Raw genomic sequence first — 56,744 nt, 5'->3', positions numbered from 1 at the left:
TTGGTCGCCAGCGCCACCACGGCCTTCTGCGGCAGCCGGCTAAGCAGTCGAACCGCCCACGCCGAGAACATGAATGGCACGCTGCCGATCGCCGACTGCATCGCACTGCCGCCTTCGCTCTGGCCGCTGTCCTTGGCATGCTGCAGGCGCTTGTGCACCAACTCCAGCTGGGTCACCGGGTCTTCCTCGTCGACCGGCAGCAGCGGCAGCATCCCCGACACCTCGTTGTCGGTCGTATTGAAGTGGTTCGTGCCGCGCACCGACACCGGCACCAGCGTGCGCAGCGAGTTGCGTCCCGGCTTCTCCCCGCGGTCCAGCAGCAGCTGCCGGTAGCTGGCGGTGATCGCCGCCAGCGCCACGTCGTTGACCGTCACGTCGAACGCGTCACCCACCTCGTGCAGATCGGCCAACCGGACCCGGGCCGCCCGGTAGCGCCGCCTGCTGGTGACCGACCCGCTCAACGACGTGTCGGGCGCCGGGGTGAGCATGCTCGCCGTCAGCTCCGCCGCACCCAATGCGGCGTGTTCGACGGCGGACGCCGCGCCAAAGGCCGTGCGCGCGATAGTCCTCGCCAAGGTCAGCGGGTTGAGGCTCACCTTCGAGTCCCACCACCGCCGCTCCGGCTCCTTGGATCCGTGGATCTCCGTGGCGAAGGACTCACCGCCGCGCTCGTCGCTGAACTTCGCCATCATCTGTGTGGTTGCGATGCCATCGGCGATGCAGTGGTGCAACTTGGTCAGCACCGCCCACCGGTCGTCGGCCAGGCCCTCGATGACGTAGCAGTCCCACAGTGGGCGCTCGCGGTCGAGGCGGCGCTCCATCACGTCGGCCACGATCTCGAACAGTTCGGCGTCGCCGCCGGGGTGCGGTACCGCAAGCCGGTGCAGATGCCGCGAAATGTCGAAGTGCGGATCGTCCACCCACTCCGGCGGACCGATGTCGAGCGGATGAGTCTTGAGCACCTGCGTGCAGCGCGGAATGGATTGCACGCGTTCGGCGAACGCCTCCAGGAACTCCTCGTGAGTGGGCGGCGGCCCTTCGATGATCGACACACCGCCGATCGCCAGGCTCACGTGGGGATCGGAGTCTTCCACTTCGAGGAATGCGGCGTCGAGGGCAGTCAGGTGCTCCATGGTGGTTACTATCCGCCCCGAAAGGGTGCGCTGGTGAGAGTCAGAAGTCCTCACCTGCCAGGGCCGAACGAAGGATAGATTGATGCCGATGAGCGACATGACAGCACAGTTCGCCGAGATCGTCGGCGCCGATCACCTCCTATCCGGTGACGCGGTCCCCGAGGACTACTCCCACGACGAGGAGCTGACGCAGTCGCCGGTGCAGCCGGCCTACGTCGCCAAGCCGGCCACCGCCGAGGAAGTCGCGCAACTGCTCAAGGCCGCCTCGGAACACCAGGTGCCGGTGACGGCACGCGGCTCGGGGTCCGGCTTATCGGGGGCCGCGCGTCCGCAGCCCGGTGGGCTGCTGATCTCGTTCGAGCGGATGAACAAAGTGCTCGAGGTCGACACCACCAACCAGGTGGCCGTCGTGCAGCCGGGGATCACGCTGAACGAACTGGACGCCGCCACCGACGCATACGGGTTGCGCTACATGGTGTACCCCGGCGAACTGTCGGCCAGCGTCGGCGGCAACGTCGGCACCAACGCCGGCGGCATGCGTGCGGTGAAGTACGGGGTGTCCCGGCACAACGTGCTCGGGCTGCAGGCGGTGTTGCCGACGGGCCAGATCATCCGCACCGGCGGCAAGATCGCCAAGGTGTCGACGGGCTATGACCTGACCCAGCTGATCGTCGGCTCCGAAGGCACCCTGGCGCTGGCTACCGAGGTGATCGTCAAGCTGTACCCGCGCCTGGACCACAGCGCCACGGTGGTGGCACCGTTCGCCGACTTCGATCAGGTGATGACGGCGGTGCCCGCCGTGTTGGCCGCCGGGCTGGCGCCCTACATCCTCGAATACATCGACAACCTGACGATGGCCGCGATCATCCACACCCAGAATCTGGAATTGGGTATTCCGGACCGGATCCGGGACAGCTGTGCGGCGTATCTTGTTGTGGGGCTTGAGAATCGGACGTCCGATCGGTTGGACGAGGACGTCGAGCGCACCGGTGAATTGCTCGCCGAGCTGGGTGCCGTGGACGCTTATGTGCTCGAAGGCGGGTCGGCGCGGCGGTTGATCGAGGCGCGGGAGAAGGCGTTCTGGACGGCCAAGGCGATCGGCGCCGACGACATCATCGACACCGTGGTGCCGCGTTCGGCGATGCCGAAATTCCTTTCTACGGTGCGGGGTTTGGCTTCAGCGGCCGGCGGCGGGGTGGCGGGTTGCGGGCATGCGGGCGACGGCAATGTGCACCTGGCGATCCTGTTGAAGGATCCGGTGGCCCGCAAGCAGTTGATGACCGACATCTTTGCGCTGGCAATGGAATTGGGTGGCGCGATCTCCGGCGAGCATGGACTGGGGCGCGCCAAGACGCCGTACTACTTGAAGCTGGAAGACCCGGCCAAGGTGGCGTTGATGCGGCGCATCAAGGAAAGCTTCGACCCAGCCGGCATTCTCAATCCTGGGGTGGTGTTCGGGGAGTAGGGCGTCAATCGGCGAGCGTTTCGATCTCACAACGGACGCCCGCGGCTCGCGACAGGCGGTCGTCAGCGGTCACAAGTGCAACGGCCAATGTCTCGGCCAGGGAGATGTACGCCGCATCGTAGGGCGTCACAGTATGCCGAAGCGCCCAGATGCGTCGCAGCAGTGGCCGATGCGAACAACGACGCAGCGGTAGATCCGATAGATCATCGACCGCGGCCTTCGCCCTTGCCGCGGTCATCAGTTTCGCGGCGACATGGCGGCGCCACACCGAGACCACCTCGAGGTCGATGAGTTCCGGCGCAGCCAACGTCTCCCCGCTCAGACGTTCCCGGAAACGCTCACCGCCGTTTCCGTCGTCACCTAGGGCTACGGCCAGAACGCTCGCATCAACGACGATCACGCTCGGCCCGGATGTGTTCGACCGCGGCCTTGGCCGACACTCGACCGCCGCGACGCGACGCCACTCGGTCGAAGACCTCTTCCAACGTGGGTTGGTTCGCCTCGTCGATCAGGCGGCTGCGAAGGTACTCCTGCAGCGATTGATGAGCGCGTGCCGCACGTTCTCGCAACACTCGGTGAGTGTCTTCTGGAACGTCCTTGATCTGCACGCTTGGCATGGCGCCATTTTGGCGCTACTAGCGCCATATCGCAAGTCGCTTCCAGCACGCGCCTCCTGCGTCCCTACCCGGAGCGGCAACATGTTTGCCCACCTCACAGCGACAACCGCGTTGTCGCTCAAAGGCGGGCAAACAGACACCCGACTTTTCCAGAGACGCAAGTGACGGATGTGACCCCACACCCTCAACCGCCCGACGCAAAACCCAACGCCGGCTCAGCCGAATCGACATGGCTCCCGCTGTAGATGGTCAACATCTGCGGACGGATTTCGTAACGCACGCCATTGGCCGGGTTCACCACGTCGAAACCGCCGGAAGCCCTTACCGCACCACTCAATTCGATGTGGGCGCCGTCGCTGATCCGCTCGCCCCGGTAGTAGAAATTGCCCGACCCGGCCTGACACACCACCACCAGAGACTTCGCCGTCCGCATCATCGCCGCGGGCGGGCTGCCGGGGTCACATCGCGCCGTATGCCCGACGAATCCCAACTCGTCGGCGCCATCGACGCGACCCGACAACGTCGGAGTACTCGAAGAAGTGGTAGGCATCGCTGACGGCGTCGACGGACCCGACCGGCCACCAAACACCAGGACAGCCGCCAGCACGGCCGCAATCACCAGCATGATCGCCGCGAACCCGCCCACCAGAGCCGGGACGCGACTGCGGGCCGCCGGCGGCGCCGGAACAGGAGGCGGCAAAGGATAGGGGCTGTACCCGGTGTCTCCAGGATTCGGGTACGACGTCGTGAACGGCCGGGTACCCGACGGCTGGCTGAGCACCGCGGCAGCCGACCGCGCCAGTTCACCGGCCGAAACAAATCGTGTCGCAGGCTTTTTGGCCATCCCTTTCGCGATCACCCCGTCGAAGGCCCGAGAAATCCCGCGGCGCATGATGCTCGGCCGCGGCGGCGCGGAGAACACGTGCGCGCTCATCACCGCTGCGGGCTCCGGAAAGTCGAAAGGCGCACTACCCGTCAGGCATTCGTAGAGCAGACAGGTCAGCGAATAGACATCGGTCGCCGGGCCGACCCAGTCGCCGCTGAAGCGTTCCGGCGCCATGTACAGATAGGACCCCATTGGCAGGCCCGCACCGGTCAAACTGGGGTCGCCGCCGCCGCGGGCAATACCGAAGTCGACGAGGTACGCGAAGGCTTCAGCGTTGAGCAGCACGTTCTCGGGCTTGATATCGCGATGCACCAGGCCGTCGGCATGCGCTGCATCCAAGGCAGAGGCCACCTGGGCAAGCACAGCGACCGCATCCGAAGGCTCCATCGGGCCGCGCGACTGCAGCAGGTCGCGAAGGCTAACACCCTCCACCAGACGCATGTCGATGAACAACACGCCGCCGATCGCGCCGAAATCGTGCACCGGAATGACGTGCGGTTCCTGCAACCGCGCCGCAATCTGCGACTCCCGCCGGAAACGCTCTTGGTATTGCGGGTCAGCGGCCAGATCCGGGCGCAGCAGCTTCAAAGCCACCTCTCGCCCGCGAACCGTGTCGTAGGCCCGGTACACCTCGCCCATACCGCCCGTACCCAGCAACGATCGCAGTTCGTACGGTCCAAATCGGGTCCCCACGCGCGACCCGCCACGCGGCGAAGTCATACCTCGATACTTCCACACGTAGGCTGCCGTCTATGGGGACCAGCAGCCGTCTCGGGGTGGACGATTGGCTTCAGGCCGGCTATGCGACAGTGGCCGACGAGGGCCTCAGCGCCCTCAAACTGGACCGTCTCTGCTCCCGCCTGAACGTCACCAAAGGCAGCTTCTACTGGCATTTCGTCGACATGGCGGCCTACCGCCAGGCGCTGATCGAATCCTGGACAAAGCAAAAAGACGACGAACTTCGTGAGATCGAGCAGCTCGGCGACACCGAACCCCGCGAACGGCTGTCTCAAATGATTGCGCTGCTCATCAAGCCGCGGCACTGGACTTTGGAACGCGCCATGCGCGAATGGGCGCGATCCGACAAGAACATCGCCGCTGCCGTCCAAGCCGCGGACCGGCGACTGTTCGAGCAGGTGCGAAAAGCATTCCGCGACTACGGTTTTGGCACTGAAGAGGCCGACCTACGCGCCGGCACCACCTTCGCCGCCGGCATCGGCCTACTACATCTGTCCGTCGGCACGCCCCAAGAGCAGCAGCTCGGGAAGTTTACGGACTTCCTGCTGCGCCCTTGAACATACTAAAAGGTATGGTGAAGCCATGACGGCCATCACCGACGATTTCGTCGACCGCCTACACCAGCGAGCCAGGGAAGCCGAACAGCTGCGCCGGCTACCGGAAGCCACCGTCAAGGAGCTCGAACAAACCGGCTTCACCGAGCTCCTCAAGCCAAAGGGCTATGGCGGCCAACAAGCTCCATTCGCAACCATTTTCGACCCGGTACGCCGAATGGCACACGGCTGCGCCTCCACCGCCTGGACTGCCGCGTTCTACACCCTGCATACCTGGATGCTGTCGCTGTTCGACGAACAGGCCCAGGCAGAAGGATTCGCCAGCCAACCGTTTCTCGCCTCGGCCCCGCTGGCGCCCACCGGCCGCGGCACACCAGCCGAAGGCGGGGTCACCCTCAGCGGACGATGGTCCTGGGCCACCGGCGTCATGGACGGCAATTGGGCCATCGTCGGCGCGCTGTGCGGCCCCGACGACGCCATCTACCCCGCGCTCGCACTCGTTCCAGCCGACGACGTCAGCGTCGTCGACGTGTGGCACACCGACGGCATGTGCGCCACCGGATCCAACGACATCGTCGCCGAGCAGATCTTCGTCCCCGCCCACCGGTTGATCAAGGTCACCGACATCTACGCCGGCACCACCCCGGGCGCCAGGCTGCACGACGCCGACGTCTACCGCTGGCCCCTGGTGCCCGCACTCGCGCTCACCGCCGCGATGCCGGCCCTCGGCGCCGCCGAACGCGTCGCGGAGATCTACACGCAGCGCCTCAGCGAACGCGTCCTCGCCTACGAGGGCACCAGCCAGAAAGACAAACCCGCCGCCCAGGCGCGCCTGGGTCAGGCCCGCATCAGGCTCCGCGCTCTGCACGGGCTGCTGCACGACACCTCCGGGCGCATCGACGACATCCTCGGCACCGGCAACAGGGTGCCAAAAGCGGTGCGTGCCGACGCGCGTCTGGCCGCCGCGCACATCGTCAAGGAGTCCCGCGGCGTCATTGCCGATCTCCTCGAAGCCTCCGGAGCCAGCGCGCACTTCCTCGACAACCCGCTACAACGGGCCAAGCGCGATGTCGACGTGATCAGCGGGCACGTGATCTTCGACTACGACACCAGCCGAGAGTTGGCCGGTGCCTTGGCAATTGGACTGAAGATCCCGCCGACCGCGATGGTGTGACGGGCTTCCCGCCGCGCTCGCGATCGCCACGATTCTGAAAGCGACCCGCTATGCGGCCAATTGCCTCAACAGCGACACGATGCTGAACAGGCCTGCGACCCGGTTGCCGGTGTTCAGCAAGCCGGTGACCAGGTTGGCGGTGTTGGGGCTGGCGGCGCTGGTTACCGCTGTGTTGAAGAAGCCGGATAGCTGCCCGTTCCCGATACTGCCCCCACTGGCCGAATTGAAGAACCCCGAGCTGCGTCCGTCGAATAGCGTTCCTCCGGAAGCCGTATTGAAGAAGCCCGACGAGCCGGTACCGGTATTGCCGAAGCCCGAGTTCGGGCCGGGTTGGTCGGTTACGCTGCCCACGCCGGTGTTCAGGCTGCCAAAGTTCCACAAGCCGGTATTGGTGCTCCCCGAATTGCCCCAGCCGGTATTGGTGTTGCCCGAATTCCAGAATCCGGTGTTGCCACCGAGCGAGGTGCCGCCGCCATTCCCCCAGCCGGTGTTCACCTGACCTGCGTTGAAGAAGCCAGTGTCTAATGCCCCCGAATTACCCACCCCGAAGTTGCCGTTGCCGCTGTTACCGAGGCCGATGTTGCCGAAGCCGGATTGTCCGATGCCGATGCCTTGAATCTTGCCAAGGTCAGCGGGGATTTGATTGAAACCGGAGTTGAAGATGCCGACGTTGCCATCACCTGAGTTGAAGAAGCCGATATTGCCCGTGCCCGAGTTACCGAAACCGATATTGCCGGTGCCGGAGTTCAAGCCGTTGAACACGAACTGTCTGGTCACCGAGTCGAAGTAAGCACCGCCGACACCGACCAACTTGTTCCCGGTGAGACCGAAGCCGACGTTGCCGTTGCCGGTGTTGCCCGCACCGACGTTCAGGTCGCCGTGGTTTCCGATGCCGAAGTTTCCATTACCGAAGTTGCCGGCGCCGAAGTTGGCGCCCGGGTTAGCACTGGTCAAGGGGTTGCCGAGGTTACCGAAACCGATGTTGTCATTGCCCCGGTTCCCGCTGCCGAAGTTGTTATTGCCCTGGTTGCCGCTGCCGATGTTCCCATTGGATGAGAGCCCGACCCTGCCGTTTCCGCCGCCGAGGTTTCCGCTGCCGGTGTTACCGCTACCGATATTGGCGTTGCCGTTGTTGCCGTTACCGATGTTGCCGTTGCTGCCCGGTTTGTTGCCGATGCCGATGTTGAAAGGCAAAGCTTGCAGCAGCGCTTCGAACGGGTTCAACCCGGCGGCAGCCGCCGCCGCGCTGGCGTGATAGCCCGTCATGGCGGCGACATCGGCGGCCCACATCGCCTCGTAGTCGGACTCGAAAGCGGCGATCGCCGGTCCGAAGATGCCGAGGAAATTCGAGCGGACCAGCTGCACGAACGCACTGCGGTTGGCTTCGACCAGCAACGGATGCACCGTCGCCGCCTGCGCGGCCTCGAAGGCACCCACTACCGCCTGAGCCTGCGCCGCCGCGCCGGCAGCAGTCGCCGACGCCGCGCTCAGCCACCCCGAATACGGCGCGGCCGCGGCCGTCATGGCCGCCGCGGCCGGCCCCTGCCACGCCTGGGCGGTCAGTCCTGAGGTCACCGACGAGAACGAATCCGCCGCCGCCCCCAACTCATCGGCCAACCCGTTCCATGCCGCCGCGGCGTCCAGCATCGGCGCCGAACCCGCGCCGCTGAACATCCGCAGAGAATTGATCTCCGGCGGCAGCATCGGAAAACTCACCATGATTGACCTCCCACCGATTCCCGGCCGCCCCGAAAACGACCAATGCCCGAAGGAATCGGGTTGCCCGAGCGTCGATGCTACGACCAGCCGGGAACAAGGATTAGGGACCAATGGCCCTAATGCGAAGGCCGTTCGGAGGGCTGCCTAGCGGCTACGCCCCGCCAACCGGTCGACGTCCACCACTTCACCCCGATTGATGCTCACCCAGTCCCGCCCGTCCAGGTACGGGCGCAGGCTGCGGCCGATCAGTTCGGCGTCGGCCGCCGACTTGGGCCGCTGCAACTCGTACACATGCGGCAACGAGGCCATTCCGGTGACCACATCCCACAGCCTCAACGCCTCCGCACCGCTCGGCGGGTCCACCAGCACCGGCCCGAACAGGCATTGCCCGTCCATAAACAGCGTCGGCACCCCGTACCCGCCGGCGTCGACGACGCGCTGATGCTCGCTGCGGACGTCGTCGTGGGTGGAAGCGTCGGCCAGCGCATCATCCAAAATGCCTGCGTCGCAGCCGATCTCACCAAGCAGACGGCGCGCCACCGCAGGGTCGTGCGGCTTTCCGCCCAGGTCGTGCAGCTCGTGACCGATCGCCGCGTACCAGCGGTCCAGCAACGCCATGTCCGTCCGGCGCAGCAAGGCCCCGATCCGCATCAGCGACCAGCCGTAAGACCAGTCCCGCTCCCAGGGGTGCTTCTTGCCCTCGACGCGGTTGATCTCTTCGAGGCTGAAGAACCGCCAGTCGATGGAGATGCCCAGCTGTTCGCGAACATTCCGGATCCACACCGAGGTCTGATACGCGAACGGACACATCGGGTCGAAGTGGAAGTCCACTTTTGCGTTCGACACGGTCATCGCCGGCTCCTCTCTATACGCGGGGGCGCACCCCGGCCGCGCGGTACACGAACATCGGCTCCAGGCGGTACTTCACCGTCGTGGCCGGCAGCTGCTGCAGCACCGCGTCGGGAATATCGCGTCGATACACCAGTTTCATCGTTCCACTGAAGGCATGGTCCACTTCGCGCAGCTCGATTTCAATGGAGAGCTCGTGCGCAGAGATCGTCGCAATGGCCGGCCCGGGCTCGGTGTCCCACGAGCAATCGATGGACCGCAACTGCGGGCACGCCCCCGTCGGAAACGTGGCGACGATCCGCCGCTCGCTGAACGCGAACATGCCGCGATAGCGGGCCACGCCCGCGGCCGAGTAGACGCCCGGGACGTGCCCACTGAAGCTGCGCCGAACCTCGACCCGCGAGGCGAGAAAGATGACGCCCTCGGACTTGAGCTCGTCGAGCAGCTCCTTGGGCGCATGGGAGAGCCTGGGCCAGCGCAGCACTACTGGACCGTGACGTTCGCGGTGAAGGTGCAGGTCGGCGCGGAGTCGCCGACGACGCTGCCGTACTTGGCGACGATCGTCGTCTTCCCGGACTTCAACGCCGTGAACGTCCACACCTCGGTGCCCGGGGCGCCGATGCGGTCGGTGGAGCCGCGCAGGTACTCGTGACTGGCCTGCCTCAGCAGCGCGGGGTCACCAATTTTCGGATCGGCCGTCCAGCGGTACGGGGTGCTTTTATTGGAGCCCAGCGAAACGTTCAGGGTGTCTCCGACCGCGAGTGTGACGTCGCGGGTGATCGCGCTCTGATTGAGCACATCGTCCATCGGGACATCGATGGTTTTGGTCGCCGCCTTGCTCGGGCTGGAACAGCCCACGAGCATCAGAAAGAGGGCGAGGACGGCCAGCTGCTTGACCTTCATCCATGAACCATAGTCCCCCGCGGATCGAGTGTGCGCTGACCGCCTCGAGTGTGCGTCAGCGGTGGAATCCAGGGCCGAAACCCGCCGTACACGCACACTCGAATCACCCGGCAATACCCGCCGACCAGCAAACGGTCCGGTACTTTCAATGCGTGTTTGGCATCATTCGGCCCTGCCATCATCGGCTCGGCGGCGAACTCACCGCGGCGTGGCGCGCCCAGCTCTGCGGCCTGTGTCTGGCATTGCGCGACGACTACGGCCAGGCCGCGCGGATCGCGACCAACTACGACGGCCTGATCGTCTCGCTGTTGGTCGAGGCGCAGTCGGAGGCCAAGCCCACCCGCCGCACGGCCGGGCCGTGCCCGTTGCGTGGCATGAAGCGCGCGGATGTGGCGACCGGCGAATGCGTACGGCTGGCCGCCGTGGTGTCGTTGGCGCTGGCCGCCGCCAAAGTCCGCGACCACGTCGACGACCGCGACGGCCTGGTCGGGGTGGCCGCGGTGCGTCCCACCGCGCGACGCATCGCGCAGCGCTGGGTGCGGCGCGGCACCGACACCGGACACGAGTTGGGCTTCGACGCCGGTGTGCTGGTGGCGGCGATGGACCGGCAGACTGACCTGGAAGCGGTAGCCGGCCCGGGCACCTCGCTGTTGGCGGTCACCGAACCCACCGAGACCGCCGTCGCCGCCGCCTTCGCGCACACCGCGCTGTTGGCCGGCCGCCCGGCCAACGAGGCGCCGCTGCGCGAGATCGGTCAGCTGTTCGGGCGGGTCGCGCACCTGCTCGACGCCGTCGAGGACTACCGCGACGACGTGGCCCGCGGCAAATGGAATCCGTTGGCCGCCACCAAAACAACGCTGCAAGAGGCACGCACCCTCTGCGACGACGCGGTGCTCGGCATCCAACTCGCGCTTGCCGACGTCGACTTCACCGACGGCCGGCTGCCGAAGCGATTGCTGACCAAAGAACTCAGGCGCTCGGTCTCGCGCACCTTCGACCCCAAAGGCAACTACCCCGGCTGTACCCCGCACGGCGAGCAGCAGGGCATCAACTTCGGCAATCAGCCCTTCACCAACATTCCCGGCGAGATTCCGCCGGGCCAGGTTCCACCGCAGCCGCAGCCCAAACGCAGCTGCTGGGACAGCTGCACCGACGCCTGCTGCTGCGAGTGCGAATGCGACTGCTGCTGCGACACCTGCTGCGAGGGCGACGGCTGCTGCTGTGACTGCGGAGACTGCTGCGACTGCAATTGAAGCAGCACCAGTCGCGCCGACTGTTTAATCCTGCGCAAGGATGGGACAGGTGTTTGCGCTTGTTCTCATTGTTGCGCTCGTTACCACCGTGGTCCTGGGCACGCTGCTGGGCCGGCGGTTCCGTGTCGGTCCCCCGGTCCTGCTCATCTTCCTGGGCGCCCTGCTCGGGCTGATCCCCCGCTTCGCCCATGTCCACATCGAGGGCGAGCTGGTGCTGCTGCTGTTCCTGCCGGCGATCCTGTACTGGGAGAGCCTGAACACCAGCTTCCGCGAGATCAAAGCCAACCTGCGGGTGATCGTGATGACCAGCATCGGGCTGGTCATCGCCACGGCATTCGCCGTCTCCTGGACGGCGCGGGCCATGGGCATGGAATCGCATGCGGCGGCGGTGCTGGGCGCCGTCCTCTCGCCGACCGACGCGGCCGCCGTCGCCGGTCTGGCGAAGAAACTGCCGCGACGGTCGCTGACCGTGCTGCGCGGTGAAAGCCTCATCAACGACGGCACCGCGCTGGTGCTGTTCGGCGTCACCGTCTCGGTGGCAGTCGGCGGCGGCGAGGTCGGCCCGCTGGCCTTGACCCTGCGCTTCGTCTACTCCTACCTGGGCGGCATCCTGGCCGGGCTGATCGTCGGCGGGCTGGTAACCCTGCTGCGCCGCAGCATTGACGCGCCGCTGGAAGAGGGTGCGCTGAGCCTGCTCACGCCGTTCGCGGCGTTCCTGCTCGCGGAGACCACGCACTGCAGTGGTGTGGTCGCGGTGCTGGTGTCCGCGCTGATGCTCACCTATGTCAGCCCGCGGGTCATCCGAGCCCGCTCAAGGTTGCAGTCCTTCGCCTTCTGGGACGTCACCACGTTCCTGCTCAACGGTTCGCTGTGGGTGTTCGTCGGCGTCCAAATCCCTAATGCCATGCACGGAATCGCCGACGTGCACGGCGGAATCCGCAATGCCATCTACCTCGCGTTCGCGGTGTGCGGTGTGGTGATCGCGACCCGGTTCTTGTGGGTCGAACTCACCACTTTCCTCGGCCTGGCCATCGACCGAACCACCAACCGACCCACCCGTCATGTCCCGTTCCGGCAACGCAGCGTCACCAGCTGGGCCGGATTCCGAGGCGCGGTGTCGCTGGCCGCGGCGCTGGCCGTCCCGCTGGAAACGCACAGCGGCGCACCCTTTCCCGACCGCAGCCTGATCATCTTCGTGGTGTCGGTGGTGATCCTGGTGACCGTCCTCGTCCAGGGCAGCACGCTGCCCCTGGTGGTCAGGTGGGCGCACCTGCCCGAAGACGTCGCCCGTGCCGAGGAAGTGCAGCTGGCCCGCACCCGCGGGGCCGAAGTCGCGCTGGAGGTGCTGCCCCAGGTCGCTGCCGAGGTCGGCGTCGGCCCTAAGCTGATGGCCCGGTTGCAGAAGGAATACGAAGAGAAGGCCCGGCTGGCCGAGGCCGACGGCGACGACTCCAACGACAGCAACCACCTCACCGAGGCCAGGGACAAGATCCGCGAGGTGCACCTTCGGGTGCTGGAGCGCAAGCGCCAGGCCATCACCGAGCTGCGCAACCAGCGGCAGATCGACGACATCGTGCTGCGGGAGATCCAGCAGACCATGGACTTGGAAGAGGTGCGGCTGCTCGGTCCAGCCGACGTGGAATAGGGCGATGCTGATCCGGCCCGACGGTTACATCGCTTGCGCGACAGATGAATTCGCGTCGAGCGACGCGCTGCGCGCGGCGCTGCGTCGTTGGTTCGGGTAGCGTCGCGCAGGTGACTCCCGTGCGCAGCGCCCAGAAAATCGTCGACGTGCTGTCCGCGCAGGGTGTGCGATACGTCTTCGGGGTGCCGGGAGCCAAGATCGACGCGGTGTACGACGCGCTGCTCGACGGCGGGCCCGAGCTGGTGGTGTGCCGGCACGAACAGAACGCCGCGTTCATGGCCGCGGCGGTCGGCCGGCTCACCGGCACCCCCGGCGTCGTCGTGGTGACGTCCGGGCCTGGCACCACGAACCTGGCGACCGGCCTGCTCACCGCGAACACCGAACAGGACCCGGTGGTGGCGCTGTGCGGTGCCGTGCAGCGCCAGGACCGGCTCAAGCGCACCCATCAGTCGATGGACGCCGCGGCGATGTTGCGCACGGTCACCAAGTTCACCGGCGAGATCGACCATCCGGACAATGCGGCCGAGGCCACCGTTTCGGCATTCCGCGCGGCTCTGGCCGAACCGTGTGGCGCCGCCGCGGTCGTCCTGCCCTCCGATGTGCTGGCCGCCCCGACCACCGCGGGCATCACCGCGTCACTGCCCATCCCCCCGTTGGCGGCGGCACCGGCCGCCATCGTGGCGCGAGCAGCCGAATTGATCGGTGCGGCGCAGCGTCCCGCGCTACTGGTCGGCATCCGCGGCGCCGATCCCGAAACCTGCACGGCGCTGCGGGCTTTGGTGGCCGCGACCGGGTTGCCCGTCGTCGAAACGTTCCAGGCCGCCGGCGTCATCTCCCGGGAGTTGGAGGACCGCTTCCTGGGCCGGGTGGGGCTGTTCCGCAACCAGCCCGGCGACGTCATCGTGGCCCACGCCGACGTCGTCGTCGCCATCGGTTATGACGCGGTGGAATACGACCCGGTGCTGTGGAACAACAACGTCGGGCGCCCGATCGTGCACATCGACTCCGTTCCCGCCGACGTCGACAACCACTACCAGCCGACGGTGGAACTGCGTGGCGACATCGCGGCGACCCTCACCGCGTTGACCGACTCCCTAGCCGGCTTCGCCCTGAGCACCGACTACCAAGACGAAATCGCGGTCCAACGAAAAGCGTTGGCCGACATCGACGATGCCGCACGCGATCAGACTCCCGACGGCCCAGGATTGAACCCCGTCGCGGTGGTGTTGCGGCTGCGCGCCGAACTCGACGACACCGCGACCATCGCCTGCGACATCGGCTCGGTCTACATCTACCTGGCCCGGCACTTCCGGGTGTACCAGCCGCGGCGGCTGCTGTTCTCCAACGGCCAACAGACGCTCGGGGTGGCCCTGCCCTGGGCGATGGCCGCCTGCCTGGTACGCCCCGGCACACCGGTGGTGTCGGTGTCCGGTGACGGCGGATTCCTATTCTCCGCGCAGGAACTCGCCACCGCCGCACGGCTGGGTTTGACGTTCACTCACATCATCTTTCGCGACAACGGTTACGACATGGTGGGTTTCCAGGAGGAGCTGAAATACGGCCGCAAGTCCGGTGTGCACCTCGGCGAATACGACACGATCGCCTACGCCAAGGCTTTCGGTGCGCACGGCTACCGGGTGAACACACTCGACGAATTCAGCTCGGTCCTCCGACAGGCCTTGGCCGAACCCGGACCTTCGCTGATCGACGTCCCAGTCGACTACAGCCAGAACGTCGATCTTGCCGCCCAGCTGCACGACGACAGCTTCGAATGAGCACGGCACACGAGCACTTCCGTCGTTGGGCGGCAGCACTTCTCGGTCACCAGTCCGAGGTCTACCAGTACTCCACCATCAGCGCCCTGCTCGACGGCGTCTACGACGGCGAGGCCACCGTCGCCGACATCTTGCAGCATGGCGACTTCGGGCTCGGCACGTTCAACCACCTCGACGGTGAGATGGTGATCCTCGACGGCGTCTGCTACCGGCTACGGGCAGACGGAACCGCCACGCGCGCAGCACAAACGGACCGCACCCCGTTCGCCGCAGTCACCCGGTTCCACCGCGATTTCGAGATCCCGATCAAGGCCCGCACCGACCGTGCCGCAGTGACCGCCGCCATCGACCAACGCATCGCCAGCACCAACCTGATCTACGCCATCCGGGTCACCGGTCACTTCGCCGACCTGCACACCCGCACCGTGATGGAGCAGCACGAGCCGTATCCGCCGCTGACACAGGCGACCGAAGGACAGGCCGAGACGCGGTTCACCGATGTGCAAGGAACGTTGGTCGGGTTCCGCACCCCTGACTTCGAACAAGGCATTTCCGTCGCGGGTTATCACCTGCACTTCCTCGACGACGACCGCACCGCCGGAGGGCACGTGCTGGACTTCACGCTGAAGCGCGGCGACCTCGCCGTCAGCGGAGCCTCACAGTTGCACCTGAGCCTGCCGACCTCGGGCGCGTTCCTGCAGGCTCGCCTGTCCGCCGACGACATGGGCGATCAGATCACCAAAGCCGAAGGCAACTAACCGGTACTACACGGAAGTCGTTTGATCCCATGGAAGAACGACGACCGCAGCCGGTCGGGCTCGCCGGTCACCGTCAAGCCGGGCACGTTCGGGTACAGCTCCTCGAGCAGCACCCGCAGCTCAAGGCGGGCGAGTTGCGCGCCCAGGCAGAAGTGCACTCCCCCTCCGCCGAACGCGGCGTGCCCGGCCCCTGTACCGGAGGGGTTTCGGGTCACGTCGAATTCGCCGGCCCGCTCGAACACGTCCTCGTCGCGGTTGGCCGACAGGTAATGCATCAGCACCCAGTCACCGGCAGGGATCTGCCGGCCGCGAATCTCGACGTCGCGGGTCACGGTGCGCCGGAAATGCATCACCGGGCTGGCCCAGCGCAGCAGCTCTTCGACCGCCGGCTTGACCGCATCCGGGTCACGGGCCAGCAGCGCCTGCTGCTCGGGGTGCTGCGACAGCGCCAAGATGCCATGGCTGAGCGTATTTCGGGTGGTCTCGTTCCCCGCGATGGCCAACAGCAGGAAGAACTCGTTGAGCTGGTCACGGTTGAGCTTCTCACCGTCGACTTCGGCGGCCAGCAGCGCCGACAGGATGTCGTCGGTGCGGCCGTGGGTACGCCGGTGTTTGACGAGTTCACCGCAGTAGCGGAACATTTCGGCGGCCGCCTGGCCGAGCGCCTCCGGTGTGGGGGCATAATCGGGGTCTTCGATGCCCAGGGTGCCGATCGCGTTGCTCCACCGGAACACCTCCATGCGGTCTTCGGCGGGGACCCCGAGCACGTCGGCGATCACCTGCAGTGACATCTCCGCGGAAATGTCTGGCACCGCGTCGAATTCACCCTTCTGCTTGATGTCGGCGACGATGTTGCGGGCCACCTGGCGCATGTGGGGCTCCAGGCGCAGCACATTGCGGGCCGTGAAGCCCTGGTTGATCAGCTTGCGGTAGTGCACATGTCGCGGCGGGTCGATCCCCGGCAGCATCGCCGAGGTGGGTCCGGCCTCCACCTCGACCAGGGTGTTGCCCCTGCTGCTGGTGAAGGTATCGGTGTCGCGGCTGACCAGCCGGACGTCGGCGTGCTTGGTCAGCAACCACGCCCGGGGCAGGCCGGACAACTGCACCGGGTGGACCGGGGCGTCCGCACGCAGCCTGGCCATCGCGTCGAACGGGGCGCCGGTGACGAAGGTGTCGGGGTTCAGCACCGCCGCGGCATCGCGATCGGCCTGGGTGTCCTGGTTCTCGACCACCAGCGACCCCAGCTTCGGAACGGTCATGACTCCCCCTCAGACGCCTTGATGCCGGCGATGATCACGTCCAGACCCGCCCGGAAACGCTTGGCGGACCCGGCTTTGCCGCGAGTCTCGTCCAGGCTGACCGAACCCAATAGGTAGGTGTACAAGACCGTGTGCGCTGCCGCCGCAACGGATTTGGTGAGTCCGGCTTCGGCCAGCAGTGATCGGCTGAGCCGGTCGAGCCGGCGGGCCCGTTCCCCGCCGCCGCGGGTCTGCAGGATGCCGGCTATCCCGGGAACGGTGAGCATGACTTCGCGGGCGGCGCAGTACAGTACGGCCAGGCGGACGTCCCACGGGCCCGACTCGGGGACCGGAATCTCGGCCAGCACCGATTCGGCGAGCAGATCCAGCGCAGCCTGTTTTCCCGGCACATGGTAGTAGACCGACGGCACCGCCGCGCCGAGCTCGGCGGCCAGCTCCCGCATTGTCACCTGCTGGACGCCGACACGACGGGCCAGCGCGTGCAGCGACGACACCACCTGCGTGCGGTCGAGTTCGCCGTACGCGCGCCGCGCCGTCATTCGAGCCATGTTCGAATCAATTCGAGCACTGTTAGAATCTATCGTGATGAGCACCGCGACCGCAAAGTTGTGCATCGCCACACCAGTGGTGACCATGTTCCCCGGGGTGAGTGCCGACTGGGAGGTCGGTGCGTCGATCGAGGACATCGCGCGGGTGGCCGAGGCGGCGGACCGGCTCGGCTATCACCATCTGACCTGCAGTGAACACATCGCGCTGCCGTCCGCCGAGGCGGCCCGGCGCGGCGCGCGGTACTGGGATCCACTGGCCACCTTCGGGTATCTGGCGGCGCGCACCGAGCGAATCCGGTTGGCCACCAACGTGTTGGTGCTGGGCTATCACCACCCGCTGGAGATCGCCAAGCGGTACGGGACCCTGGACAAGGTCAGCAACGGCAGGCTCATCCTCGGTGTGGGCGTCGGCTCTTTGAAGGAAGAGTTCGACTTGATCGGTGCGCCGTTCGCGGACCGTGGAGCACGCGCCGACGATGCGCTAGCCGCGCTGCGCGCGGCCTTGTCGGTCGCCGAGCCGAGCTACCACGGCGAGTTCTATTCCTTCGACGGCATGGTCGTCGACCCGCGTGCGGTGCAACCGCGCGTGCCGCTGTGGATCGGCGGCCGCACGCTGCGATCGCTGCGCCGGGCCGTCGCCCTGGCCGACGGCTGGGCGCCGTTCAACGTGAGGCTGCAGCAGGCGCGAGAATGGCTGGGCCGCTTCGATATTCCACCGGGCTTCGAGGTGGTGCTGGGTCCGGCGCACCGGCTCGACCCGCTGGGCAGCCCGGACCACACCCGCGAGTTGATCGCAGAGACCGTCGCACACGGCGCCACCATCGTCAGCGCCACCTTCCGACACGATTCCCTGCAGCACTACCTGGAGAACCTGCACGCGCTCGCCGAGCTGAACGCTACATGAACCGGGTCAGGGCCGGGATCTTCAGCCTCACCGCCGCCGCACCCACCGACGACGGATACCTGCGCTGGCATCTGCTCGACCATATGCCCGAGCAATACCAGTTGCCCGGCATCGTCCAGGGGCTGCGCTGGATCGCCGACGGCGACTACCCCGCCCATCGGATCGCGGCACACGGACCGCTGGGCGACATCGGCAACGTCGTGCACTACCTCGTCGGCGAGCCGGTCGCCGAGACGCTGCGCGACTTTGTCGAACTGGGTCGAGTGCTGCGGGAGAACGGTCGCATGCCGGCCATGCGGCCGTTGCTGCAGATCTCTGGACTTCGGCTGCTGCAATGGGATTCGGCGCCGGGCGCGCTGGTCTCGGCCGAGGTGGCGCCGTTTCGGCCGCACCGCGGCGTGCTGTTCATCGTCGAGGAGCCGGCAGACGAACGACCGGACGCCTGGCTGGAGTGGTTGCGCGCCGAACACTATCCAGCGCTGCTCGGCTGTGCCGGCGTGGCCGGAGTGTGGACCTTCGGGTCGATCTGCGCGCCGGCGCCACGGGGGTGGCGCACCGACCCGCACTACGTCACCGTCGTCTACCTCGACGACGACCCGTTGGCTGTGAGCGCGGCCGTGGCGCCGTTAGTTGAGGACCGGTGGCGCTCTGGCGATGCGCGGCCGCTGTTCGCCGGCCCGCTGCGCAGCATGATCCGCTGGGACGCGTGGCCGGCCTAGAGGGCGCTGGCCTCCCACGTGCCCTGCGGGTAAGGCGGAACGGTGCCGGCGAACACCCCGTCGGTCACCGTGCACAGTGTGTCGGAAATGGTTCCGGCATCGGCCAATACCGTCGGCTGGCCGCCGGGCGCGACGCGTGCGACCACCGCTTGCCAGAAGTACCCTATTCCGCCGTGCTCGTACCAGACGAACCAGTCACTGCCCCGGCTTCCGGCCCGAATTAGCCTGCGAAACGGCAGGTTCGGGTCGTTGACGGCATCCGTATTGTTGAACGGTGCGCCGATATCGGCGATGGGCGGCAACAGGCCACGCAATTCGGCCGGCAACTCAGACAGGTGCTGCACTTCCTGCACGGGCGTGCTGAGCGTGCAGTGCGTGTTGGGCACGGCAGCGACCGGGCTTGCCGTGGCCACACTCAGGGCCAGCGCACCCGCGGCCCAGGAGGAGAAGAACCCTCGCGTCATCTGATCGAGGATAGGGTGAACCCGTGAATGTGCGCGAACAAGTGCTGATCACGCCGGCCGAACTGGCTCGACTGGCCGAGTCCGGCGACCCGCTGCGCATCCTTGATGTGCGCTGGCGGCTCGACGCTCCCGACGGGCGCCCGGCTTATCTGGACGGCCACATTCCCGGCGCGGTGTATGTCTCGCTGGAGGACGAGCTGACCGACCACACCGTGCCCGGACGCGGCCGCCATCCGCTGCCGTCCGGTCAGAGCCTCCAGGAAGCGTTGCGACGGTGGGGAGTTCGCGAGAACGAACTGATCGTGGTGTACGACGATTGGAATCGCGTCGGTTCGGCGCGGGCGTGGTGGCTGTGCACCGCGGCGGGCCTGGACAAGGTGCGCATCCTGGACGGCGGACTGAGGGCCTGGCTGGCGTCTGGTGGCGGTCTGGACCGGGGCGCGGTCGAACCACCGCCCGGCAATGTGACTGTGGCGCATCAGGATCTGTATGCCGGTGCGCAACCCACTTTGACCGCGGAACAGACCGCGCAAGTGGCGTTGTTCGACGCCCGCGCGCCCGAGCGCTACCGCGGCGAGGTCGAGCCTCTGGATCCGGTCGCCGGCCACATTCCCGGCGCCAAGAATCTGCCGTTCGGCACGCTGCTGACGGCTGACGGAACTTTTGTCGCCAACAGTCACCCGCTGCCCGACGGCGCCGTCGGCACCTACTGCGGATCCGGGGTCACCGCCGCGGTGGTGGTCGCCGCGTTCGCGGCCGCGGGCCGGCAGGCGGCGCTGTATCCCGGGTCGTGGTCGGAATGGTGCTCGGACTCCGCACGGCCGGTGGCCCGCGGCGACGAATAGTTTCGCTCTGAGCCGGGCAAACATCTGGCCGACTTTCCCAGAGACAGATGGGCCCCTGCCCCGATCACCGACGCCCCCGCCCGGCTACGAGCGACAAACGTCTTACGGGCCTGCCCAACTCGTCATGAACGCCTCCACCACCCGCGCGGCGTTCTCCGCGGCGATCTGCTTGTAGAAAAAGAACTGGAACGGGAACCCCGGCAGTCCCAGCGGGTCGCCCGGGCCGTCGGACATCCCGCGAATTCCCAGGAACGGCACCCCATGTGCCGTTGCGACGGCCAGTGACGCGGCCGTTTCCTGGTCCACCGCATCGTAGGCCGGGTTGTCGGCGGTCTGAATATTGAGATTGCTGAGCAATCCCTTGGCCAGCCACGGCCCGATGGCCTGAAAGAAGTTGCCGGTGTACAACAGCGAACGACCGGGCGGGCTGCACGGCTGGCACCCGAAGACGTCGCCGGCGTTGGGGACACACGGAAACGCCTGCCCGTTGTTGGCGTCGTGGCTGTAACCGTTGCCACCGACGAACAGCTGCGGCTGGCGCGGCAGCTCGTTGAGCTTGACCGTGGGGACATGACGGCACAGGCACATCGGATTGCCCAGATTGTTGACGTTGCTGAGCTGGACGGTCAGCGTCTGCGCTACTGCCAGCATGCCGGGATCGACAGGCTGGTAGGTGGCGCCGTTGTCGAGGGTCCACTGCGCCGGTATCGCCACGTCACCGACGCTGGTCCGGCCGGCGCCGCCGGCAACTCCCGAAAAGATCACGGCACCAATCGAAATGCCGGAAGCGCAGGTGAAACGACTCAAGGCTGCCTCGGTCACGGTCGTCGCGTTCACCAGGCCGATCCGGGTCATCGCCACCAGCACCTTCTTGCCGGCGATCGACCCGCGGTAGTAGTACTGCCTTTCATACACCCCAACGGGATTGGGCTCGAGCAAGGTGTGGGCCAGCACGGCGTCCGACTCGGCCGGAAATGCCGAGAGCACCAGCGTCCGTTGTTCACAGGCCGACGTCACCACGGTCCGCATACCCCCGGGATCAGCCGTGGCCAGTCCGCCTCCCACACAGAACGCGACGGCCACCACGAGAGCGGCACGGAACCGTTTGAGCACGATCCCCCAATCTCGCCGGTGTGGCTGAAGCTTTCGACGAATGATTTTCGCGCGACACGGCCGGGAGTTGGAGATTCGTTATGAAATCGCAAGACAATCCGTTACAGCCGCTCGATAACCAGTTGTGCGAAAGCGCGGTCGGCAGCCGGTGTTTCCAGACTGATGCCGTCGACCTTGTCGCCGTTCTGGTGGCCGAAGTAGTACTGCGTCGTCCGCTCCACCCTGAGCACACCGTTGATGATGCTAGGTGCCGAATCCAGTGGATCCGCAACGGAAGCCAGGATTTCCACGTCGTTCTTGTCGACGTTCCACAGGAAGGCATTTCCGGGCGCCGAGTATGCGACGGCCCGCTGCTCGGGTGTGAAGCCGAACGTGGTCAGCGACCAGCCGTCGACCCGGTAGCTGCCGGGCTCGAGTGCGAAGCGGCCAGATGCCTTGTCGTACTTGATATAGCCGTGCGCATCCAGGTTCACGTCGGTGAACATCCGCACGTTGCGCCCGGGTTTCATCGCAATGCTGTTCACACCGCGCTCGGTGAACGCGCCCCACAGGCGCGGCGAAGACGTATTCCCGCAACCGGTCAGCACAACGAGCAGGACGACAACCGGTGGCAGTACGCGTCTCACGTGGACCCTCCTTACAGCAGCGGCCGGAGCTCAATCGCCGACGTCGGCTTTTCCGCCATCCAGTAGGTGATGGCCATCGCGTCCTCACCCGTCAAAAGCCGATGCCCTCGTACACCACCTCGCCGACGGCCACCGGGAGCCGTACATTCTCCGGCCGGTGCCGCCAGGTCAGTTGATAGCCTTCCCCGGCCCGTTGGATCTGCAGATCGAGGTCACCGGCGAATTTGCCTGCGCCGCCGAAGTATTGGACGCGGTAGTGACCGATGAAGCCATCGGCGTTTCCCGCGGCGCGACCTGAGCCCATCGACCGGGAACCCGCGGTGAGGTAGCGGGCGGTGAGCGCGCCGGGTTGCTCGGCGCTCTTCCGATACTCGGCAAGCCCGATGACCCGCGTATTGAACATGCCCAGCATGGTAAGCGGCGGGAATACCGCTCGGGAATACTATGCTCACCCGATGGCGAAACGGCGGAGTTTGGCGGTTCTCGGGTTCGTGCTAGTCCTTGCCGCATGCACCTCATCGCCGAAGCAACCCGCGGCCACGAGTGCACCCGTGCCGACAGATCCCCTCAAGGGCGTCACGGTTCCCAACGCTTTCACGCCGTTGACGGTCGCACCGATCAGCCGCCCGACGTTTCCCTTCCCGGGCACCGACGACAAATATCATCTGGCGTTCGACATGCAGGTCACCAACTCCAGCGCACAGCCTGCGACGTTGAACGCCGTCGACGTGGTCGACGGGCAGGATCCGACGAAGGTGCTCGCGTCGTTCTCCGGCAACCAATTGGTCGATCCCACTTGCAACTACGGAAACTGCAACCGACTGCGCGTGTTACCTGCCGCGCCCGCGCCCGATTTCAGCATCGCTCCCGGCACGTCGCGATCGTTGCTCATCGATTTCCGCCAAGACAACCTCTCCGATTTCCCCAAGGCGGTCATGCTGCGGTTCCACGGCAACGGCGTGGCTAATCCGGCGTCGAAAGAGCCGGGCCCGTTCGACACCCTTGGGGCGCCGTTCATCATCTCGGCCGGCATGCCGCGCATCATCGCTGCACCGCTGAAGGGCAACAACTGGGTCGCGTTCAACGGATGCTGTGACCCCGGCTGGGCGCACCGCGACGCGATCCTGCCGTTGAACATGAAGCTGAACAACAGCCAGCGCTTCGCGATCGACTGGATGCGCATGAACGACCAGGGCAACTTCTACTCCGGCGACCAGACCAAAAACGAGAGCTTCATCGACTACGGCTCGGAGATCTACGCGGTCGCCGACGGTACCGTCGTCTCCACCCTCGACACCGTCGAAGCCAACGTGCCCGGCATCCTGCCGGCATCCGACCCCGTCCTGGCCGCCAAGCTGACGGTCGACAACGTCGACGGCAACCACATCATCCTGGACATCGGCGACGGCCTGTACGCCATGTACGCCCACCTCATCCAGGGCTCACTGCTGGTCAAGCCCGGCGACAAGGTGAAGAAGGGTCAGGTGATCGCCAAGCTGGGCAACACCGGCAACTCCAACGCGCCGCACCTGCACTTCCAGCTAATGAACGGACCCTCGCTGTTCGAGGCCGACGGCCAGCCCTACGTGCTGGAGGGTTTCAGCTACCAGGGTCAGGTCAACCCAGCCCAGGTGTGGAGTGCCGACAATTACCTCAGCGGCTCTTTCTTCGGCCCGGACATGCTGTCGACCCCTCAACTCAAGGGCAACCAGTTACCGCTCCTGCTGGCCGTCGTGACGTTCCCGCAAACCTAGAAAGGCCTCAGCCATGGACATTTTCGTGGAATGGAACAACGGCGGGACGGAATTGCGCTGGCGCTCAACCACCGCCGCCAACGACGGGCGATCGGTCTCGGTGTTCCTCCGGCGCTACGGCACGCCGGGCAAGCCGGCGCTGGTGTGCGTACACGGCTTCCCGACATCCAGCATCGACTACTACGGGCTCGCGCGGGAACTCAAGGACGAGTTCGAAATCTTCACGCTGGACTTCCCGGGCTACGGCGTGTCCGACAAGCCGCCCGAGCCTTACGTCTATTCGCTCTACGACGACGCGCGTCTGCTGGTGCACGCCATCACCGAGGTATGGAAACTGACCGACTACCGCATGATCACCCACGACCGTGGCTGCAGCGTCGGAATGATCGCGCTCGGTCTGCTGGCTGAGAAGTCGGCATTGCCAGAGGATCTGATCCTGACGAACGGCAACATCTACCTCCCGCTGTCCAACCTCACGGCATTCCAGACCGCGCTGCTCAACGACAAGACCGGCCGTGCCACCGCCGCGGAGACGACGCCGGAGTTGCTGGCCGCCGGCCTCGGGTTCACTACCTTCATGCCGCGCCGCACCCCGGAGAACCCCGAAATCGCCGCTCTGGCAAAGTGCTTCGCCTACAACGACGGCATCCGGGTGCTGCCGGACACCATTCAGTATCTGCATGAGCGGGCAGCCGACGAAAAGAGTTGGCTGGAAGCGCTTTCCAAGTTGCCGGTCAACGTCACCGTGGTGTGGGGGCTGCATGACGCGGTGGCCCCGCTGCGGGTGGCCAACCATGTCTGGCAGAAGTATCTGCGGGGCATGTCAGGGCGGAGTCGCTACTGGGTGGTGCCGGGCGCCGACCACTACATGCAGTGTGATGCCCCGGCGGAGCTGGCCCAGATCCTGCGGCTCACCGCCCAGGGCGACAGCATCACGCTGCAGTTGCAGACTCTCGGGGACCGGCCCGAGGGCGCGGTGCTCGTCGATCAGTCCTAGATCGACACCGAGCCGCCACGCTCGATCTCGACGACGCGGTCGGCCAGGCCGCGCCGCGCCATCTCCCGGGTGAAGTCGCCCAGCGGTGACGCGAAGACGGTGTAGTCGTCAAAGTGAACCGGAATCGCCTTCGGCAGCTTGAGCAGTTCGGCCAGGCCGGCACCCTGTTGTCCGTCCATGGTCACGGTGAGCCCGAACGGCAACCGGGGCCCCGCGGGCAGTCGCGTCCCGCCGAGGTGCAGGATGCCCGCGTCGACGGCGTCGAAACGGACCGGAATTTCTCCGAGTTCGTCGACAAGCAGGGTATCCCCGGAGATGTACAGGCGCCGTTGCGGCCCGTCGACCTGCCCGAACTCCAGCATGCTGCCCATCACGGGCGGGACGAGCGCCGTGGCCCACATCGGGGCGTGACGGCCGGGCAGCGACGTCACCTTCAGCTGCCGGTCGCCTTTGACGATGGTGTGTGTCTGCCAGGTCGACATCGGGCAGGACTGCTCAAACCCCTTCTGGCGCAGCCTGGCCGCCGCCTTTGGAGTGGTCAGGATCGGCAACCGGCGGTCCAGGTGCTTCTCGGTGACACGATCCCAGTGGTCACCGTGCATGTGCGACAACACGACGGCATCGATCGGCGGCAACTGGTCGGCCGACAGTGCGGGTTCTTTGCGCCGCTTGGATACCAGACCGTGGCCCAGATACGCACGTTGACCCTGATGCAGGAAGTTCGGGTCCGTCAGCACCGTGATGTCGCCGCTGCGGATCAGCGTGGTGGCGTTCCCGACGAAGGTGATCGTGATGTCCATCGGGTTGCCGTACCCGTTTCCGGCCGTTTGAAGAGTCGGCCGATCAGTTGGCCGTCACGACTTTCTGGGCGATGGCGGACAAGCTGTGATGCAACGGCAGAACTACCGCCGTCAGCTTGGGAGCGTCGCGCTCACGCAGGTCCGCCGTATACACCCGGTAGCCGCCCAGCGCCGCCGGTTCCCGGTAACGGGCCAAGGTGGCCACGACATCCTGGAATTGCTGATCGATCTGCTGGACCAGAGCTCTGTCGGCCTTATCCAGCCCTGGCCGCAGCGATGCGTACGCCCGTTGTGCGCCTTCGACATTCGCGGCGAAGTCGACGAAATCGAGGTGGCTGAACGCCTCTTCCTCGCCGGTGATCTTGGTGTTGTAGACATCTTCGATGAGGTCGGCGGCGCCGTTGGCCACATCCTCGGGCCGCAACGGCACGGCCTTCACCGTGGTGGTCAACGTGCCGATGTTGCCGACCAATTCGGTGCTGAGCGCCTTGGTTGCGGCGGTGATCGAACCGGCCTGCCACAGGTCTCGCTCGATGGCGTGGAAGCCCTTCCAGCCGACTTTGGCGTCTGGCGGAGTGGCCTCCTGCATGTCGATCAGATAGTCGAGGTTTCCTGCGTTGTCACCGACGGTGAAACCCGGCAAAAGATAGCCGTTCACGCTCGATTGAACGTGCTCATAGAACGGACGCGCCTGCGCATAGGCCGCTTTCGCGCCCTCGACATTGCCCGACTGCACGGCCGCGTCGAGTGCCTTCACCGCGCCGTTGAGCTGGCCCATCTGATCGACGACGTACGGCGCGAAGTCCTTGGCGCCCTGGGTGAAAACGGCCGCCACCGGGCCGGTGGCGGGCGCGGGTGCGCGCCCCGTCACGGTCAAGGTTTGATACTCGATGCCCGCACCCGGACAGTAGATCTGGTAGTCACCGCCGTCCAGGGTGACGGTGAAAGACACCGGATCCTCCCCGGCGTCCAGACTTTCCTTCTCACCGATGACGCGCTGGTCCTTGAGCAACGCCACGTGGGAGATGCCCACCGCGCCGGCGTTCGACACCGTGAAGGTCACCGGGCCGGCCGGGACGGTCGTGGTGTCCAGCACGCAGCGATTGCTGCCGCCGTTGTTGGTCATCGCGACTCTGACCGCGTTGCTGGTCCGCGGCGCCTGGTTCGAGTGACTACAACCCACCGCGCCAACGGCGAGCGCTACCAAGACGGCAGGCAACCGGTTGGCGGACACCGGCCGACATTACCCCGTGATGACCGGGAGTTTCGCCCAGCCCCGCACACTGCTGGTGTGCGCTTTGACGGCGTTGGCGTAGTCGATATCCCATTCCGGCCAGCGCTTGATGACTTCCTCGAGCACCACGCGGGCCTGCATGCGGGCCAGTGCCGACCCCAGACAGAAATGCAGACCATGCCCGAAGCTCAGATGGGCCGCGCCGCGATAGATGTCAAATCGCTCACCGTCAGGGAACCGGCGCTCGTCGCAATTGGCTGATCCGTTGAGCGGCAACATGATCGAGCCCTCGGGGATCAGGGTGCCGCGGCCGCGCCGCCGCCAGGCTGCCGCCGCCCCACATCATCGCGGGCCCCTCCTTGGTCAGCGGCTGGGGCGTCACCGCGATTCGCCTGCCGTCCCGGACCACCGTCTCCCCGGCCAGCAACCGGCGCAACAGAGCCAACTTCTCGTCGGCCAGCCAGCCGCGGTCACCCAGATCCAGGCCGAAGATCTCGTACTCCTCGGGCCGGTAACCCAGCGCCTGTAGGAGGCCCGGCCGGCGCTGAAAATGTCGAGCACCGCGACGTCCTCGGCCGGGCGCACCGGGTCGTAGAACGGGAAGATCGGGCTCAGGGCCAGTCGCTGCGTGCGGGCCGCCACCGCCGACGCCAGCACAGCGGCGACGGCAGGTAGCCGTCGTCCGACCCGTGGTGCTCACATAAGACGACGGCCAGGCAGCCGTGGCTCTCGGCCCACGCGCACTCTCCGGCGCAGTGGCATAGAAAGCCACCGGATCGGCCCCCGAGACCCGGGCGCGCATGTCGAAGCGCAGCGTGAACACTTACGACTCCTACGCGACCTAATATTTGTCTCGCATACGCTACGTGGGACGCGCGACGGCGGTCAACCATCGTGATTGAAACTTACATCTGGTACGGATACTGTAACGTCGTTGCACGAACCACCAGGGAATAAGGGGCGAGAAGATGACGACGGCGTCAGACTTATTGGGCTACGAGGGCAAGCGCGTCCTGGTGGTCGGCGGGGCGACCGGAATGGGCGCGGCTGCGGCACAGATCGCAAAGTCCCTCGGGGCGCATGTGACCGTGATGGACTTCGCGCCGGTGGACTTCGACGTCGATCGCGTGATCTCACTGGATCTCAGTGACCAGGATTCGATCGACCGTGCGGTTGACGAACTGGACGGGCCGGTGCATAAGTTGTTCTCCGCGGCCGGGGTGGCCGACGGGCCAAAGTTGATGCGAGTCAACTTTATTGGGCACCGCCACCTGATCGAGCGGCTGTTCGCCAAGGACCTGCTCCCCCGTGGTGCGGCCATCTGCTTCATCTCGTCGGTGGCCGGAATGGGCTGGGAGAACGACCTGGAGCTCGTTCAGGACTTCCTGGCCGCGCCGGACTACAAGGCCGCGCACGACTGGTGTCAGGAGCGCGAACCCCAGGGCATCATCCACTACGGGTTCAGCAAGAAGGCGATCAACGGCTACGTCGCGTGGCAGGGCTACCCCTTCCAGAAGAAGGGTGTGCGGATCAACGCCGTGTGCCCCGGCCCCACCGACACTCCCCTGGCCCGTGCGAACGCCGACCTGTGGCTGACGTTCGCCCAGGACTACCGCGACGACACCGGCAGCGCCACGCTGACGCCCGAGGACATCGGGAAGGCGATGATCATGCTGAACAGCGACGCCGCGGCATCGGTCAACGGCATCACGCTCAACGTCGACCAGGGCCACGCCATGGCGTCGATCACCGGGTCCTTCGCCCCGGGCAAGGCGATCATGGACCTGATCACCGGCCGCGTCCAACTCGCCTAGCTCTCGCCAGCAGACGCCAAAGCCCCTTGGAACACGCGTTCCAAGGGGCCTTTGCGTCTGCTCGGCACCGGCGGGCCACCTCGGCCGCATGTCGGACCGCAGCGCGAGCACGCTCTCGCTCCTCAACCTAACCTTTGGTCCGACCGGGCGTCTTTCCGCTGCTGCCGCTGCGGTTCCGTATGTCGTTGCCGCAGAACCGGGTCTGCTGAGCTCCGTGGATCTACCGTTGACTATCCCTCGGCATGCGTTCGTTGCGGGGTGACCGCGCAGCACGCTTTACTCGCTGAGTGACCCCCAACCCGCTCGAGGAGTTGACGCTCGAACAGTTGCGCCGCCGCACCAGCATGAAATGGCGCGCGTATCCCGCTGACGTGCTGCCGCTGTGGGTGGCCGAGATGGACGTCAACCTCGCACCGGAAGTGGCCCAGGCCATCCACCGTGCCGTCGACGCCGGCGACACCGGATACCCGCACGGCAAGGGCTACGCGACAGCGGTCAGCGAATTCGCCGGGCGGCGGTGGCAATGGGACGGGCTGTCGGTCGGCCGCACCCGGGTGGTGCCCGACGTGATGCTGGGCGTCGTCGAGCTGCTCCGTCTGGTCACCGACCGCGGCGACACCGTCATCGTCAACTCGCCTGTCTACGCGCCCTTTTACGCATTCGTCTCGCACGACGGCCGCAACGTCGCCGAAGCCCCGTTGGGCGCCGACGGGCGAATTGACCTGGACGCGTTGGAAGATGCGTTCCATCAAGCCCGCAACCAAGCGGGGCGTAACGGCAAAGTCGGCTATCTGCTGTGCAACCCGCACAACCCGACGGGTGCGGTGCACACTGCCGATGAATTGAGCGCGGTCGCCGCGCTGGCCAGACAGTACGACATCGCAGTGGTCTCCGACGAGATTCACGCGCCACTCATCTTGCCGGGAGCCCGATTCACCCCGTACCTCAGCGTGCCCGGAGCCGAGAACGCGCTGGCCTTGACATCGGCATCCAAGGCGTGGAATCTCGCCGGGCTCAAGGCAGCTCTAGCCGTCGCCGGTCCGGAGTCGGCGGCCGACCTACGGCGCATGCCCGAAGAGGTCGGCCACGGCGCGAGCCACTTGGGCCTGATCGGACACACCGCGGCCTTCAGCAGCGCCGGCGACTGGCTGGATGCGCTGCTGCGCGGGCTGGACGAAAATCGCACGCTACTCGCACATCTGGTCAACGAGCACCTGCCGGGCGTCCGCCTGCTGCACCCTCAGGGCACCTACCTGGCATGGCTGGACTGCCGCGAACTCGGCTTCGACGAGGAGCACAGCGACGGCATCAAAGTGGTGTCCGACCTGTCTGGACCCGCCCGCTGGTTCGTCGCCCATGCGCGGGTGGCGCTCAGCTCGGGCCATGTGTTCGGCACTGGTGGTGCCGGGCATGTCCGGCTGAACTTCGCTACCTCACAGGCGATTCTGACCGAGGCCATCACGCGGATGGGTCGCGCGGTCCGCGAACGCGCCTAGCCGCCGTCGGCTGGCCGACGCAGGTGTGGAGGCTGGGAAATGCCTCAGCCGCAAGCCACGTCTAAGACCCACAGTCTCGTTTGTTCAGCCCGTCGATCACCCAGTTGGCCCAGTCGATTTCGTGCCGCGTCCAGCGCAGCCCCTGCTCGAGGGCGGCACGGGCGAAGAAGGTGTCCTCGGCCGTCCAGTCGTGGGACTCGAGGATCTGCGCATAGTGTGCGTGCTCCCGCTCGGAGACGTCCAGCAAGGACTTCAGATACTCGCGTGCCTGATCCGGGGACAGCTCACCGAGCAGGAAAACCCGCAACAACGCGGCGTTGCGGATGGGCGGATCGTCTTGCGGTGATAACAACCACCGGTGCAACTCCGCACGCCCGGCGTCGGTGATCGCGTACTCCTTGCGGCCCCGCGGGCCCCTGTCCGACACCGTGATCAGCCCGGCACCGGCGAGCTTGTTGAGCTCGCCGTACAGCTGGCTCTGGGTGGCCGGCCACATGTTGTCCATCGACTCCTGGAACCGTTTCAGCAGGTCATAGCCGCTTCCGGGATGCTGGGACAACAGGCCTAACGCGGCGTGGCGCAAACTCACCCGCTCATCCTAACGTTCCACAATTGACATGTCACTACCTATATGTCAGTATCGACATGTCTAAATTGGAACGTAAGATCGCTACCCGGGAGTTGAAGATGACCCAGCCGGCCCACACCGACCACGAGGCACAGCCCTCGAAGAACACCACCGGCCGCCTCGCCGGCATTCTGGACGGGTTCCTCACCTCACCGTTCGCCGGCATCGCACCGTGGGCGCTGCTGTCCATCCTGGCGACGCCGGGCCGCTTCGAGATCGCGGCGGTGTCCGCCCTCGGTTTCTCAGTGCTGGTGATGGTGGTAGGACTGGCCCGCGGCATCAAGATTCACGCGCTCGAAGTCTTCGGCGCGGCGTTCTTCGCCGCTCTGGCGGCGGTCGGCCTGTTCGCCAGCGACATGGTCATCCGATTCCTCGAGATGTGGTCCGGCGAGCTGACCAATATCGCGCTGGCGATGTTCGCCTGGCTGACCCTGCTGCTCCGCCGGCCGTTCACCCTCGCATACGCGAAAGACATTACCCCGCAGGAGCATTGGGACAGCCCGCTATTCAAACGAATCAACAAAGTGATCACCGCCGGGTGGGCGGGCGCGTTCACCTTCGCCGCGGGCGTCGGCTTGATCGGCAACCTGATCCTGCATGACCCGGAGAACTTCTGGACGGGCTGGATCCTGCAACTTGCGGCCATCTTCTTCGCGGTCGCCTTCACCGAGTTCTACCCCGACTACGCCTCGGCCATGTTCGCCTTGGACAACGGTGAGGAGGCACAGGTGCCGTCGATCCTGCAGGCGGTCGAATGGCTGCCCACCTTCGCCGTCGTCGCCGGGGTGGTGGGGCTGATCACCGGCTCGGTCGGCGTCGCCGTGGCCATCGCCATGATCGTCGGCGGCAGCGTGGTCTCGGGAATTCTCGCGAAGCTCTAAAGCCGCCGCTCCCCCCAGGCCTTGATCCGCTCGACGCCCGAGCGGATCTGGCCCGGCGGTTCGGTGAAGGACAACCGCACGGCATCACGGTGACCGAAGGCGGAGCCGGGCACCACCGCCACGTGCTGGTCGGCCAGCAGGCCGGCCGCGATCGCGTCGCCATCGAAGCTTCCGACGAGATCACCCACCAACTCACACCAGACGAACAGACCACCGTCCGGCTTGCGCCAACGCAACCACGGCACCGACTCCAAGGCCGAGCACAGCACGTCGCGTTGTTCCCCGAGTTGCGCGCAGCGGCCGGACAATTCGGTCTGCGGCGTCGACAGCGCGCGGGCCACCAACGACTGCGCGGCGGTGTTCACATTGCCGGCCATATTCGAGGCGACCGCGGCACAGCGGGTAATCACATTGGGGTGCGCGGTGATCCACCCGACTCGGTGACCCATCAGCGCGAATGTCTTGGAGGCGCTGGAGATGTGCAGGACGTGTTCGGCCTCGTCGGCGGGCAACTGCAGGACCGACGGTGCGGGACGGGCCTGGCGGTAGTACTGGAAGCCGTAGATCTCGTCGGCCACGATCCAGCGGTCGGTCTCTCGGGCCCAGGCCGCCAGCCTGCGGATGTCGTCCAGTGACAGCACCGCGCCGGTCGGGTTGGCCGGACTCGAGTACATGACCAGCTTGGTGCGGTCACTCACCTGGTCGATCCACGCGCCGATATCGGGCGTGTCCGCCGCATAGGGCAGCAGCCGCGCGCTCACGCCGGCCAGCCTGGCCATGTCCACGTAGCTCGGCCAGTACGGATCGGGAATCGCAATCTCGTCACCACCGTCACACAACGCCAGCAACGCGATCATCACCGCCTGCTTGGCGCCGTTGGTGACCAGATGCTGGTCCGGGGTCGTCACGGCGCCCAATTCGGTTTCATACCAACGGCACAAGGCGTCCAGCAGAAAACGCTCGCCGCGGCTGCTGCCGTAACCCGAGGACTTCGCCACGTCGAAATCGGCCAGCGCGCCGAACGTAGCCCGCGGCGGCGGCACGGTCGGCGCGCCCGCACCGAAGGAAATGACGTCGGCGCCCGACCGCCGCAGCTCGGCGACGGTGTCATTGAGCGCCAACGTTGGCGACGGGTCGCCGGCCGATCTGACGGACAAGGACCTCATGGTGGTCACCTCCTAACTGCGCAGTCAGGCAACGGGTTCCGGTCAGCGTAATGGCCGCGGCGGCGGCGATGACGGCAACCCACGGTAGCGGCGCGGGTAGGTGCGCCAGCGCGGCCAGCGAATAGCCGGCGCCGCACACCGCGATCCCCATGGCCTGGCCGACCTGCCGTGCCGTCGAGGCGAAGGCACCGCTGGCACCCGCATATTCGACGGGCAGCTCCGACATGGCCAGCGCATTGGTCGGCGTGTTGGCCATCCCCATGCCCGCGCCAAGACAGGCAGCGACGGCACTCACCACCGCGACACCGGCGCCGGCTCCGACGAGCACCGCGACGGCGACACTCGAAGCGAGCATGAGCAAGCCGGCGGCGATAACGGCCTGAAACGGACCGTACCGGCCCATGATGACCGGTGAGACCCGTGCGCCCACCGCGTATCCCACCGCCAAAGGCACTAGGCCGGCTCCGGCTGCCAGCACCGAAAGATGTTGGGCTCCCTGGAAATAACCGGTGGCCAGCAGGAAGATCGCGCCGCCCACGCAGAAGTAGTTCCCGACCGCCACCGACATCGCGGCCCGGAATTTGCGGGACTGGCAGGCTTGCCGTGGGATGGGGAACGCACCGATCCGCGCGCGCCGGATTGCCAGACCGGCCACCACCACCGTCACGCCGGCGAACAGACCTGCCGCCGTCACCAGACCGCGTTGGCCGACAGCGATGAAGCCGCCGATCACGCCGAACATCACCACGCCCAGCGCCATGATGCCGGTCCAGTCGTGGCGCGGGGAGTTGCGCACTGGAGTGGACGGCAGGAACACGACCGCGAGGACCGCAAAGACAGCGGCCAACGCCGCCGTTGCCACCGGCAGCATCCGCCATCCCAGCGTCCCGGAGATGAAGCCGCCGGCCAGCGGTCCGCTGGCCATGCCCAGACCTACCACCGCTCCCCAGGCGCCGGTGAACCCCTGCAGTTCCCGGGCGGAGCGGGCGAGCACCCGGACCATCGCCAACCCGACCGGCACCAGGATCGACGCGCCGACTCCCGCCAGCACCCGCGCTGCGATCAGGGCAATGGCATTGGGCGCCAACGCCGTTAGCAGCGAGCCGGCGATATAGACGATGAGTCCGGCGACCAGCAGGCTGCGCTTGTTGAATCGGTCACCGAAAGCACCGGCGACTATTTCCAGCGCCGCCAGGGTGAGGATGTAGCCGTTGAGGATCCACTGGCCCTGCGCGAAGGTGGCGGGCAGTGTGTCGCGGATCTGCGTCAGCGCCACCTGGTAGGCGGTGTTGTCGATGTTGACGATGAACGTCGACAGACTGCAGACGGCGACCGCGACGCCTCGGCGCGTGATCATCGGGCGGCGGCTGCGGCGGGCTCGGCCTCGACCATCCGGGACAGCGCCCCGAAGCCCATGCGCTGGCGCACCCCGCGCGGGTCGCTGAGCAACTCCGATCCGCAGCTGTCGACCATCGCTTTGACCTGGTGGGCCAGCCCGAGATTGTCGGTCAAGGTCACCTCGCCGTCCGGCGTCACGATGTAGGGGGTGTCTTCCATACCGGAGCGGATTACGTCGACCTCGCTGTCGGCCTGCGCGGCATAGCATGCCAACCGTTCCATCGGCCCCGCCAGTTGTCCTTTGCGCGAACCGAATTCGAGTTCCTTGATGTGCGCCTGCGCGTGCTGGGGCAGGACGGCCGCGCCGGCGGAGATGGTGACGCTGCGGACCCGCCGACCGGAAAGGTCGTATTCCAGCGACTTGGCCAGCGACACGGCGCGGCGGAAGTCGGCATAGCTGTCCGGGAACGGAAAGCGTGGCGAGAAGCCGAACAGCAGGGTGATGTTCAGTTGACCTTCGGAGCCCAGCCCGATCAAAGGATGTTCGGTGGCGAAGCGGGTCATGGCGTAGCTGCGTTCCAGTTGAACCCATTCGACCTCGTGCAGCAGGTGCAGGCGGCGGCGGGCGTCCACGGCCTTGCGGTACACCTCGAACTGGGTGTGGGGTGAGGTGCTGCCGTAGCTGCTGCCTCCGGAGGTGGAGTGCACGTCGAGCGCGGTCTCGTTGTCACGCTTCGAGGGGACGTGGTGGCGCACCAGGCGTGCGAACTCGGGGCGCGACACCGCGTCGACGCCGATGTCGTGACCGTTGCGCTCCAGGTCGAGGATGACCTGCAACTCCACCGCGGCCTGACTGGTGACGAAGTGTGCGCCGCCCAGGTGCAGCGGTAACGCCGCCTGGCTGATGCGCTCCCACTCGCCGTGGCGCTGGATGGCTTCCTTGACCTCGACCCCGTTGCGGCTGGCGCCGAAGCTGATCAGCATTCCGGGCAGCCGGTCTTGAACCGCGTGGCTCACCGACGAATACAGTGCATTGCAGGTGCTCTGCTCCTGCGTCAGCGGGTTGCGGGCGTGGTAGTGGTAGTAGCGGACGCCAATGTCGAAAAGCGCGGCGGCCTCGGCGACCAGTTGTCCGACGTCGGATTTGATGGTCTGCCCGCGCGACACGAGATCGATGAACGGGTTGCCGGTCTTGGCATGATTGCGCGGAGTGAATTTCGCGCCCGTCACAGCTGACCCGAGGATGAGGTCGCCCCGCATCGCAATCTCCCTTGATTGAAGAATCGTTAAGAACTAGCCAGGCATTACAGTGCCTTGAGCGCTTGACGATGTCTGTCACCTGAGCGGTTACCGAACGGGATGAATCGGCTGTCCCCCGGTTGACGGAATGGACGTCCTCCGGTCGAAACTGCTTCGGGGGTCGCTACGACTGACGGGTGACGGCCAGCACCGACTCGGCAAGTTCGGGTCGGCACACCACGAGGTCGGGCAGCTTGGGATCGGGCTGGTTGTACACCAGCGCCGATCCGTCGATACGGCAGGTGTGCAGGCCGGCGGCCCGCGCGACCGCCACGGGTGCGGCCGAGTCCCACTCGTATTGGCCGCCCGCGTGCACGTAGACATCCGACAAGCCCTGCACGATCGACGCTACTTTGGCTCCGGCCGATCCCATTTCGACCAGATCGCCGTCCAGGGCGTCGCGGACGGCGAGGGCGATCGCGGGTGGGCGGGTGCGCGACACCACGATGCGCGGCTTGCCTGGGTTCTCCGGCGGCGGCAAGACGTCGGGGGTCGCCAGAGTTATCCCCTGAGCCGGCAGCGCGACGGCGCCTGCCACCAGCTCACCGGACTGCCACAGCGCCACGTGCACCGCCCAGTCCTCCCGGTCAAGTTCGGAGAATTCCCGGGTGCCGTCCAACGGGTCGACGATCCACACCCGCTCGCTGCGCAACCGCACCGGGTCGTCGGCACCCTCTTCGGACAGCACCGCGTCATCGGGCCGGCGGCGGCCCAGGGCCTCCATCAGGAAATCGTGAGAACGCTTGTCCCCCGCGGCTTTCCGCTCTTTGGCGTCAGCTCCGGCGAACTCCGTGCGGACCCCGAGCAGCAACCGGCCCGCTTCGGAGGCCAACTGAGCGGCCAGTGCATGGTCATTCATGGCAAGCGGCTTCCTCACCTGTCCCGGGGAAATGTTGGCTATGTTAACCGACTTTACCCAGCTTCGCGTGGTGCGCTCTCACCGGTGATTCCCGCCGAGAGTGAAGCCACTGCGAAAATCGGCGACGTTTTTCGCCGTGGCTGCACGCTCGGCGCAGAGAGCGCCGACGATCACAGCCCGAACTGGTCTTCGATGACGCCGAGCCAGATTTGCGCCGAGTCGATGGCCACCTTCTCGCTGATGAAGGCGTGCTGGGTGCCGGTATAGATGTCGCGGAAGGCCCGCTCGAGACGCGTGCCTTCGCGGATCGAACTGGTGCCCGCCACCAGGTGCGCCCATTCCGCGCATTCGCGCGAGGTGTCGGTGGCGAAGACGGCCGCCGCACGCATGTCCGCCCGCAGCATCGGACTGAGGTCCTCCCCGGCCGCGACGGAGGCCTCGGCGGCGCCGAAAGCGTCCAGCACCAGCAGCCGAGCCGCGCGCCAGGCCGACACGTGGTGCGCCAGCCCCTTCTGAAAAGTCGGCCGGCTGGCCAGCGACGCCATGTCGCTCATCCGGTATTTCGTCGCGGCCAGTTCTGCCACGTCGTCGAGCATGCTCTTGGCCACCCCGAGCGCCCAGGAGGCGTGACCGGCGGCGGTCACCGGCATCAATCCCATGTGCGCGGCCGGCGACGTCCCGCGGTAGGGCCGGCGATCGAACAGCCCGAACGTCCTGCTGGCGGGCACGAACACATCCTGCGCGCTGTAGTCGTAGGACCCGGTGCCCTTGAGGCCCTGCACGTGCCAGCCGTCGTTGAACTGGATCTGCTCGCGCGGGACCAGGGCCACCTGCATGTCCGGAATGCCCTCGCTGACCCAGCGCATCTCACCGTTGTCCATCGGGAAGAAGCCCGCCGCCACGTACTGCGAATGTCCGGTGCCCGAGCCGAAGCTCCACGATCCGCTCAACCGGTAACCGCCGTCGACGGCGATGCCTTGTCCGTTGGGGAAGAACTGGCCACCCATGGTGACGTGGTTATCGTGGGCGCTGAAGACCTCGGCGAAGCCTTCGTCGTTCAGGTAGGTGGCCGCGGCAAACCTGGACGGGAGGTTGGCGATCCCGATCCACCCGAAAGATCCGTCCTGCCAAGCCATTTCGATCCACGTATCGATCATCTCGGCGAGTGAGGGCTCGATGCCGCCGGCCTCGGCCGGGCTCAGCGCGGTCATCAGCCCGCTGGCCCACATCTCGTCGACCACGGCGTCGGTCAGGGTGCGTATCCGCTCGGAGTCGCCCGCCTGCGCCCGCACCAGATCCCGCATGCCCCGGGCCAGCGAAACGACCTGACCACTCACCTCGGTTGTCGACGTCATTGGCGTTTCCAATCGCGATTGCTGACCACTACCGGTCCTGAATAACGACACGTAGACCGTACGCCACAAGTTTCAGCTCGAACATCTTCGGCTATGTGACAAGGCAAATGACGACGGAGTATGGCAAGGCGCTGCTGGTGCCCGACGGCGCCCTGGGCGGCCGCTACGAACTGGGCAGGGTCCTGGGCCGCGGCGGCATGTCCGAGGTCCGGGAGGGTTGGGATCTCAAGCTGGGTCGCCCGGTGGCCATCAAGCTGCTCCAATCAGGCCCGGGCAACGGCAGCGGGCCCGACAGTCGCCTGCGCTTCGAGACCGAGGCGCGCGCAACCGCGGCTCTGAGCAGCTCGCACATCGTGATCGTCCACGATGTCGGCGAACACCACGGCGTGCCGTTCATCGTGATGGAGCGGCTGCCCGGAGTGTCGCTGGCCGACCACATCGCGCGTGGCCCGCTTCCGCAGCCGTTCGTCCAGACGGTTCTCGATGGCGTCCTGGCCGCGCTCGCCGCAGCCCACGACGCCGGGATTCTGCATCGCGACGTCAAACCGGGCAACATCTTGTTCACAGCCGCCGGTGAGGCCAAGCTCGCGGATTTCGGCATCGCCAAGACGGCCGGCGGCGCGCACACCATGACCGGCCAGGTCGTCGGCACCATGGCTTACCTGAGCCCGGACCGGCTCGCCGGGAAGCCGGCCACGACGGCCGACGATCTGTACGCCGTCGGGGTGGTGGGCTACGAGGCTCTAACCGGGCGCAGGCCCTACCCTCAGGAGCAATTCGCCGCCCTGGCCAACGCCATCTTGCACGAGACACCACGCCCGATCGCCGCGTTGCGCCCGGACGTGCGACCGGAACTCGCCGCGGTGTTCGAGCGGGCGATGGCGCGACAGCCGGCTCGGCGGTTCTATCAGGCCGGCGCCATGCGTGAGGCTCTCAACGCCGCCGGCCGCCCGCCGGTTCGCCAGCCCACCCGGGTAATGGCCGCGCCGGCCGCCACGTCCGCGTATATCCCGGTTGACTCTGAGCCGACGCGGCCAAGTCGCAAGTTGGTGGCTGCGGCAATCTTCGCCGTGCTGCTGCTGGCCATCATGCTGATGGCGCTGGACGCGCCGTTCTCAGCGCCGCCGCCCGCGCCGGCCGGCACGACCGCGCCGCTGCCTCCGGCGACCAGCACACCGGAGACATCGACGGTCGCCAGCACACCGGAGCCCGCCCCGGCGCCTCCGCTGGTGCCGCCGGGCAAACCCGGCAAGAAACCCAAGGGCGGCAAAGGCGACTGATTAGTCGGGCAGTCCGAACAGCTTGACCACCTCGTGATCGCGGCCGGCCAGATAGCCGCCGTCGACCGCGATGGCCTGACCCGACACGAACGAGGCATCGGTGGACAGCAGGAAGGCCGCCATCGCCGCCACCTCCTCGGGGCGCCCCAGCCGTTGCAGAGCGTGCTCTCTGGTGATCGCGGCCCGCGGGCCCTCCATCCCGGGTATGCCGAAAACGCTTTCGGCAAGCGGTGTTTCGATGAAGCCCGGGCAGATCGCGTTCGCCCGGATCCCGCTAGGGCCGTAGTCGAGCGCGATGTTCTTGGTCAGCAGCACGACGCCGCCCTTGGCCGCGTTGTAGGAACTTCCGCCCGCGGTGCCCTCCAGGCCTTCGACGCTGGCCAGCGTCACGATCGACCCGCGCTCGCCGGCCACCCGGGGCTGCTCGATCATCCTGGCCAGCGCGGCCTTGGCGACCAGAAATGTGGCCGTCAGGTTGATCCTGATGACCCGGTCCCACTCGGCCTGGGGAAGCAGATGCACCGGGCCGCCACCGGCCACCCCGGCGGAATGGACCACCCCGTCCAGTCGGTCGGGTACCGCAGTGAAGATGGCGGCCACCGCCATCTCGTCGCTGACGTCGGCCGTCACGAAGGTGAACTCCGGACCCAGGTCCGGCGGCGACGCCAGGTCGGCGCCGACGACGGCGGCCCCTTCGTCCAAGAGTCGCCGGGCGGTCGCCAACCCGATGCCCGACGCCGCGCCGGTCACCACAAAAGTGCGCCCCGCGGCGCGGTCAGCGCTCACCGGCGCTCCCGCATTGAGGTGCCATTTCGGCTGACCCCTCGGCAACCATATCGACAGGTAGGGCTAGTACTACCCCGCGACGGCGCCGGGGTCCGCATCTATCGGGGCGGACCTGGCTGTTCACAACTGACTCCCAAGGGCTTTGTCGCACGCCGCCAGGATCGCGAGAAAGTTCCACCGCAGCAGCGGTCGGGTGACCGTCTCCATCAGCCTGCCTCCGGCGTAACCGGGGTGGGTGTAATGGGTCAGCCAGTCGACGTGGGTGCCTTCGCCGGAGGGGGTGAACGTCAGGGTGCCGCCGTCGTGATCGAACGCCGGAACCGAGCGCACGATCAGGTAGCTGTAGCTGTGCGGACGGTCGTAGGCGGTGATGTCCTCCCGGAACCACATGCCGGTCCCGATCACCTCGCGAACGGCGCCGACACCGGGCCCCTTCGTCTGTTTCGTCCACGCGGACTTCAAAACCAGCGGCGCCGTAACCAGATTCACCGGATCAGCCAGCCAGTCGAACACCGTTTCCACCGGTGCGGCGATCGTTCGCTGCACGTGAACCTCGACCATGGGTTCTCATGCTAAACGCAGCCCCGGGCGCCAAAGCGGCCGCGGTGCTGGGTAACACATTCGGGGAGCCAAGGCATGATTGGCGCCATGACCACCGCACCGCTCGCCGAAAGCTCCCCCGCGCAAACCACGGCCTATCGCCTCGCGGCGATGCTGCTGGGAGTGGGCACCCTGCACTTCGTGGCGCCCAAGCCATTCGACGACATCATTCCGGCCGAACTGCCGTTCAGCGCACGGTTCTACACCTACGCATCGGGGGTGGCCGAGGTTGTCATCGGAGCCCTGCTGCTACCACGCGGCACCCGGCGGCCCGCGGCGGCCGCGGCAGCTGCGCTGTTCATCGGGGTGTATCCGGGCAACCTCAACATGGTCCGGCTGTGGTGGGACAAGCCGTGGCCGATGCGCATCGTGGCGCTGGCCCGCCTGCCGTTGCAGTTCCCGATGATCGCGGCGGCGATCAAGGTCTACCGCAACAGCTAGTTACAGCGGCGAGCCGACCCGGTGCAAGGTGCCGTCCGGGTCGACATAAGCGAATTCCCTTAGCCCGTAGGGCGTGTCTTGCGGTGGGTGCAGCCGCCCGCCCAGATCCGCGAGGGCTTTCCATTCCGCGTAGAGGGCATCGGCGTCGCTGACATAGAAGTACACGCTCGACGAAGTGCTCAGCGGGTCATGTTCGGCCCATTCGGTCAGGTGCAGCTGCACAGCGCCGCGGTCGACGAAGCCGTAGCGTTCGGGCCCCGCATACTCGCGAGCCTCGAACCCGAGCCGGCGGTACCGGTCCAGCGCAGCGTCGAGATTTCGCACCGGCACGATCGATGCGGCCGAGGTGAATTCGATGTCGGGCATCAGAAGAGTGTGGCACCCGACGTCCCCGACCTTGCCTGCGCGTTTGATAACAGACGTTGATCAAGACATCGAAAACGGGTGTTGGACGGGTCGCCCGACCGGACGGGATGCTGAAGACAGCAAATTGAAGCGAAGTTCTAGGAGAAGCGAAATGCTCACGCAGACAAGCACACACGTCGCATCACTGACCAACGGTGAGATCGTGGAGGAGTCCGACCTCGGTTCGATCCAGCGACTGACCGCCGACAACTTCCCCATCCTGCGGGGCATGTCGATCAAGCGGCTGGTGATCAACCCGGGCGCCATGCGCACACCGCACTGGCACGCCAACGCCAACGAACTCACCTATTGTGTCGCGGGCACCGCGCTGGTCTCCGTACTCGACACCGGCAGCCAGTTCACGTCTTTCGTGGTCCGCGGCGGCGAGATGTTCCACATCGACTCCGGTTCGCTGCACCACATCGAGAATATCGGCACCAACGTGTGTGAATTCATCATCGCGTTCCGCAGCGAACGGCCCGAGGACTTCGGCCTGGGAGCCGCATTCGGCGCAATGACCGATGCGGTGCTGGGCAACACGTACGACCTGCCGGCCTCCGACTTCGCGGCCATGCGCCGGAGCACCACCGACCGCGCGCTCGCGGCCCGCGTAGGGGCACCTGAGGTGCCGGACTCGGCGTTCTTCAAGGACCCGCACAAGTTCGCCGTCGAAGCGATGACACCGCCGGTCAGCATCGCGGTCGGCTCGGCCCGCACGGCGCGGATGCAGTACTGGCCAGCGCTCAAGGACCTCTCGATGTATTCGCTGCGTATTCGAGAGGACGGGATGCGGGAACCGCACTGGCACCCGATCACCGCGGAGATGGGCTACGTCAATCAGGGCGCGGCGCGCATGACCGTCATGGGTCCGGACGGCGAACTGGACACCTGGTACCTGAGCCAGGGCGATGTCTACTTCATCCCCCGCGCCTACCCCCACCACATCGAGGTCTTCGACGCCCCGGAGATGCACTTCTGCATCTTCTTCGACCAGCCGACTCCCGGTGACATCGGCTACCGGGCATCGGCGAGCGCCTATTCGCGGGAAGTGCTCGCGGCCACGTTCAACACCCACATCGACGACCTGCCCGTATTTCCATTCACCAAGGCCGACCCGCTGATCGTCAACCGGCTCAACCCGCGCGACGCCCACGCTCTCGGGGAACGGTAGCCCCGGTTCCAAGAATCCTCCAAGGATCCTCCAAGAGCCTGGCGGGAGCGTTTAGTTACCAAACCGACACCGGCACGGCGGCTACCCCGGCCAGGCTCGTCCAAGGGGGAAAGACCATGACCGACACTGCGCACCGACTGCCCGCTCCCACGCGCGACGTACTCGCGGAGCTCAGGCCATTACTCGACGCATTGGCAGCGGTCGCGGTGCAGGGGAAGATTCCGGACCCGCAGTTGCTGGCCCGCGCGGTCGCCGCCCAGCCCGCACTGTCCGCCCTGGCGGGTGATCCCCGCACGGGCGAGCCGTATTCACGTTCAGTTCTGCGGGTCGACGACCAGGTGGAGATCATGCTGGCCCGCTGGCGCCCGGGCCACGGGTGCGCGCCACACGATCACGGCGGCGCCGGAGGCTTCGTGATCGCGGTCGAGGGCGACTTCGACGAACGCCGGTTCACCTGGGCGGGCACCCAGCTGGCCGTCGCCGAAAGCGCTGTCCGCCAACGAGGTACGGTCATTGAGATCTCTCCGGAGGTCATCCACGACATGTCCGCGCCGGGAGGCGGGCTGTCCCTGCATCTCTACAGTCCCCCACCGGCCGGCATGCGGGTGTTCGACCTGCAACGGGCCGAGGTCCTCGAACTTGTCGGCAACTATGGCGCCTGGATCCCCTCGGGTGAGCACAGGCGCACCCCCTTCGCCGCGGTGGCGCCGCAGCAGCCGGTGATCTGGGTGGCCCACACCACTCACTACCGTGGCGGCTCAGCCGAATTCGCGGTGGCCGCGGCCACCATGGGACGCGAACTGGCCGCCGCACACCCCGACGCGGAGGTGGTCGTCTCCGGCTTGCACCGAAAGGCCGACTTCGCAGCCGAGCTGGCCCGCTTCACATCGTCGGGGCGGGTGATCAGCCAGCTGCACCTGATCAGCCACTCCGGCATGTACGGTCCGATGTTCGGTTCGACGGACTGGCCCGAGCAGTTCTCGCCGCACGAGTGGCAGGACATGACGATTCCGTTCGCCGCGGACGGACAGGCCTTTTTCCACGCGTGCCGGACGGCGCGCTGGTTCACACCGTTTTTCGCCGACGTGTTCGGCGTCGCCACCTTCGGCAACCACAACTACACCACCGTGTCCGCGCGTAAGGACCGGTTTGCGTGGGCGGGCCGGCAACCGACGGCTCGCCCGAGTCTTTATCTGATCGCCGCTCCGGGCCGCAAATCGCACGGCTGGGCCGGCAGCATGCGCAAGTACCTGGGCTGCGCCGCCGAACCGATGGTGCACAGTTCTCCCGCCGCCGCACAACACGAGCGGTCCTACGATCGGGTCGCCGACCTTTACGACCGCGCCTACGCCGACATCCGGGTCCGGCAGGCCGAATGGCAATGGGTGGCCGGCCGGCTGGCCGCCACCCACGCCGAACTCGGGCGCCGGGTGCGTGTGCTGGAAATCGGTTGCGGCAACGGCGCTTTGCTGCGTGCCCTGGACGACAACGGCGATATCGACTTTGCCGTCGGGGTGGACAGTTCCGCCGGGATGCTGGCCCGGGCACGGGAACGCAACCGCGACCGGACCCGGCTGCGGTTCGGCCAGGTGAGCGGCCCGGCCCTCGATGTGCCGGATGACCATGTCGACGTCGTGATCTCGTTCCTGTCCTTCCGCTACCTCGACTGGGATCCGGTGATGGCCGAAATCCGGCGGGTTCTCGCGCCCGGCGGCCGACTGTGGGTGGTCGACATGGTGGAGCAGCCGACGCGTATCCGGGATCTGCCCCTGCTGGCCAGATCGGCCGCCGCACACCTGCGCACCCGGCGGGAACGCCCCGGGTTCACCCACGACCTGGCCACCCTGACCAACCACCCGGAATGGCGGAAAATGCTGCAGCACAACCCGATCCGCGCCGAACACGAATACCGCTGGTATTTCGGCAGCCGCTTCCCCGGAGCCGGGCTGCAGACGTTGACGGCCTCCAGGGCAGCCCGCGTGGTCGCCTTCGATTCCGGTCCCCTGGCCAAGGGGCAGACCACCCCCCTGACCTACCCGTGACCGCCATGGACACCGAAGCCTGCCTGGGCATCATCGACTGGGGCATCGGCGGCGTGAGCCTGGTAGGCGCGTTGGACCGACTGGTGCCCGGTCTGCCGGTGTTGTACTGGTCCGACGCCGGGGCCACCCCATACGGGCTGATGGACTCCGACGAACTGACCGACCGACTGATGCGGGTGGTCACCGCGCTCGCCGAGCGCGGCGCGACGGAGGTGGTGCTCGCCTGTAACGCCGCCAGCACGGTGGTCAGCCGGCTCGGCTCGGCGCCGGTGGCCGTGGAAGGCATCATCGCCCACGGCCTGGCTTCGGTGCCCGAAGACATCTCCTCGGTCGGTGTGGTGGGCGGGCAACGCACCATCGACGCAGGGCACTACGAGCGCGGACTGGCCAGGCCGGGGCGGCTGGTGTTGTCGAGGGTTGCCCAACCGTTGTCCGCGCACATCGAGGCCGGCCGCGCCGGTTCCGCGCGGTTCAACACCGACCTGGCCGACATCGTCGCCCCGCTGCACCGGGTGGCCGCGCTGGTGCTTGCCTGCACGCACTACCCGGCGGCACGAAGGTGGTTCGCGGCGGCCCTGCCCGACACGCTGCTCATCGATCCGGCCGGGCACCTGGCCGCCGCGATCGCCTACCGCTATCCGGACGCGGCACCGGGATCCACCCCGGCCCGCAAGACGTTTCTCACCACGGGTGACCCGGATGCGATGCGCCGCAATGCTGCTCGCGCCTGGGGCACGCTGCTGACCACCCGGGCGGTGCCGCGTAGGGACCGCAGCGCTCTAGCGTCTTAGCCGTCCGCCCGGGCAACGATGATCGGCGTGTGCACGGAGTGCACGACGGCGTTGCTCACCGAACCGAGCAGCATCTTCGCGATGCCACCGCGGCCGCGGCTGCCGAGAACGACCAGCTGCACGGACGTCGATTGATTGACCAGCTCGCGGGCCGGCCGGTCACAGACCACGACGCGCTGCACGCGCACGTCGGGATAGCGTTCCTGCCAGCCGGCCAGACGCTCGGCCAGGACCTGCTCCGACTCCACCTGCAGGGCGGGCCAGTCCAGGCCGCCGACGTCGAGCACCTCCACGTCGCTCCAGGCGTGCACCGCCCGCAGGTCGACGCCGCGACGCGAGGCCTCGTCGAAAGCGATGGCCGTCGCCAGTTCCGAAGCCGGCGAGCCGTCGATGCCCACCAGCACCGGGGCATCCGCCGCGGGCTCATCGCCGGGGACGATGGCGACCGGGCAGGCCGCGCCGCGCAGTACCCCGGAACTGACCGAACCCAGCAGCACCCGACCGAATGCGCCGCGCCCGTGGCTGCCCACCACGACGAACTCGGCACCCTCGGACAGTTCCACCAGCGTGGGTATCGGCGGCGACGATTTCAGCTCGGTCGCAATCTCGAGGGCGCTGCCGGCCGACTCCCGCGCGAGTTTGGCAGCCTCCTCGAGCACCTGCCGACCATCGTCTTCCTGCCAGACCGCGACGCCGCCGGGCAGCGGAATCTGGGGAAACGTCGGCACGTAGGCACTGAGCATGTGGACCAGGGTCAGCGGGACTTTGCGCATGGCCGCATCGCGGGCGGCCCACGCCACCGCCGCATTCGACGCGGAGGACCCGTCGACACCGACGACGAGGCCCTTCGCGCCCTTATTCCAGGTCGTCATTTCATCTCTCCTAGCGTTCGGCACAACGAAAACGCTATTGCGCGAACGTCGCTCGGTCATGGGCCTTAAGTCCTCGACTGTGTGAACATCCAGTCGTGCCCGGGTGAACGGCTAGTGCGCGGGCGGCTGGCGGTACAGAGCCGCACCGGCCACCACACCGGCGCCGGCGGCCACGAACAGGATCTGACCGCCAGCCCGCAGGCTCTGCTGGGAGAAGGCCGCCGCGAGGGCGGCGGTGTGCATGCGGGGATCGTCTGCCACACAGATCTTTTCGGCGGACAGGCCGAGCAGTACGCCCAGCGCCTGCCGGTAATGCGGACGTGCCGGAGCGGCGACCACCAGGTCCACGTCCGCCACCGGCACACCCTCGCGTTCGAGGCACGCCCGCGCCGCCTCGGCGGCCACCGTCGCGAATCGGTCGTCTGCGTCGGCGGACTCATGGAACCGCAGCACATTTCGTCCGTCGGCGAATCCCACTGTCGCAGAACATGTCTCCAGATCGTCGAGCGCGTCACCGGCGTTCGCCCACGACACGGCGCCCAGGCCGTAGTCGTCATCGGTCCAGCCGCACAGCAACGCCGCCCCGGTGGCGGAGAAGGGGAAGTGTTCGCTCATCCCGTGGCCCGGATCGGCGTCACTGGTCACCACCAGCGCACGACGCACGCTGCGGGTCCGCAAGAACCCATCGACGATCTGCAAGGCGGTCAACACGCCGCAGGCGCCGTTGGCGACGTCGAACGAGAAGGTGCCGTGCGCGCCGGAGTGGGGATCTTCCGGGTTAGCCCCGATGTCGTCCTGGATCAGTGCGGCCAGCGCCGGCTCGCCGAGGTTCTTGTCGCGGTAGATGCCGGCGTTGACGACCAGATCCAGCTCGTGCGGTTCGCATCGCGCGTGCCGCAGGCAGTCTTTGGCCGCGGTGACGGCCAGATGCAGCGCGCTGTGCCGGCCACGCAACCGTGGGTGCGCGACATCGACCCGATCAATCACTGTGCCCATAGCGGCTCACCACATCTTCGTCCAGGGTCAACAAGACCACACCGATCTCCAGCCCGGACGCCAGCGCGAGCAGTGCCACCCGTTCGCCGGCCGCGATCCGCCCGGCCTCCAGCTCCTCCACCAGGGCCACCGTGTGGGTGGTTGACGCGGTATTGCCGTACCGGTCGACCGTGATCACGGCGTCGTGCTGCGGGCTGTCACCGAACGATTCGGCCATGCGCCTCATCCCCTTGCGGATGGCACGCGCCGAGGTCTGGTGGGTGATCACATGGTCAATGTCGTGAATCGAAAGACCCACGGTGTCAAGCACTTCGTGCAACAGCAGAGGCGTATTTGCGATCGCGGCCTTCTGGATCGCCCGGGAATTGGTGAACATCCGCGCCCCCGGGTCATGCCCCTGCGGATAGGCCAGGCACAGCCGGCTGTAGTCGGCGACCGTGGTGAACCCGGCGAGTTCGATGCCCGCCGAGCCGGCCGGCGCCCGTTCCAGCAGGAGCGCCGCGCCGGCGTCACCGAGCGTCAGGCAGGCCAGCTCCTTGCTCATGATGTTGCGGATGTGCTTGGCCGCGTTCTGGCTGAGCTGAGAGATGTATTCACCGCTGACCACCAGTCCGCGCCGCACGATGCCCTGGCGGATCCAGTTGTTCAGAATTGTGACGCCAGTGAGCATCCCGGCGCAGGCGTTGGACACGTCGAACGTCAGCGCCCCCGTCGCCCCGATGTTGCGGGCCACCGCGCCACTCATCGTCGGCTCCAGCCACTGGGTGAGCCCGCCGCGGAATTTGGTGATGCTGCAGCTGATCACCACCTCGATGTCCGCGGGATCCTGTCGCGCGGTTGCCAGGCAACTCAACGCCGCCGCGGTGGCCAGGGACAACGAATCTTCCTCGCCCGTGGACACCCGGCGCTCGCGGATACCGGTCAGCTTCTCCAGATCGATGTGCGTGTGGTGGCGGGTGCTGGCCATCAACTCGTCTGTGCTCAAACGAGTCTCGGGAAGGTGTCGGCCGGCACCGGCCACCCGGGCGACATAGGGCGCCCGGGCACCCTGTCCGTCGGTCTCCATCACCAGCCAGTGCCGTGTCATGGACGTGGCTCCCTTCCGGTCGGAACGGTTACGTCCCGCGCACCGATTCCAGCAACAGCCGGCGTTCGGCGGCCGCGACCGTGCGCCGGGTGGCCGTCACCGCGTCCGGGTTGACCGACACCGAGGTGATCCCCATCCGCACCAGGTGCTCGGCGAATGCCGGATTGGTGGAGGGCGCCTGGCCACACAGCGACGAGGTGATGCCGTGCTTGCGTGCCGTGGAGATGATCCGCCCGATCGCATCGAGTACGGCGCCGTCGGATTCGTCGAATAGTTCGGCGCAGATGTCGGAGTCGCGGTCGACGCCCAGGACCAACTGGGTGAGATCGTTGCTGCCGATCGACACCCCGTCGATACCCATCGCGATGTACTCAGGTAGCCAGAACATCACCGAGGGCACTTCGGCCATCACCCACCGGTGCAGACCCCGCTGCTTGCCCAACGGACTGGCATCCACTTGGGCGAGGCAGGACTCCAGCTCCCACCGGGTCCGGACAAACGGAATCATCAAGTGCACGTTCGGGTTCTGCTCCCGCACCCGGGCCAGCGCCTGCAGTTCCAGCGCGAACAGGTCGGGCTCCTGGACGTACCGGTAGCACCCCCGGTAGCCGATCATCGGGTTGTGCTCGACCGGCTCGTAGGCCTCCCCGCCCTTCAGGCCCCGGAATTCGTTGCTGCGGAAGTCGGTGGCGCGGTAGACGACCGGCCGGGAGCCGAACGCTGCGGCGATGCGGCCGATCGAGGCCACCACGGCGTCCACCAGGTCGGCCTGCTCGCCGCGCGCTATCATCTCGCGCGGGTGGCGCCCGGAAAGTGCCTGGGTGAGCAGGAATTCGGCCCGGAGCAGGCCGACGCCGTCGACGTCCTGCGCGGCGACCGCCTCGGCGGTGTCCGGGATCGCCAGGTTGACGTAGATCTTGGTGCCGGTGGTTTCGCTGACCTGGGCCACGGCCGGCGGCGGCGCCGCCACCACCTGCGCCTGGCTGGTGGCGGCTCCGGCGGTGACGGTGCCGCGGGCACCGTCGACGGTGACCAGGTGACCGTCGTGCAACAGCGTCGTCGCGTCGCGTGCACCCACCACGCAGGGCACCCGCAGTTCGCGCGCGACGATGGCCGCGTGACAGGTCATGCCGCCGGTCTCGGTCACCAGTGCCGCCGCCCGGCGGATGGCCGGCAGCCAGTCCGGGTTGGTCATGGGAGCGACCAGAATCTCGTTGTCCTGCAACCGGCTACCCTCTTGCGGCGTGCGCAGCACCCGGATCTTTCCGGACGCCGTGCCGGGGGCCGCCGCCAGGCCGCGGACCAGCACACCGGATTCCCCGGACTCCTCGGGAACCTCGTCGTCGTACAGCATGGTGATCGGCCTGGCCTGCACCAGCCAGGTCTTGCCGTCGGCGATCGCCCATTCGACATCCTGGGGGCAGCCGTGGTGGTTCTCGGTGGCAACCACGAGTTCGGCGACCCGCCGCAACGCGTCGTCGTCGAGCACACGCTCCTGGGCCTGCTCGGGGGTCAGTTCGACAATGACGTCGTGGCCGTCGGCACCGCGTTCGATCTTGAAGGCCTGGTAGCCGATCGAGAAGTCGCGCACCTGCAGAGTCTTCTTGTCGACGACGTAGGTGTCGGGCTGGACCTTGCCGGACACCACGACTTCGCCCAGGCCCAGCGCGGCTTCGATGACGAGGTGATCCCGCGCCCCGGTACTGGGGTCGGCACTGAACGCGACGCCGGACTTCTCGGAATTGACCATCTGCTGGACGACGACGGCCATGGCGGGGTCGGCGGTGAAACCGCGACTGGCCCGGTAGGTGATCACGCGCGGGCTGAACAGCGAAGCCCAGCACTGGGTGACTGCATCGATCAGGTCCTCGCCACCGGCGATGTTGGTCAGGGTGCGGTTCATGCCCGCGAAGGAAGCATCGGCACCGTCCTCGCCGGTAGCCGACGAGCGCACCGCCACAACGCAATTCGATCCCAGCTTGGCATAGGATTCGAGGGCTTGCGCCCGGACGTCGTCGCTGACCCCCGCTTTGCTCACCAGTGCTTGCATCCGTTGGCACAGTTCACCCAGTCGGGCGCTGTTGTCGACCTCCGACAGCGCCTCGCGGTGCAGCGCCGCCAGTTCGGCGGCCACGCCGCCGGCGCGCATCGCCGCCTGGTAGCCGCCGCGCAGCAAGACGAAGCCGGGCGGAACCGGCAGGCCCGCGGCCACCAACTCACCCATGTTGGCGCCCTTACCGCCGGCCTCCTCGGCGTCGGTCAGACGCAAAGCCGAGATGTCTGCGACATAGCTGTTGTTCGTGGTCATGGGTGTTCCTTTCGGTGCGGAAGATTGACGTCGGTCGCGTGGCGCCAGGCGTCACATGCCTGGGCCACCGAAGATTCCAGCGGCTGGGAGGTGTCCATCCGGTAGGCCGATTCCCAGGCGCCGCGGCGGGCGGCCAGTGCCGCGGCGATGTCGGGTGTGGCATCGGAGTTTCCCGCCGCGCGGTGCTGGATTCGGCCGGCCGTTGTCTGCACCGGCACTTCGCAGACGATTTCCACTGTGCGCGAATGGGTTTCACCAGCCATCCGCCGGGCCTGTGCGCGCAGGTCCGGGTCTTGCCAAGTTCCGTCGAGGATCACCGACTGGCCTTCACCCAACAGAACGCGCGCCCGGTGCAGCACGGTCTCGTAGACGGCGGCGACATTGTCTGGGCTATACAGACCGGAGTCCAGAACTCCCGGGCTCCCGGAGATGGCGCCCGAGTCCCGTAGCTCCCGTCGCACGTCGTCGGTGGAAATGACCTGCGCGCCAAACTGTTCGGCGAGTTCGCGGGCCACGGTCGACTTGCCGCTGCCGGGATTTCCCCCGATGAGTGCCAGCCGAACGGCTCCGGCGGCCAGGTGCTCGACCGCCATGGCGAGGTGCCGGGCCGCATTCTCGGCCGATTCCGGCTTGCCCTGCAGAAATCGGACACAATCGACCTTGGCCCGGACCACCGCCCGGTAGGCGATGTAGAAGTCCCGCAGCGAGCGCGGCGCCCCGTCGCCGGCCAGCGCGGTGTACCGGGCCAGGAAGTAGTCGCCGAGATCTTTGCGGCCCAGGAACTCCAGATCCATGGCAAGGAAGGCGGCGTCGTCGATGCAGTCGAGGTGCCGCAGCTGGTCGTCGAACTCCAGGCAGTCCAGCAGCACCGGGTGGCCGTCGACGAAGAAGATGTCGTCGGCGAGCAGATCACCGTGGCCGTCGAGGATGCTGTCCTCGTCGATGCGCCACGCGAACAGCCGGCCACGACCCGAGACGTATTCAACCACAAGGTGCTCGATGCGGCTGACGGACTCCTGCGACACTCCGGGAATGTCGGTGAACTGGTGCAGTTCCTTCAGGTTGGCGCGCCAGCGGCCCTCCACCGCGGCCTTCTCACCCTGGGCGCTGATCAATGGGCTGCGCTCGGCTCGCCCGTGAAACTCCGCCAGCACGGACGCAACCGCGTCCAGCAGACTCTCCGGGGACGCGCCAGAGTCGCCGTGGCGGACCAGGAATGCCAGGCGGTCCCGGTCGCGGTACCGGCGCATGACCACGATCGGTTCGTCGGCGCCTCCGGTCGGGTCCGACAGATACGCCACCCCGAGGTAGGCCTGCGGCGACAGTCGACGGTTCAACTCGACTTCCCGCCGGCAGGCATGTTCGCGCTGCCCGGTGGTGCGGAAGTCGACGAAGTCGGTGAGCACCGGCTTTTTCGCCTTGTACGCGCGATCACCGGCCAGCACCACCACGCCGGTGTGCGTTTCCCGCACATCCAGGAAAGGGACCGTCATTGCATCGGCTGACCGTTCGGCGGCGATGGCAAACTCCATGACTTCAGACTGCCGATCGCCGCGAGTGAGGCACCACCGGCCGCGCGACGATCACCGGCGTTCGGGTGGAGTGGACAACCGCGTTGCTGACCGACCCGAGCAGCATCGCGCCGACCGTACCCCGGCCGTGGCTACCCACCACCACCAGCTGGGCGGATTGCGCTTGCTCGATGAGCTGGCGGGCGGGCCGGTCGCAGACCACCACGCGCCGCACCGTCACATCGGGATACTGTTCCTGCCAACCAGCCAGGCGCTCGGCCAGAATGCGGTCGGCGTCCTCTTTGAAGATGGTCCAGTCCAGGCCCGGCAGTTCGACCGCTTCGATATCGCTCCACGCGTGCACCGCTTTCAGCTCGGCCCCGCGTCGGGAAGCCTCCTCGAACGCGAGGGCCGTAGCGAGCTCGGACGCCGGCGATCCGTCGATCCCGACGACGACCGGAGCCCCCGGATGGGTGGCTTCGTCGCGGATCACCGCGACCGGGCAGTTCGCGCGCCGGATCAATCCCGAACTCACCGAGCCCAGCAGTCCGCGACCCACCGCCGAACGTCCGTGGCTGCCCACGACCAGCATGTCCGCGTTCTCGGAGAGCTGCACGAGTGTGGGAACCGGCGGCGAGCATTTCATTTCGGTGGCGATGGGGACCGGGCGTGCTGCACCGATGACGTCTTCGGCCACCTTGGCCGCGTGCTGGAGCACCCGGCGGCCGTCCTCGTCGCGCCATATCCCCATGCCCATCGACAGCGGCATCTCCGGGTACATCGGGACGGCGGCGCTCACCATGTGGATCAGCGTCAGCGGGACGTGGCGCATCGCGGCCTCATGCGCCGCCCACACCACCGCGGCGTTGGATGGTTCGGATCCGTCGACCCCTACGACGATGCCGTGGCGGTCCGCCAGCGCGTCCATTCTGTTCTCCCTCCGTTACCGAAAACGCTATTGCCCGAACTGAGCTGGGTCGTGGGGCTTAAGTCACCAAGTGCAGGGACGTGCGACCTTCATTGCCTTCGCGGCGGCCAATCGGGGCTCGCACTGTGGCATCGTCACCATGGTGACCGACTGGCCCGCCACCATCGACCGGCGTTACCACGACGCAGTGATCCTGAACCTGGACGGGGTACTCTCGGCGGCGGCTTCGGGCGGCTTCCGCGCCTCCGAGTCCACCGGGCCATTGCTGCGCCGGCTGCGGGAGGCGGGTATCGGCACGGCTGTCTACTCGGGCACTCGTGAGGGCGCTCAGCTGTCGGGGGGCCTCATCGACGAACTCGCCGACGTCGACGCGGTCGAGTTCGCCGACGAGCACGATTCGTCGGTGCTGATCCGAACGGCGGGCCGGTTGAAAGTTCGCCCCGACCGGTGTGCGGTGATCGAGCACGATCCAGCCGGGGTCGAGGACGCCTGTGCTGCCGGATTCAGCCTGGTGATCGCACTCGACCACGGCAGCGAGGAGCTCACGTCGCACGGAGCCGACGCCGTCATCGCCGATCTGGCCGAGATCTCGGTGCGCAATGTCGACTCCGCAATCTCGGCGATCACCGACGCGCTGCAGGTCTACAGCCAACTCAAGGAACTCGTCACCGCTCGGCAACCGGTGGTGTTCGTCGACTTCGACGGCACCATGGCCGACATCGTCGGTCAGCCCGAGACAGCGGCGTTGGTACCCGGGGCCGCCGACGCGTTGCGGGCGCTTACCCCGCACTGCCCGGTCGCGGTGATCAGCGGCCGCGACCTGGCCGACCTGCGCGCCAGAATCGACGTCGACGGGTTGTGGTTCGCGGGAAGCCACGGTTTCGAACTCGTCGCGCCCGACGGCACGCTGCACCAGAACGCCGACGCCGCCGCATCGGTCGGCGTATTGGTGCGTGCCGCAGTCCGTTTGGCCGACGAGCTCAAAGACATCCCGGGCACCATTGTGGAGCGCAAACGTTATGCGGTGGCTGTCCATTACCGCAACACCGACCCCCAGGCCGTCGACCGGGTGATCGCGGCGGTGCGCCGGCTCGGACGTTCGGCGGGACTGCGCGTCACGACCGGGCGCAAATTGGTGGAATTGCGGCCGAACGTCTCCTGGGACAAAGGCAAAGCGCTGCACTGGATTCTGGAACACCTCGCGACTGAACAGAATTCGTCCTCGACCACGACACTGCCGATCTTCATCGGCGACGACATCAGCGACGAGGACGGGTTCGACGCGATCCGCTTCGACGGCGTGGGGATCGCGGTCCGCCACCTCGAGGGTGGCGACCGGCCGTCGGCCGCCACCTTCAGCCTCGAAAGCCCCTCCGCCGTAACTCAATTCCTGCAGCGACTGGCCGATGACCTGAGGGACGAGGCGGCGGCCCCCAGCGATGCGTGGGAACTCGTCTACGACCACTACGACCCGGCGACCGAGCGGCTGCGCGAAACGCTGTGCACCGTAGGTAACGGCTACGTCGCCACTCGCGGCTGCGCTGCCGAAGCGACCGCGTCCCAGCACCACTACCCCGGGACCTACGGAACCGGCGTCTACAACATTCTCGCCGACCAGATTGCGGGCCGGACCATCGAGAACGAGAGCCTGGTCAACCTGCCCAACTGGCTGTCGTTGACGTTCCGCATCGACGGTGGGCCCTGGTTCCACATCGACCAGGCCGAGATACTCAGCTACCGACAGACATTCGACCTGCGCCATGCCACGCTGTCCCGACGGGTCCGGTTCACCGACGCTGCCGGCCGGATCACCACGCTGGACCAGCAGCGCTTCGCATCGATGCACGATCCGCACCTGCTGGCGATGAAGACCGTGGTCGAGGCCGAGAACTGGTCCGGCACAATAGAATTCGAGTCAGTGCTGGACGCGACCGTGCGCAACACCATGGTCGAACGCTACAACCCGCTGTCCAGTGCGCACCTCAGCGAGTCGGCGATCGACGAAATCGTGCCCAACAGTGTGGTCCTGCGCACCGAAACATCGCAGTCACGCATCGCGATCGCGCTGGCCACCCGCAGCACCGTGTGGGACGGCAGCGACGCACTGACCCTGGCCGATGCGCAACACACCCTGATCCGCGAACACAACCGCGCCGGTCACCACATCGCGGTCGCGGTGTCCGCCGGTCGGCCGGTGACGCTGGAGAAGATCACGACCATTTTCACCGGCCGCGACGCCGCCATCGCCGAGCCGGCTGCCGCCGCGGCCGAAAGTCTCGACGCCGCCGGCCGCTACGCCGACCTGCACCAGTCACACACCCGGGCATGGGCACGGCTGTGGGAGCAGTGCAACATCGGGCTTACCGACGGGGACGACGCCCTGCGCATCTTGCGACTGCATCTGGTCCATGTGCTGCAGACCATTTCACCGCACACCGCCGAACTCGACGCCGGAGTCCCGGCCCGGGGACTGCACGGCGAGGCCTATCGCGGACACGTGTTCTGGGACTCGTTGTTCATCTCCCCGGTGCTGAGCCTGCGCATGTCGAACGTGTCCCGGTCCTTGCTGTTGTACCGGTATCGGCGCCTGCCGGAAGCCCGCCGCGCGGCGCGCCGCGCGGGCCACCTGGGCGCCATGTTTCCGTGGCAGTCGGGCAGCGACGGACGGGAAGTGAGCCAGGAAGTCCATCTCAATCCCCAGTCGGGACGCTGGCTTCCCGACGCCAGTGCGCGGGCACACCACGTCGGGCTGGCCGTGGCCTACAACACCTGGCAGAACTACCAGGTCAGCGGCGACCGCCAGTTCCTGGTGGACTACGGCGCCGAGATGCTGGTCGAGATCGCGCGATTCTGGGTGGGCCTGGCCAACTTCGACGCCGGCCTCGGCCGCTACACCATCCGCGGAATCATCGGCCCCGACGAGTTCCACTCCGGTTACCCGGGCCGCGAATACGACGGGATCGACAACAACGCATACACCAACGTGATGGCGGTGTGGGTCATCCTGCGCGCGATGGAGGCGCTGGATCTGCTGCCGCTGCGCGACCGCCTCGAGCTCGTCGCCAAGCTCGGGCTGACCACCCAGGAGCGGGAGCGCTGGGACCACGTGAGCCGCCGCATGTTCGTGCCGTTCCACGACGGCGTGATCAGCCAGTTCGAAGGTTATGCCGAACTGGCCGAACTTGATTGGGACGGATATCGGCAGCGTTACGACAACATCCAGCGACTCGACCGCATCCTGGAAGCCGAGAACGACAGCGTCAACAACTACAAGGCCTCCAAGCAGGCCGATGCGCTCATGTTGTTCTATCTGCTGTCCTCAGAGGAACTGCTCGGATTGTTCGGCAGGCTCGGCTACCACTTCGCGCCCGCCCAGATCCCCAAGACGGTCGACTACTACCTGGCGCGGACTTCCGACGGGTCGACACTGAGCGCCGTGGTGCACTCTTGGGTGCTGGCCCGCGCCCACCGCGCCAATGCCCTGGAGTACTTCCAGCAGGTGCTCGATTCCGACATCACCGACATCCAGGGTGGCACCACGGCCGAAGGGATCCACCTTGCGGCCATGGCAGGCAGCGTGGATCTGCTGCAGCGATGCTTCACCGGGCTCGAAACGCGCGACGACCGGCTGATCCTGAGCCCGCAATGGCCGGACGGCCTGGGCCCCATCGAGTTTCCGTTCGTGTACCGGGGTCACCGCCTGCACCTGCAACTCAGCGGGCGCAGCGCGACCCTGACCGCGGAATCCGGCGGCGCGGGTCCCATCGACGTCGAGTGCCGGGGCCGGATTCATCGGCTGCGGCCCGGCAGCACGATCGAGGTGGGATAGTTTCGCTGACGTGGCTGAGGCTCGCCCAACGTGTAGTCATGGCGGTTTTCGAGCGGCAAATTCATACGGTCATTGCAACAACATGGATCTTAGGAGTTGCAATGCCAAGTGGTTACCCGCATCCGCCGG

Annotated in this window: 52 protein-coding genes and 3 pseudogenes (1 of these 55 running past the window's edge); 22 read left to right on the top strand and 33 right to left on the bottom strand. The window is 66.8% G+C overall.

All coding sequences use genetic code 11. The features are described from left to right. On the bottom strand, positions 1-1,133 hold the 5' portion of the coding sequence (locus AWC08_RS09360; protein ID WP_069434308.1) for a WS/DGAT/MGAT family O-acyltransferase. It extends 271 nt beyond the left edge of the window; the window shows 1,133 of its 1,404 coding nt (coding positions 1-1,133); the start codon lies at positions 1,131-1,133; the stop codon falls past the left edge of the window. A gap of 88 nt (positions 1,134-1,221) precedes the next feature. Between AWC08_RS09360 and AWC08_RS09355 the strand changes: the two genes are divergently transcribed. Further along, positions 1,222-2,598: an FAD-binding oxidoreductase gene (locus tag AWC08_RS09355; RefSeq protein ID WP_069434307.1), complete on the top strand. Its 1,377-nt coding sequence runs from the start codon at positions 1,222-1,224 to the stop codon at positions 2,596-2,598. Between the two features lie 4 nt (positions 2,599-2,602). Here AWC08_RS09355 and AWC08_RS09350 read toward each other — a convergent pair whose 3' ends face one another. The 3 genes from AWC08_RS09350 to AWC08_RS09340 all read right to left on the bottom strand — a co-directional run bounded on the left by AWC08_RS09350 (position 2,603) and on the right by AWC08_RS09340 (position 4,821). Continuing rightward, positions 2,603-2,998, bottom strand: coding sequence for a type II toxin-antitoxin system VapC family toxin (locus AWC08_RS09350; RefSeq protein ID WP_069434306.1), 396 nt, complete (start codon positions 2,996-2,998; stop codon positions 2,603-2,605). Next, on the bottom strand, positions 2,985-3,215 hold the full coding sequence (locus AWC08_RS09345) for a FitA-like ribbon-helix-helix domain-containing protein (protein WP_065134080.1): 231 nt from the start codon (positions 3,213-3,215) through the stop codon (positions 2,985-2,987). Before AWC08_RS09345 ends, AWC08_RS09350 begins: the two co-directional genes overlap by 14 nt. 184 nt (positions 3,216-3,399) lie before the next feature. Beyond that, complete coding sequence (locus AWC08_RS09340) at positions 3,400-4,821, bottom strand: serine/threonine-protein kinase (RefSeq protein WP_069434305.1); 1,422 nt, start codon at positions 4,819-4,821, stop codon at positions 3,400-3,402. Positions 4,822-4,853: 32 nt separating this feature from the next. Here AWC08_RS09340 and AWC08_RS09335 point away from each other — a divergent pair, with 32 nt between their 5' ends. Together AWC08_RS09335 and AWC08_RS09330 are read left to right on the top strand one after the other, a co-directional pair. After that, positions 4,854-5,396 carry a TetR/AcrR family transcriptional regulator gene (locus AWC08_RS09335; RefSeq protein WP_069434304.1) on the top strand — a complete coding sequence of 181 codons (543 nt, stop codon included), beginning with the start codon at positions 4,854-4,856 and terminating at the stop codon, positions 5,394-5,396. A 25-nt stretch (positions 5,397-5,421) separates the two neighbouring features. Beyond that, the gene (locus tag AWC08_RS09330) at positions 5,422-6,567 is read left to right on the top strand and encodes an acyl-CoA dehydrogenase family protein (protein WP_069434303.1); all 1,146 of its coding nucleotides are present in this window, start codon (positions 5,422-5,424) and stop codon (positions 6,565-6,567) included. A 48-nt stretch (positions 6,568-6,615) separates the two neighbouring features. Here AWC08_RS09330 and AWC08_RS09325 read toward each other — a convergent pair whose 3' ends face one another. The 4 genes from AWC08_RS09325 to AWC08_RS09310 form a co-directional block, all read right to left on the bottom strand. Beyond that, complete coding sequence (locus tag AWC08_RS09325) at positions 6,616-8,286, bottom strand: PPE family protein (protein WP_069434302.1); 1,671 nt, start codon at positions 8,284-8,286, stop codon at positions 6,616-6,618. Positions 8,287-8,430: 144 nt separating this feature from the next. Continuing rightward, complete coding sequence (locus AWC08_RS09320; protein ID WP_069434301.1) at positions 8,431-9,138, bottom strand: DsbA family oxidoreductase; 708 nt, start codon at positions 9,136-9,138, stop codon at positions 8,431-8,433. Between the two features lie 13 nt (positions 9,139-9,151). Further along, complete coding sequence (locus AWC08_RS09315; protein WP_065134086.1) at positions 9,152-9,619, bottom strand: hypothetical protein; 468 nt, start codon at positions 9,617-9,619, stop codon at positions 9,152-9,154. Continuing rightward, entirely contained in the window at positions 9,619-10,038 is a 420-nt protein-coding gene (locus tag AWC08_RS09310; RefSeq protein ID WP_069434300.1) for a protease inhibitor I42 family protein, read from the bottom strand. The genes AWC08_RS09315 and AWC08_RS09310 overlap by 1 nt, the downstream gene beginning before the upstream one ends. A gap of 152 nt (positions 10,039-10,190) precedes the next feature. On the opposite strand from AWC08_RS09310, the gene AWC08_RS09305 reads away from it, so the two are divergent. The 5 genes and pseudogenes from AWC08_RS09305 (at position 10,191) to budA (ending at position 15,469) form a co-directional block, all read left to right on the top strand. After that, on the top strand, positions 10,191-11,291 hold the full coding sequence (locus tag AWC08_RS09305; protein WP_069434299.1) for a DUF5685 family protein: 1,101 nt from the start codon (positions 10,191-10,193) through the stop codon (positions 11,289-11,291). A 49-nt stretch (positions 11,292-11,340) separates the two neighbouring features. After that, complete coding sequence (locus AWC08_RS09300; RefSeq protein WP_069434315.1) at positions 11,341-12,936, top strand: Na+/H+ antiporter; 1,596 nt, start codon at positions 11,341-11,343, stop codon at positions 12,934-12,936. A 1-nt stretch (position 12,937) separates the two neighbouring features. Further along, positions 12,938-13,036, top strand: a pseudogene (locus tag AWC08_RS39385) (aromatic-ring hydroxylase C-terminal domain-containing protein); the annotation flags it as partial. Positions 13,037-13,046: 10 nt separating this feature from the next. Continuing rightward, complete coding sequence (alsS, locus tag AWC08_RS09295) at positions 13,047-14,711, top strand: acetolactate synthase AlsS (protein WP_232007962.1); 1,665 nt, start codon at positions 13,047-13,049, stop codon at positions 14,709-14,711. Continuing rightward, on the top strand, positions 14,708-15,469 hold the full coding sequence (gene budA, locus AWC08_RS09290) for an acetolactate decarboxylase (RefSeq protein WP_069434298.1): 762 nt from the start codon (positions 14,708-14,710) through the stop codon (positions 15,467-15,469). Before alsS ends, budA begins: the two co-directional genes overlap by 4 nt. Here the strand turns inward: budA and AWC08_RS09285 are convergent. Both AWC08_RS09285 and AWC08_RS09280 read right to left on the bottom strand, forming a co-directional pair. Next, positions 15,466-16,728, bottom strand: a complete 1,263-nt coding sequence (locus AWC08_RS09285; RefSeq protein ID WP_069434297.1) for a cytochrome P450 — start codon at positions 16,726-16,728, stop codon at positions 15,466-15,468. The genes budA and AWC08_RS09285 overlap by 4 nt on opposite strands. Beyond that, the gene (locus AWC08_RS09280) at positions 16,725-17,267 is read right to left on the bottom strand and encodes a TetR/AcrR family transcriptional regulator (protein WP_069434296.1); all 543 of its coding nucleotides are present in this window, start codon (positions 17,265-17,267) and stop codon (positions 16,725-16,727) included. The genes AWC08_RS09285 and AWC08_RS09280 overlap by 4 nt, the downstream gene beginning before the upstream one ends. A gap of 46 nt (positions 17,268-17,313) precedes the next feature. Between AWC08_RS09280 and AWC08_RS09275 the strand changes: the two genes are divergently transcribed. Together AWC08_RS09275 and AWC08_RS09270 are read left to right on the top strand one after the other, a co-directional pair. After that, the gene (locus AWC08_RS09275; RefSeq protein WP_069434295.1) at positions 17,314-18,180 is read left to right on the top strand and encodes a TIGR03619 family F420-dependent LLM class oxidoreductase; all 867 of its coding nucleotides are present in this window, start codon (positions 17,314-17,316) and stop codon (positions 18,178-18,180) included. Further along, entirely contained in the window at positions 18,177-18,899 is a 723-nt protein-coding gene (locus tag AWC08_RS09270) for a hypothetical protein (RefSeq protein WP_065134092.1), read from the top strand. The genes AWC08_RS09275 and AWC08_RS09270 overlap by 4 nt, the downstream gene beginning before the upstream one ends. Here AWC08_RS09270 and AWC08_RS09265 read toward each other — a convergent pair. After that, the gene (locus AWC08_RS09265) at positions 18,896-19,363 is read right to left on the bottom strand and encodes a hypothetical protein (protein WP_232007961.1); all 468 of its coding nucleotides are present in this window, start codon (positions 19,361-19,363) and stop codon (positions 18,896-18,898) included. The two genes, AWC08_RS09270 and AWC08_RS09265, sit on opposite strands and share 4 nt — an antisense overlap. Positions 19,364-19,386: 23 nt before the next feature. Between AWC08_RS09265 and AWC08_RS09260 the strand changes: the two genes are divergently transcribed. Then, positions 19,387-20,208, top strand: coding sequence for a sulfurtransferase (locus AWC08_RS09260; protein WP_142283487.1), 822 nt, complete (start codon positions 19,387-19,389; stop codon positions 20,206-20,208). A gap of 102 nt (positions 20,209-20,310) precedes the next feature. Here AWC08_RS09260 and AWC08_RS09255 read toward each other — a convergent pair whose 3' ends face one another. From AWC08_RS09255 to AWC08_RS09245, 3 genes are all read right to left on the bottom strand, one after another. Next, positions 20,311-21,321, bottom strand: coding sequence for a 5'-methylthioadenosine/S-adenosylhomocysteine nucleosidase family protein (locus tag AWC08_RS09255; RefSeq protein WP_244906486.1), 1,011 nt, complete (start codon positions 21,319-21,321; stop codon positions 20,311-20,313). A gap of 101 nt (positions 21,322-21,422) precedes the next feature. Continuing rightward, complete coding sequence (locus AWC08_RS09250) at positions 21,423-21,947, bottom strand: hypothetical protein (RefSeq protein WP_069433417.1); 525 nt, start codon at positions 21,945-21,947, stop codon at positions 21,423-21,425. Between the two features lie 91 nt (positions 21,948-22,038). Then, on the bottom strand, positions 22,039-22,350 hold the full coding sequence (locus AWC08_RS09245; protein ID WP_232007830.1) for a hypothetical protein: 312 nt from the start codon (positions 22,348-22,350) through the stop codon (positions 22,039-22,041). A gap of 148 nt (positions 22,351-22,498) precedes the next feature. Between AWC08_RS09245 and AWC08_RS09240 the strand changes: the two genes are divergently transcribed. Together AWC08_RS09240 and AWC08_RS09235 are read left to right on the top strand one after the other, a co-directional pair. Further along, positions 22,499-23,701, top strand: coding sequence for a M23 family metallopeptidase (locus AWC08_RS09240; protein WP_269456598.1), 1,203 nt, complete (start codon positions 22,499-22,501; stop codon positions 23,699-23,701). 13 nt (positions 23,702-23,714) lie between these two features. Continuing rightward, positions 23,715-24,698: an alpha/beta fold hydrolase gene (locus AWC08_RS09235; protein ID WP_065134096.1), complete on the top strand. Its 984-nt coding sequence runs from the start codon at positions 23,715-23,717 to the stop codon at positions 24,696-24,698. Here the strand turns inward: AWC08_RS09235 and AWC08_RS09230 are convergent. The 4 genes and pseudogenes from AWC08_RS09230 to AWC08_RS09215 form a co-directional block, all read right to left on the bottom strand. Next, positions 24,695-25,498 carry an MBL fold metallo-hydrolase gene (locus AWC08_RS09230; RefSeq protein ID WP_069433415.1) on the bottom strand — a complete coding sequence of 268 codons (804 nt, stop codon included), beginning with the start codon at positions 25,496-25,498 and terminating at the stop codon, positions 24,695-24,697. The genes AWC08_RS09235 and AWC08_RS09230 overlap by 4 nt on opposite strands. 43 nt (positions 25,499-25,541) lie before the next feature. Next, positions 25,542-26,681 carry an iron uptake system protein EfeO gene (efeO, locus tag AWC08_RS09225; protein WP_287032983.1) on the bottom strand — a complete coding sequence of 380 codons (1,140 nt, stop codon included), beginning with the start codon at positions 26,679-26,681 and terminating at the stop codon, positions 25,542-25,544. A 60-nt stretch (positions 26,682-26,741) separates the two neighbouring features. Beyond that, a pseudogene (locus tag AWC08_RS09220) lies at positions 26,742-27,038 on the bottom strand (cytochrome P450); the annotation flags it as partial. A gap of 4 nt (positions 27,039-27,042) precedes the next feature. Further along, a pseudogene (locus tag AWC08_RS09215) lies at positions 27,043-27,555 on the bottom strand (LLM class flavin-dependent oxidoreductase); the annotation flags it as partial. Positions 27,556-27,685: 130 nt separating this feature from the next. On the opposite strand from AWC08_RS09215, the gene AWC08_RS09210 reads away from it, so the two are divergent. Further along, complete coding sequence (locus AWC08_RS09210; RefSeq protein WP_331716072.1) at positions 27,686-28,546, top strand: SDR family oxidoreductase; 861 nt, start codon at positions 27,686-27,688, stop codon at positions 28,544-28,546. Positions 28,547-28,833: 287 nt separating this feature from the next. After that, a complete protein-coding gene (locus tag AWC08_RS09205; RefSeq protein ID WP_069433412.1) occupies positions 28,834-30,042 on the top strand; it encodes a MalY/PatB family protein in 1,209 nt (402 codons plus the stop codon). Positions 30,043-30,103: 61 nt separating this feature from the next. Here AWC08_RS09205 and AWC08_RS09200 read toward each other — a convergent pair whose 3' ends face one another. Beyond that, positions 30,104-30,631 carry a PadR family transcriptional regulator gene (locus AWC08_RS09200; protein ID WP_069433411.1) on the bottom strand — a complete coding sequence of 176 codons (528 nt, stop codon included), beginning with the start codon at positions 30,629-30,631 and terminating at the stop codon, positions 30,104-30,106. Positions 30,632-30,729: 98 nt separating this feature from the next. On the opposite strand from AWC08_RS09200, the gene AWC08_RS09195 reads away from it, so the two are divergent. Then, positions 30,730-31,551 carry a DUF3159 domain-containing protein gene (locus AWC08_RS09195; RefSeq protein WP_142283486.1) on the top strand — a complete coding sequence of 274 codons (822 nt, stop codon included), beginning with the start codon at positions 30,730-30,732 and terminating at the stop codon, positions 31,549-31,551. Here the strand turns inward: AWC08_RS09195 and AWC08_RS09190 are convergent. The 5 genes from AWC08_RS09190 to AWC08_RS09165 form a co-directional block, all read right to left on the bottom strand. Then, positions 31,548-32,708 carry a pyridoxal phosphate-dependent aminotransferase gene (locus AWC08_RS09190; protein ID WP_159459976.1) on the bottom strand — a complete coding sequence of 387 codons (1,161 nt, stop codon included), beginning with the start codon at positions 32,706-32,708 and terminating at the stop codon, positions 31,548-31,550. The genes AWC08_RS09195 and AWC08_RS09190 overlap by 4 nt on opposite strands. Further along, positions 32,659-34,074, bottom strand: a complete 1,416-nt coding sequence (locus AWC08_RS09185; protein WP_159459975.1) for an MFS transporter — start codon at positions 34,072-34,074, stop codon at positions 32,659-32,661. Before AWC08_RS09185 ends, AWC08_RS09190 begins: the two co-directional genes overlap by 50 nt. Then, positions 34,071-35,315, bottom strand: coding sequence for a hypothetical protein (locus tag AWC08_RS36350; RefSeq protein ID WP_069434557.1), 1,245 nt, complete (start codon positions 35,313-35,315; stop codon positions 34,071-34,073). Before AWC08_RS36350 ends, AWC08_RS09185 begins: the two co-directional genes overlap by 4 nt. 163 nt (positions 35,316-35,478) lie before the next feature. Further along, on the bottom strand, positions 35,479-36,213 hold the full coding sequence (locus tag AWC08_RS09170; RefSeq protein WP_065136585.1) for a 3'(2'),5'-bisphosphate nucleotidase CysQ: 735 nt from the start codon (positions 36,211-36,213) through the stop codon (positions 35,479-35,481). A 170-nt stretch (positions 36,214-36,383) separates the two neighbouring features. Further along, entirely contained in the window at positions 36,384-37,568 is a 1,185-nt protein-coding gene (locus AWC08_RS09165) for an acyl-CoA dehydrogenase family protein (protein WP_069434558.1), read from the bottom strand. Positions 37,569-37,675: 107 nt separating this feature from the next. Here AWC08_RS09165 and AWC08_RS09160 point away from each other — a divergent pair, with 107 nt between their 5' ends. Continuing rightward, positions 37,676-38,848: a serine/threonine-protein kinase gene (locus AWC08_RS09160; RefSeq protein WP_069434559.1), complete on the top strand. Its 1,173-nt coding sequence runs from the start codon at positions 37,676-37,678 to the stop codon at positions 38,846-38,848. Here AWC08_RS09160 and AWC08_RS09155 read toward each other — a convergent pair whose 3' ends face one another. Continuing rightward, positions 38,849-39,634, bottom strand: coding sequence for an SDR family NAD(P)-dependent oxidoreductase (locus AWC08_RS09155; protein WP_069434560.1), 786 nt, complete (start codon positions 39,632-39,634; stop codon positions 38,849-38,851). A gap of 120 nt (positions 39,635-39,754) precedes the next feature. Continuing rightward, positions 39,755-40,195, bottom strand: a complete 441-nt coding sequence (locus tag AWC08_RS09150) for an SRPBCC family protein (protein ID WP_069434561.1) — start codon at positions 40,193-40,195, stop codon at positions 39,755-39,757. 87 nt (positions 40,196-40,282) lie between these two features. Here AWC08_RS09150 and AWC08_RS09145 point away from each other — a divergent pair, with 87 nt between their 5' ends. Continuing rightward, the gene (locus AWC08_RS09145; protein ID WP_065137485.1) at positions 40,283-40,675 is read left to right on the top strand and encodes a DoxX family protein; all 393 of its coding nucleotides are present in this window, start codon (positions 40,283-40,285) and stop codon (positions 40,673-40,675) included. Here the strand turns inward: AWC08_RS09145 and AWC08_RS09140 are convergent, their stop codons facing one another. Next, positions 40,676-41,032: a bleomycin resistance protein gene (locus AWC08_RS09140; protein ID WP_174900763.1), complete on the bottom strand. Its 357-nt coding sequence runs from the start codon at positions 41,030-41,032 to the stop codon at positions 40,676-40,678. 160 nt (positions 41,033-41,192) lie between these two features. Between AWC08_RS09140 and AWC08_RS09135 the strand changes: the two genes are divergently transcribed. The 3 genes from AWC08_RS09135 (at position 41,193) to AWC08_RS09125 (ending at position 45,084) form a co-directional block, all read left to right on the top strand. Next, positions 41,193-42,251, top strand: a complete 1,059-nt coding sequence (locus AWC08_RS09135) for a cupin domain-containing protein (RefSeq protein ID WP_069434563.1) — start codon at positions 41,193-41,195, stop codon at positions 42,249-42,251. 116 nt (positions 42,252-42,367) lie between these two features. Continuing rightward, entirely contained in the window at positions 42,368-44,293 is a 1,926-nt protein-coding gene (locus AWC08_RS09130) for a methyltransferase domain-containing protein (protein WP_083271277.1), read from the top strand. Positions 44,294-44,298: 5 nt separating this feature from the next. Continuing rightward, positions 44,299-45,084, top strand: a complete 786-nt coding sequence (locus AWC08_RS09125; RefSeq protein ID WP_069434565.1) for a glutamate racemase — start codon at positions 44,299-44,301, stop codon at positions 45,082-45,084. Here AWC08_RS09125 and AWC08_RS09120 read toward each other — a convergent pair. The 6 genes from AWC08_RS09120 to AWC08_RS09095 all read right to left on the bottom strand — a co-directional run bounded on the left by AWC08_RS09120 (position 45,081) and on the right by AWC08_RS09095 (position 52,786). After that, on the bottom strand, positions 45,081-45,956 hold the full coding sequence (locus AWC08_RS09120; protein WP_069434566.1) for a universal stress protein: 876 nt from the start codon (positions 45,954-45,956) through the stop codon (positions 45,081-45,083). The two genes, AWC08_RS09125 and AWC08_RS09120, sit on opposite strands and share 4 nt — an antisense overlap. A 111-nt stretch (positions 45,957-46,067) precedes the next feature. After that, positions 46,068-46,952 (bottom strand): beta-ketoacyl-[acyl-carrier-protein] synthase family protein, encoded by an 885-nt coding sequence (locus AWC08_RS09115; protein WP_069434567.1) that lies wholly within the window; start codon positions 46,950-46,952, stop codon positions 46,068-46,070. Beyond that, positions 46,936-48,039 carry a 3-oxoacyl-ACP synthase III family protein gene (locus AWC08_RS09110; protein ID WP_065137492.1) on the bottom strand — a complete coding sequence of 368 codons (1,104 nt, stop codon included), beginning with the start codon at positions 48,037-48,039 and terminating at the stop codon, positions 46,936-46,938. The genes AWC08_RS09115 and AWC08_RS09110 overlap by 17 nt, the downstream gene beginning before the upstream one ends. 28 nt (positions 48,040-48,067) lie before the next feature. Next, a complete protein-coding gene (gene ppsA, locus AWC08_RS09105; protein ID WP_069434568.1) occupies positions 48,068-50,347 on the bottom strand; it encodes a phosphoenolpyruvate synthase in 2,280 nt (759 codons plus the stop codon). Beyond that, on the bottom strand, positions 50,344-51,879 hold the full coding sequence (locus tag AWC08_RS09100) for a bifunctional aminoglycoside phosphotransferase/ATP-binding protein (RefSeq protein ID WP_069434569.1): 1,536 nt from the start codon (positions 51,877-51,879) through the stop codon (positions 50,344-50,346). The genes ppsA and AWC08_RS09100 overlap by 4 nt, the downstream gene beginning before the upstream one ends. 4 nt (positions 51,880-51,883) lie before the next feature. Then, the gene (locus AWC08_RS09095) at positions 51,884-52,786 is read right to left on the bottom strand and encodes a universal stress protein (protein WP_065135448.1); all 903 of its coding nucleotides are present in this window, start codon (positions 52,784-52,786) and stop codon (positions 51,884-51,886) included. Between the two features lie 139 nt (positions 52,787-52,925). On the opposite strand from AWC08_RS09095, the gene otsB reads away from it, so the two are divergent. Continuing rightward, positions 52,926-56,615 (top strand): trehalose-phosphatase, encoded by a 3,690-nt coding sequence (otsB, locus tag AWC08_RS09090; RefSeq protein WP_085087714.1) that lies wholly within the window; start codon positions 52,926-52,928, stop codon positions 56,613-56,615. Positions 56,616-56,744 lie beyond the last annotated feature (129 nt).

The organism is Mycobacterium gordonae (assembly GCF_002101675.1).
In the GTDB taxonomy this organism is placed as follows: domain Bacteria; phylum Actinomycetota; class Actinomycetes; order Mycobacteriales; family Mycobacteriaceae; genus Mycobacterium; species Mycobacterium gordonae.
The sequence above is the reverse complement of the archived record's forward strand: the minus strand, read 5'-3'. Positions and strand labels throughout refer to the sequence as shown.

Excerpts from the sequence above, each read along its gene's own strand:
- AWC08_RS09340 (WP_069434305.1), bottom strand. The coding sequence starts at position 4,821 with ATGACTTCGCCGCGTGGCGGGTCGCGCGTGGGGACCCGATTTGGACCG.
- AWC08_RS09170 (WP_065136585.1), bottom strand. The coding sequence starts at position 36,213 with ATGAATGACCATGCACTGGCCGCTCAGTTGGCCTCCGAAGCGGGCCGG.
- AWC08_RS09245 (WP_232007830.1), bottom strand. The coding sequence starts at position 22,350 with ATGTTCAATACGCGGGTCATCGGGCTTGCCGAGTATCGGAAGAGCGCC.
- AWC08_RS09230 (WP_069433415.1), bottom strand. The coding sequence starts at position 25,498 with ATGGACATCACGATCACCTTCGTCGGGAACGCCACCACGCTGATCCGC.
- AWC08_RS09145 (WP_065137485.1), top strand. The coding sequence starts at position 40,283 with ATGACCACCGCACCGCTCGCCGAAAGCTCCCCCGCGCAAACCACGGCC.
- AWC08_RS09110 (WP_065137492.1), bottom strand. The coding sequence starts at position 48,039 with ATGACACGGCACTGGCTGGTGATGGAGACCGACGGACAGGGTGCCCGG.
- AWC08_RS09335 (WP_069434304.1), top strand. The coding sequence starts at position 4,854 with ATGGGGACCAGCAGCCGTCTCGGGGTGGACGATTGGCTTCAGGCCGGC.
- AWC08_RS36350 (WP_069434557.1), bottom strand. The coding sequence starts at position 35,315 with ATGCGGGGCGACCTCATCCTCGGGTCAGCTGTGACGGGCGCGAAATTC.
- ppsA (WP_069434568.1), bottom strand. The coding sequence starts at position 50,347 with ATGACCACGAACAACAGCTATGTCGCAGACATCTCGGCTTTGCGTCTG.
- AWC08_RS09150 (WP_069434561.1), bottom strand. The coding sequence starts at position 40,195 with ATGGTCGAGGTTCACGTGCAGCGAACGATCGCCGCACCGGTGGAAACG.
- AWC08_RS09235 (WP_065134096.1), top strand. The coding sequence starts at position 23,715 with ATGGACATTTTCGTGGAATGGAACAACGGCGGGACGGAATTGCGCTGG.
- budA (WP_069434298.1), top strand. The coding sequence starts at position 14,708 with ATGAGCACGGCACACGAGCACTTCCGTCGTTGGGCGGCAGCACTTCTC.
- AWC08_RS09120 (WP_069434566.1), bottom strand. The coding sequence starts at position 45,956 with ATGACGACCTGGAATAAGGGCGCGAAGGGCCTCGTCGTCGGTGTCGAC.
- AWC08_RS09100 (WP_069434569.1), bottom strand. The coding sequence starts at position 51,879 with ATGGAGTTTGCCATCGCCGCCGAACGGTCAGCCGATGCAATGACGGTC.
- AWC08_RS09135 (WP_069434563.1), top strand. The coding sequence starts at position 41,193 with ATGCTCACGCAGACAAGCACACACGTCGCATCACTGACCAACGGTGAG.
- AWC08_RS09275 (WP_069434295.1), top strand. The coding sequence starts at position 17,314 with ATGAGCACCGCGACCGCAAAGTTGTGCATCGCCACACCAGTGGTGACC.
- AWC08_RS09280 (WP_069434296.1), bottom strand. The coding sequence starts at position 17,267 with ATGACGGCGCGGCGCGCGTACGGCGAACTCGACCGCACGCAGGTGGTG.
- AWC08_RS09130 (WP_083271277.1), top strand. The coding sequence starts at position 42,368 with ATGACCGACACTGCGCACCGACTGCCCGCTCCCACGCGCGACGTACTC.
- AWC08_RS09270 (WP_065134092.1), top strand. The coding sequence starts at position 18,177 with ATGAACCGGGTCAGGGCCGGGATCTTCAGCCTCACCGCCGCCGCACCC.
- AWC08_RS09310 (WP_069434300.1), bottom strand. The coding sequence starts at position 10,038 with ATGAAGGTCAAGCAGCTGGCCGTCCTCGCCCTCTTTCTGATGCTCGTG.
- AWC08_RS09345 (WP_065134080.1), bottom strand. The coding sequence starts at position 3,215 with ATGCCAAGCGTGCAGATCAAGGACGTTCCAGAAGACACTCACCGAGTG.
- AWC08_RS09325 (WP_069434302.1), bottom strand. The coding sequence starts at position 8,286 with ATGGTGAGTTTTCCGATGCTGCCGCCGGAGATCAATTCTCTGCGGATG.
- AWC08_RS09125 (WP_069434565.1), top strand. The coding sequence starts at position 44,299 with ATGGACACCGAAGCCTGCCTGGGCATCATCGACTGGGGCATCGGCGGC.
- AWC08_RS09265 (WP_232007961.1), bottom strand. The coding sequence starts at position 19,363 with ATGACGCGAGGGTTCTTCTCCTCCTGGGCCGCGGGTGCGCTGGCCCTG.
- AWC08_RS09115 (WP_069434567.1), bottom strand. The coding sequence starts at position 46,952 with ATGGGCACAGTGATTGATCGGGTCGATGTCGCGCACCCACGGTTGCGT.
- AWC08_RS09095 (WP_065135448.1), bottom strand. The coding sequence starts at position 52,786 with ATGGACGCGCTGGCGGACCGCCACGGCATCGTCGTAGGGGTCGACGGA.
- AWC08_RS09320 (WP_069434301.1), bottom strand. The coding sequence starts at position 9,138 with ATGACCGTGTCGAACGCAAAAGTGGACTTCCACTTCGACCCGATGTGT.
- AWC08_RS09330 (WP_069434303.1), top strand. The coding sequence starts at position 5,422 with ATGACGGCCATCACCGACGATTTCGTCGACCGCCTACACCAGCGAGCC.
- AWC08_RS09285 (WP_069434297.1), bottom strand. The coding sequence starts at position 16,728 with ATGACCGTTCCGAAGCTGGGGTCGCTGGTGGTCGAGAACCAGGACACC.
- AWC08_RS09195 (WP_142283486.1), top strand. The coding sequence starts at position 30,730 with ATGACCCAGCCGGCCCACACCGACCACGAGGCACAGCCCTCGAAGAAC.
- AWC08_RS09185 (WP_159459975.1), bottom strand. The coding sequence starts at position 34,074 with ATGATCACGCGCCGAGGCGTCGCGGTCGCCGTCTGCAGTCTGTCGACG.
- AWC08_RS09160 (WP_069434559.1), top strand. The coding sequence starts at position 37,676 with ATGACGACGGAGTATGGCAAGGCGCTGCTGGTGCCCGACGGCGCCCTG.
- otsB (WP_085087714.1), top strand. The coding sequence starts at position 52,926 with ATGGTGACCGACTGGCCCGCCACCATCGACCGGCGTTACCACGACGCA.
- AWC08_RS09355 (WP_069434307.1), top strand. The coding sequence starts at position 1,222 with ATGAGCGACATGACAGCACAGTTCGCCGAGATCGTCGGCGCCGATCAC.
- AWC08_RS09165 (WP_069434558.1), bottom strand. The coding sequence starts at position 37,568 with ATGACGTCGACAACCGAGGTGAGTGGTCAGGTCGTTTCGCTGGCCCGG.